Below are 55,925 nucleotides of genomic sequence, written 5' to 3'. Positions count from 1 at the left end.
GTCCGGCTCGCCGCCAGGCCGCACCTCTGCACCCGGAACCACGCCGACCGCACCTGCCGCCTCGAAGCGGGTGACCGGATCGTGGTCGCCGCCGGCCGCAGCGGGCCCGCCCGGCGCAACACCCGCGTGGTGGCCGAGGACTGACGGACGGGCGGGGGCGGCGGGCGCCGAACGGCCGCCGCCCCCGCCCGTGCCGGATCAGCGGTGGGTGAACTCCGGCGGGCGCTTCTCGGCGAAGGCCGCCATGCCCTCCTTCTGGTCCGCGGTGGCGAAGGTCGCGTGGAACAGCCGGCGCTCGAAGCGGACGCCCTCGGCCAGGGTGGTCTCGAACGCCCGGTTGACGCTCTCCTTCATCATGATCGCGGCGGGGGTGGACATCTGCGCGACCGTCTCCGCGGTGGCCAGCGCCTCGGCGAGCAGCTCGCCGGCCGGGACGATCCGGGAGACCAGGCCGGCCCGCTCGGCCTCCTCGGCACCCATCATCCGGCCGGTCAGGCAGAGTTCCATCGCCTTGGCCTTGCCGACCGCGCGGGTCAGCCGCTGCGAGCCGCCGATCCCCGGGATGACCCCGAGCTTGATCTCCGGCTGGCCGAACTTCGCGGTGTCGGCGGCCAGCAGGATGTCACAGAGCATCGCCAGCTCGCAGCCGCCGCCGAGGGCGAAGCCGGCCACCGCCGCGACGACCGGCTTGCGCAGCTCGCCGAGCCGGTCCCACGGGCCCAGCCAGTCGTCCAGGTAGACGTCGGGGAACGCGTTGCCCTGCATCTCCTTGATGTCGGCGCCGGCCGCGAAGGCCTTCTCCGAGCCGGTGATCACCATGGCGCCGATCTCCGGGTCCCGGTCGAACGCGGTGGCGGCCGCGACCACCTCGTTCATCAGCTGGGTGTTGAGCGCGTTCAGCGCCTTCGGCCGGTTGAGCGTGATCAGCCCGACCCGCCCCTTGCGCTCGACCAGGATCGTCTCGTAGGTCTCGGTCATCGCCGTTGACTCCCATTCCGCTGCTCGGCACCACACCGGGTGCGTCCTGACCACCCAACGATCTACGACGGGCCCCGCCTCGCGCCAGTCTTGCCATGCGAGACGGTGGTCACGGGCTCCGGCGTCCGGCGGGTCGGCTCCGGCCGGGGCCGGTCCGCCGCCCCGGCCGGAGCCGACGGCGGTCAGGCCAGGCCGAGTTCGTCGCCCTCGCGCGGGGCGAAAAAGCGGTCGACCTCGGCCGCGGTGACGCCGGCCGGCTCGGCCGGGGACCAGCGCGGGGCACGGTCCTTGTCGACCACCTGGGCGCGGATCCCCTCGACGAGGTCCGGCGTGGTCAGCGCGTGGCAGGAGATCCGGTACTCCTGGTCGAGCACCGCCTCCAGGGAGGGCAGCGTGCGGGCCCGGCGCAGCGCGGCCAGGGTGACCTTGACGGCGGTGGGGGCGTTGCCGAGCAGCTGTTCGGCGGCCTCCTTGGCCTCCGGGACGCCGCAGCCGAGCAGCCGCTCGACGATCTCCTCGACGGTGTCGGCCGCGTAGCAGGCGTCGATCCACTGCCGCCGGTCGGCCAGGGCAGCGGGCGGTGCCGGGGCGGCGTGGGCGGCCACGGCGGCGGTGAGGCCGGCGCCGGTCAGCCCGGCGGTGCCCGCCAGGGCGGCGAGCAGCACGGGGATCCGCGCGGTGGGCACGAAGTGGTCGGCGAAGCCGCAGTACAGGGCGTCGCCGGGGCCCATCGAGCCCGAGGTGAGCCCGAGGTGGAGGCCCGACTCGCCCGGGGCGCGGGCCAGCAGCAGGCTGCCGCCGACATCCGGGACGAGGCCGATCCTGGTCTCCGGCATCGCCACGACGGACCGCTCGGTGACGATCCGCACGGCGCCGTGGGCGGAGAGGCCGACCCCGCCGCCCATGGTGATGCCGTCCATCACCGCCAGGTAGGGCTTCGGGTAGCGGGCGATCAGCGCGTTCAGCCGGTACTCGTCGCGGAAGAACGCCCGGGCGCCGGCGCCGCCCGCCTTGGCGTCGTCGTGCAGGGCCCGGATGTCCGCCCCCGCGCAGAGGCCGCGCTCACCGGCGCCGGTCAGCACCACGGCGCGCACCGCGTCGTCCGCCGCCCAGCCGTCCAGGGCGGCCCGGACGGCCCGGATCATGTCGTGGGTCAGGGAGTTGATCGCCCTCGGCCGGTCGAGCACGATCCGCCCGACGCCGCCGTCCCGGTAGGCCTGTACCTCTGCGCTCATCGGGCCCGCTCCCGTTCGTCGTCGCTGTCCGTCGTGGAGAACTCCGCCGTCACCGTACCCCCGGCGGGTGGCCGCCCCGGCGGCCGGGGACGCGCCGCTACGCGCCGGAGGCGGCGCCGGGTGTCCGGCGCCGCCTCCTGGGCGCTCCCGCGGCCGTGGTGCCGGCCGTGGTGGGGCTACGGCACGACCCGCCCGGTCACCTCGCCGAAGCCGACCACGGCGCCGTCGCGGCCCGGGGCGGTGGCGGTGATGACGACCTCGTCGCCGTCCTCCAGGAACGTCCGGACGGTGCCGTCCGGGAGCTTCAGCGGCTCCTCGCCGTTCCAGGTCAGCTCGATCAGGGCGCCCCGGGTCCGCGGCTCGGGGCCGCTGACGGTGCCCGAGGCGAAGAAGTCCCCGGTGCGCAGCGAGGCGCCGTTGGCCGTCAGATGGGCGAGCTGCTGCGCGGCGGTCCAGTACATCGAGGCGAACGGCGGGTGGGAGACCGGGTGCCCGTTCAGCCGGACCTCCATCGCGAGGTCCAGGCCCCACGGCTCGCCGCCGCGGTCGTCCAGGTAGGGCAGCGGCTCGACGTCCCGGGCGGGCGGGGCGACCCGGGCGTGCTCCAGGGCGTCCAGCGGCACGATCCACGGCGAGACCGAGGTGCCGAAGGACTTGCCGAGGAACGGGCCGAGCGGCACGTACTCCCAGGCCTGGATGTCGCGCGCGGACCAGTCGTTGACCAGGCAGACACCGAACACGTGCTCGCGGAAGGCGTCCAGCGGGACGGGCGTGCCGAGCGCGGACGGCGTGCCGACCACGAAGCCGACCTCCGCCTCGATGTCCAGCCGGCGGGTCGGTCCGAAGGACGGCGCCGGGTCGGCCGGGGCCTTGCGCTGTCCGTGCGGGCGGACCACCTCCGTCCCCGAGACCACCACCGTGCCGGCCCGGCCGTGGTAACCGATCGGCAAGTGCTTCCAGTTGGGGGTGAGCGGCTCCGAGCCGGGGCGGAAGATCCGGCCCAGATTGGTGGCGTGGTGCTCGGAGGCGTAGAAGTCGACGTAGTCGGCGACCTCGAACGGCAGGTGCAGCTCCACCTCGGCCAGGGGCAGCAGCAGCGGCGAGAGCGCCGCCCGGTGGGACTCGTCGGTGAGCCAGCGGGTCAGCGCCGCGCGCACCTCGGTCCAGACCGGACGCCCCGCGCCCAGCAGCGGATTGAGGCTCTCGGCGTCCAGCAGGACGGACGGCTCCCCGGCCGCGCGGGCGGCGGCCCCGGCGTCGAGGACGAACTCCCCGACGCGTACGCCGATCCGCCGCCGGCCCGGCCGGTCGGCGGCGGTGAAGACGCCGTACGGCAGGTTGTGCACGCCGAACGGCGAGTCCTGGGCGCTGGCGAGCCAGCTGCGGGGGGTGCTCAACGGTCCTCCTGGGGCATGGGACTGGGCGACAACAGGCCGAGCCCGGCCAGGTCGTCCAGGGGTTCGGCGACACTACAGGTGCCGAACGCGGTGAACGAGTTCCTGATCACCGTAACCTGACGGTCGGTCAGTTCGCCGATCGCCTTGGCCAGCACGGCGCCGGAGCGCTCGGCCAGCACCTCGGCGGCGGCCGACCGGTCGGTCTCCTGTGCGGCCAGCAGGACGTTCAGGAAGCCGTGGTGCTCGAAGCCGGTGACCGGATCGGTGTGCCGGACGGCGTGGTGCAGCCCGGCGGTGCACTTGTACGGCAGGCCGCGCTCCGCGCAGCCGGTGAGGAAGCGGGCCAGCTCCTCCTCGTCGGGGAAGGCGCCGGCCACCACCCCGCCGGTGCGGAACTTCGCCCGGTACGGGCTGTCGACCAGGACGTCCAGGGCGTCGCCCAGCGCGTCGCCGCGCAGCAGTTCGCGCGGCAGCTCCACGGCGGCCGGGACGTCCGGCGGCAGCAGCAGGTCCAGCGCGGCGACCGCCTCGCCGGCGTCCCGGGTGGCCAGCTCGACGCCGGCCACCTCGAACGGCGCGGCGGCCTCCAGGGCCGGGCCGAGCTCCGCACTGCCCCCCGGCAGTACGAGCCCGACCCGCAGCGGCCCGGTGTGCCGGGCCGGGTCCGCGGCGGCCGCCAGCTCGCCGAGCCGGCCCGCCCCGCAGAGCAGCGGGCCGACCGCGGCGGCGTACCAGGCGCTGCGGTGCGCCCGGTGGGCCGGCACCGCGTCGGCGAGCGGCAGGTTCCCGGGCGGGAACACGGCCGCGTCGTCGAAGAGGTCCCGGAACAGCTCGGGGATCGCGCTCATCGCGCGGGCCCCCGACCGGCCCAGGTCCACGCGTAGTTGCCGTCCTCGGAGGCCCGGCCGCCCTCGCCCAGCTCCAGTGGCCGGAAGGTGTCCACCATCACCGCGAGCTCGTCGAAGAACTCCGCGCCGATGCTGCGCTCGTACGCCCCCGGCTGCGGGCCGTGGGTGTGGCCGCCGGGGTGCAGCGAGATCGAGCCCTGGGCGATGCCCGAGCCCTTGCGGGCCGCGTAGTCGCCGCCGCAGTAGAACATCACCTCGTCGCTGTCCACGTTGGAGTGGTAGTAGGGGACGGGGATCGCGAGCGGGTGGTAGTCCACCTTGCGGGGCACGAAGTTGCAGATCACGAAGCCGTTGCCCTCGAACACCTGGTGCGCGGGCGGCGGCTGGTGGATCCGGCCGGTGATCGGCTCGTAGTCCCGCACGTTGAGGACGTACGGGTACAGGCAGCCGTCCCAGCCGACCACGTCGAACGGGTGGTGCGGCACGGTGTACCGGGTGCCCGCGACGCCGTTCGGGCCGCGGTGCTTGACCAGCACGTCGACGTCCGTGCCCTCGACGAGCAGCGGGCCGGCCGGACCGCGCAGGTCCCGCTCGCAGTACGGCGCGTGCTCCAGCAGCTGGCCGTACTTCGAGAGGTAGCGCTTCACCGGGGAGATGTGGCTGTTCGCCTCGATGCAGTAGGCGCGCAGCGGCTCGTCGCCGGCCGGCACCCAGCGGTGCGTGGTCGCTCGGGGGATGACCACGTAGTCGCCCTGGCCGACCGCCAGCGTGCCGAAGACCGTCTCGACCGTGCCGCTGCCGGACTCCACGTACACGCACTCGTCGCCGAGCGCGTTGCGGTACAGCTCGCTCGGGGCCCCGGCGGCGACGTACGAGATCCGCACGTCGCCGTTGCCGAGGACGAGCCGGCGGCCGCCCACCACGTCGGCGGACTTCCACTCCTGGCCCGCGAACAGCTCGTGCAGCTTGAGGTGCCGGGGGAGCAGGGGGTGGTTGGGCACCGTCGACTGGTCCGGCAGCTCCCACGGCACGGCGTCCACGACGGCCGAGGGGATGCCCCGGTGGTAGAGCAGCGAGGAGTCCGAGGAGAACCCCTCCTCGCCCATCAACTCCTCGTAGTACAGCCCGCCTTCGGGGGTGCGGTGCTGGGTGTGCCGCTTGGGCGGGATGCTGCCCAGCTGCCGGTAGTACGCCATCGTCCTGCTCCTCCTGGCCCGTTCGCCGACTGGCCCGTTCGCCGTTCTCGCTCCGATCGGGGGTGCTGATCAGAGGTTGCCGCGGCGGTCCTGCTCGCGCTCCAGGGATTCGAAGAGCGCCTTGAAGTTGCCCTTCCCGAAGCCGAGCGAGCCATGCCGCTCGATGAACTCGAAGAACACGGTCGGGCGGTCGCCCTGCGGCTTGGTGAAGATCTGCAGCAGGTAGCCGTCTTCGTCGCGGTCGACCAGGATGCCGCGCTTCTTCAGCTCCTCGACCTCGACCCGGACCTTCCCGATCCGGGCGCGCAGCTCCGGGTCGTCGTAGTACGAGTCGGGGGTGGAGAGGAACTCCACGCCGTTGGCGCGCAGGATGTCGACGGTGGAGAGGATGTCGTTGGTGGCGAGCGCCAGGTGCTGGCAGCCGGGGCCGCCGTAGAACTCCAGGTACTCGTCGATCTGCGACTTCTTCTTGGCGATGGCCGGCTCGTTGAGCGGGAACTTCACCCGGTGGTTGCCGCTGGCGACGACCTTGGACATCAGTGCGGAGTACTCGGTGGCGATGTCGTCGCCGACGAACTCGGCCATGTTCACGAAGCCCATGACGCGGTTGTAGAAGCCGACCCACTCGTCCATCCGGCCGAGCTCGACGTTGCCCACCGCGTGGTCCAGGGCCTGGAAGAGCCGCTTCGGGTGGCCGGCGGTGCGGGCCACCCTGGTCTCGGCGGCCACGAAGCCCGGCAGGTAGGGGCCGTGGTAGCGGGAGCGGTCGATCAGGGTGTGCCGGGTCTCGCCGTAGGTGGCGATGGCGGCGCGGCGCACGGTGCCGTTCTCGTCGGAGACGTCGTTCGGCTCCTCCAGCACGGTGGCGCCCTGGGCGCGGGCGTGCGCGATGCACTTGTCGACGTCCGGCACCTCCAGGGCCAGGTCGACGACGCCGTCGCCGTGCCGGCGGTGGTGGTCCAGCAGCGGGCTGTCCGGGGCGACACCGCCCTTGATCACGAAGCGGCAGGAGCCGGAGCGCAGCACGAAGGCCTTGCGGTCGCGGCGGCCGGTCTCCGGACCGGAGTAGGCGACCAGCTCCATGCCGAAGACGGACTGGTAGAAGTGGGCCGTCTGGGTGGCGTTGCCCACCACGAACACGATGGCGTCCTGCGCGGTGACAGGGAACGGGTCCGTGGCGGGGTCGTGCTCGACGAGGCCGACGAGGCGGCGGAGCTGCTCGGCGTCGAGACCGGCCTCGCGTTCCTCGGGGGTCAGCTCAAGGGCGTGGGACTGCGGGGTCATCGGTCGTTCCTCCACATTGAGGCCTCGGCATTGAGGCATCCGCTTGAGGCGGCCGCACCGCTGGGTGGGTGGTGCGGCTGAGCGGAGAGCTTGCTCCTGTCGGGGTGGTTGGGCAACAGGTCGGGATTTCACTGTTCAATGTGTACAAGCTGGTCAGGAAATGGCCGGTCCGGCTGCACAAAATGCCTGGTCGTCCGGGGTGGTTCGCGAGAGGTCTGTACGGCGGTCGATCGGGGCCGGTCGGGGCGGTGCCGGGGGGGTTCGGGTCGGGTCGGTGGGGGCGCTCAGGGGGTCGTCGGCGGGCCGCCCGGCAGGTACCGCAGGAACCAGTCGCGGGCCAGCTCGGCGACCCGGTCGAGCGTGCCCGGCTCCTCGAAGAGGTGGCCCGCGTGCGGCACCACCACCAGTTCACTCTCGCAGCGCAGCCGCGCCCGCGCCTGCCGGTTCAGGTCGATCACCCGGCCGTCCAGGCCGCCCACCACCAGCAGGGTCGGCGCGGTGACCTCGGCCAGTCGGCCGGGACCGGTGAGGTCGGGACGCCCGCCCCGGGACACCACGGCGCGCACCCCCTCGCCCAGCGCGGCGGCCGTCGTGAGCGCGGCGGCCGCGCCGGTGCTGGCCCCGAACAGCCCGAGCGGGAGAGCCCGCTCCCGGCCCTCCGGCAGCTCGGGCAGGAGCCCGGCCGCGGCGGTCAGCCGGGCCCCGAGCAGCTCGACGTCGAACACCTTCCGCCGGTCCGGCTCCTCGTCCTCGGTGAGCAGGTCGAACAGCAGGGTGGCCAGGCCGGCCCGGTTCAGGGCGGCGGCCACCCGGCGGTTGCGCGGGCTGTGCCGGCCGCTCCCGCTGCCGTGGGCGAACACCACCACGCCGGCCGCGTCCACCGGGACGGTCAGCCGGCCGGCCAGCCGGACACCCGCGACCGGCAGGACCAGCTCACGGTCGACCCCGCTGCCGGCCGCCCCGGCGCCGTCCTGGGCGGGCGCGGCCCGCGCCTCGGCGAGGTGGCGCAGCACCTCCTCGTCACCGGTCTGCGAGAAATCGCCGTAGAACTCGCCGATCGCGAAGAACGGCGACGGCGTGCCGACGCAGACCAGTTCGTCCGCGATCCCGGCCAGCCGGGCCGTCCAGTCGTCGGGCGCCACCGGAACGGCCAGCACCACCCGGGCCGCCCCCCGGGCCCGGACGATCACGCAGGCGGCCCGGGCCGTGGAGCCGGTGGCGATGCCGTCGTCCACCACGACCACGGTGCGGCCGCGCAGCTCCTCGGGCGGGCGCCCGCCCCGGTAGCGGCGGGCCCGCCGCTCCAGCTCCGCGCGCTCGCGCAGCTCGACGTCGGCGAGCTGCCCGGGCGTGACGCCGACCAGCCGGATCACCTCGTCGTTGAGCACCCGGACGCCGTCCTCGCCGATCGCGCCCATGCCCAGCTCGGGCTGGCGGGGCACCCCGAGCTTGCGGATCACGCAGATGTCCAGCGGGGCGCCGAGCGCGGCCGCGACCTCGGCGGCCACCGGGACCCCGCCGCGCGGGAGGGCGACGACGACGGTGCCGGGGCCGCGCAGGTGGCCGAGCAGTTCGGCCAGCCGGCGGCCCGCGTCGGTGCGGTCGGTGAAGTGGGTCCGGGTGCGGTGCATGACGCGGCCTCCGGTTCCACCGTACGTCGGCGGGCGGCGCCGGGGGCCGGCCGTTCCCGCCTCCGGCGGCCGGTGGGTGCCTCGCGCCGCACGCCGTCGCCCCGGCGGCCGGCATCCCCGGGGGACCGGCACGAAGTACGGGACGTTCGGCAGGGATCCGGTGCACTACCCGCTCCCCTACCTGCGGGCCCGGAGCTGGGAGCGGTCATAGCGCCCGCGCGCCCTGACCTGCCCGTTCCGCGCCCGGCCCTTCCCGGTCCTGCCCCTTCCCGGTCCCGCCCCTTCGCGGTCCTGCCCGCGCCCGGCCTGTCCCGGTCCTGCCCCGGCCCGTCCCGGTGCCGCCCCGGCCCGTCCCGTGTGCCGACCGGGCCGGGACGGGCAGGGCGGCTCAGGCGCCCGGGGCGTCGGGCGGGCCATCGTCGAGATCGGAGAACCCGGGAGGCCGGAGCAGTCGCAGCAGGAGCGGGAGGTGGATCGCGATGGGCGGCACCACCGTATTCGACCGTCGGATCCAGGCCGGACCGGCCGGCATCCCGCTGGCGGTGCGCCGGGGCGACGGTTCCTGGGCCGAACTCGCCGAGCGGACGGCCGCGTTCGGGGCCGATCGGTTCCTGCTCGTGACCGACGGCGCGGCACCCGCCGACCACCTCGCCAGGGTCCGCGCCATGGCCGCCGCGCAGGCGCCGTGCACCGTCATCGACCTGCGGTCCGCGCCGCTGCCGGACCGGCCTGCCCCGGGCGAGGGCACCGGTGGCCGCACCGTCGTGATCGCCCTCGGCGGTGAGCGGGCCTGCGCCGTCGCGGCCGACCTGCGGCTGCCGACCACCCTGGCGGCGGCCGTCGGGCCCGCGCTCGCGCTGCGGCGCCCGCCCCCCGAGGCCCGCGCGCTGCCCGACCGCACGGCGCCCGCGCTGGTCTGGGTCCGCGGCGATGTGCTGGCCGACCGGCCCGCCGCCGAGACCAGGGCGGGCATGATCGGCGTGATCCGGCACGTGCTCGCCGTCTGCCCGGCGCAGTACGAGGCGCTCGCCGAGGCCCTCGACCCCGAGGCGCGCTACTCCGAGCGCACCGTCGCCGGCTTCCTCGCCGTCTGCGCGGACGCCCGGGCCGCCCTGGTCTGCTTCGACCCGTTCGAGACCGGCCCGGCCCTCGCCCTGGGCTACGGGCGGCGCCTCGGCACACTGGTTCGCCGCCTGGCCGGCCGCCTCTTCGCGCCCGGCGAGGCCGAGGCCCTGGGACTCCTGCTCGCCGCCCGCCTCGCGGTCCGGCTCGGCCTGCTGGACGCGGCCGGAGCCTGGGCCCACCGCGAACTGGTCGCCCGCAACGGCTCGGTGACCGGCCTGCCCGGCGGTACGGACGTGGCGGCCCTCGCCGACGCGCTCGGCGCGGCCCTCGCTCCCGGACCCGGTCTGCTGCTGCTCGCCGGTCTCGGGCGGCCGTCCTGCGTGGCCGGCCGGCTGCTCACGCCGGTGGGAGCCGCGCCGGTGCGGGCGGCGGTGGAGGGGCTGGGTCCGGTCGGGGTGCCGTCCGGTCGGGTCGCGGAGCTCCTGCCGGTGACCGGGTGAGCGCGGGGTCCCGGTGCGCGGCACCTCCGGACCGGGCGGGGCCCGGCAGCGGGCGGGAGCAGGACGGGACACGGTCACCGTGCGACCGGGACGACGGGCGGCACACCGTGGAACGGCAGGGCGGACCGGACCGGGCCGCCGCCGACCAGAAGGAGTCACCGCCATGACGGGCACCGTCATCACCGACCTCCGCCGACGCGGCGCCGTCGACCCCAGCCGCGTGCTGACCGGGCCGCTGCGCGCGGTCGGACTGCGGTGGCTCGACCCGGGCCGCACGACCGAGGTCATCGCCGAGGGCGTCGAGCACGCCCTCTACGTCACCGCCGGTTCGGGGACGGCCACCGGCCCGGACGACGACGCCGAGGAGGCGCCCGACGCCGGGTTCCCGCTGGTCGAGGGCACCGCGCTGACCCTGCCGCTGGGCGGGCGGACGGTGCTCACCGCCGGCACGGCGGGGCTGGAGTTCTTCCAGGCCGTCCTGGCCGTCGCCGGCCGTCCGACCGGGTCCGAGGCCCCCGGGCCGTCCAGGGGACGGCGGCGCGCCGACGGCCACGCCGGGGCCCGCCCCGGAGGTGACGGCCCGGGAACAGCCCCTCCGGACCGGCCCCCGCGCCCCCGGCGGTCCGCCGATCCCGAGCACCCCGAACAGCCACAGCACCCCGAACAGGCACAGCACCCCGAACAGGCACAGCACCCCGAACATCCCGAACATCCCGAGCACCCCGAACATCCGAAGGGAGGCGAGTCACGGTGATCGTCACCGCCGCCGCAGGCTCCGCCGCCGTCATCCTGGGTCCGAACGGTGAACGGATTCGCCTCCGCTGCCTGGCCCGCCGCTCCATGCTCGCCAGTGCCTGCGAGTCCTTCGACCACCTGCGGCTGAGCCCCGGCGCCCGCCACACGCTGCCGGGGCAGGCCGGGACCGAGGTCGCCCTCCATGTGCTGCGCGGCTCCCTCCTCGTGGGGCAGACGCCCGGCGAACCGAACCACCTGGCGGTCGACGGCGACCTCCTGCTGGCCCGTCGGGGCACCCCGCTCCAACTGGAGGCCGGACCGCTGGGTGCCGAACTGCTCTGCCTCACCCTGGCCGCGGCCCCCCGCGCCACCGCCCGCCCGGCCCCGGCCCGGCGGCGCACCGAGTGGCGTACCCGCCCCTGACCCGCCCCGAGCCCGTCGGCCATCCCGGCCCGGGTGCTCCGCTCCGGAGCGCCCGGGCCGGACGGCTGTCCCGGCCCCACGCCCGCAGGTGCACCCCGGCCCGCGCCGGGGCCGCCCCATGTGCGCGGGGCCGTACGGCGTCCGGTCCTGCGTGGGCCGCCGTCCCGTTCGCCGTCCCGTTCGCCGTCCCGTTCGCCGTCCCGTTCGCCGTCCCGTCCGAAGTCCCGTCCGAAGTCCCGGAGTGGGACCGGAACGGGACGGCGGGCCCATGCGCCCGGGGCGGCGGCCCGCGCAGGGTGGAGGAAGAACGGCCGACCGGCCCGAACCGGTCGGAAGTCGAAGGATCTGGAGCATTTCCCATGGCAACGAACACGGCAACGAAGACGTTCTGCGTCGCGTCCGTACTCGTCGGCCTGGCCGCGGCAGCCGTCGTGTGTCGGAACGTCGTCGACGGCGCGGCAACCACCCCCGGCCCGGCGCCCAAGCGCGGTGGGACCACGAACAGGTGCAAGCCCGGGGAGAAGGACTGCAAGGGCTGAGGCGCTGTCCGTCCCCGTCCCCCTGAACCCGTCGCCGCCCCCGGTGCAGCCCGCACCGGGGGCGGCGGCCGTTCCTCATGCCGTGCCCGCGCCGCCCTTGGACGGGAAGCGGGGGAGCACGGCCCGCACCCGGGTCCCGTGTTCCCGGGGCAGCGGTGCGACCGTGCAGCTGCCGCCGATCTCGGCGGCCCGGTCGGCCATCGAGCGGACCCCGACCCCGCTCCCCTCGCCGCCCGCGGGCTCGGGCACGGCGTCGCCGTCCGCCTCCCGCCGGTAGCCGACCCCGTCGTCCTGCACGGTCAGCGTCAGCGTCTCGTCGTCCACCCGGACCACCACCTCGGCGCGTTCGGCGCGGGCGTGCCGCAGGACGTTGTTCAGCGCCTCGGCGGTGATCCGGTAGACGGCCACCTCGACGGCGGCCGGCAGGGGCGGCAGGGGGTCGGGGGTCACGGTGGCGTCGACGGCGAGTCCGGCGCCGCTGAAGGTGAGCGCGAGGTGCTGGACGGCCCGGGCCAGCCCGAACTCGCCCAGCGGGGCGGGCCCGAGGCGGTCGGTGATCCGCCGGACCTCCTTGATCGCCAGCGCGAGGTCGCCCGAGATCCCGGTCAGCGTCCGCGCCATCTCCCCGCCGGCGTCCCCGGCCCGAGCCTCCTCCCCGGTGGCGGCGGCGACCCCGGCCGCCGCCGAGGCGACGTTGTCCACCCGCAGCCGGAGCCCGGCCAGCACGGGGCCGAGCCCGTCGTGGATGTCCCGGCGCAGCCAGCGCCGCTCCTCCTCCCGCGCCGCGACGATCTGCGCCCGGCTCGCCTGGAGGTCCTCCTGCAACCGCAGCGAGGCGACGGCGGGTGAGACCTGGTCGGCGAGCGAGCGCAGGATGTCGATGTCGCCGGCCTCCAGCCGCTCCTCGCCCTCGCGCAGCCCGACCGTCAACTCCCCGATCGTCGTGCCGTGGTGGACCAGGGCGAAGGCCTGGTCCGGTCCGTCCGTCCGGCCCACGGCGGCCAGCGGGCGGCGGCCGGCCCGGGTGGTGACGCTCAGCGCGACCCCGGGCAGCCGCAGCTCCTCCGCGACGGTGCCGCACAGGACGGCCGGCAGCCGCTCGGGGTCCACCACCTGCCGGACCCGTCCGGCCAGGGTGCGCAGGACCTGGTAGGGCTGGGCGCGGTCGCCGTAGTAGAGCCGGTCGATCACCCCGACCGCCCACCGGGCGGCCCGGGGCAGGGCGGCGCCGAGCCCGAACACCAGGGCGATCAGCGTCAGCCCGGCCGCACCCCGGCCCGGGACCAGCCAGCCGGAGAGCACGGCGGCCACCACCACGAACAGCGTGGTCAGCCCGGTGGCCAGGAGCAGTCCGGTCAGTACCGACCGGGCCGCCCGGTCGAGCCGCCAGCCGCCGTCGCGGATCACCAGGTGGGCGACGGCGACCGCCCAGACCGCGCCGGCGGCGGTGAACAGCCCGTAGCTGAGCCAGTAGTCGTTCTGGAAGCTGCGGTTGTAGTAGTCCTCCAGTCCGGCCCAGAGCAGGTAGGCGCCCAGCATGCCCGCCACGTGCGCCCGGTGGGCCGGGTGCTGCGGCCGGGGCGCGCCGTCGCGGCCGCGCTCCGGCCGGGGGGAGGGGCGGAGCAGCCGGACCAGCAGGACGGCGGCGGCGAAGCCGACGAACAGGAAGTTCGCCGGTTCGTAGAGGCTGTCCAGGTGGTCGGCGATCGAGCCGAAGAACCGGGCGGGCGCGCCGTCGGCGAGCGGGTTCGGCCGGCCGTACGAGGTCGCGTGGCCCAGGAACGACAGGCCGTCCGGGATCTCCCAGAGCGCGACGGCACCGATGTAGAGCCACCACCGGCGGTCGGTGAGCCGTCCGTACGGGAGCCAGAGCGGCAGGACGTAGAACAGGGTCTGGCTGATCGTGTTGCAGACCGACCGCAGCACCGCCATCGCCCCCGCGAGGCGCGGATCGGAGAGTTCCACCCAGACGGGTGCCCCGGCGGCGCTGGGCAGCATCGAGGTCAGGGCGTAGACCAGCATCACCCAGCCGAGCGGGCTGCCCGGCCGGTGGGCGTGCAGCAGCATCCCGGCACCGGCGGTGGGCAGTGCGTAGAGCAGGATGGCGAGTTGGTCCCGGGGGCGGTCGACCCCGGGCGTACCGAGGTGGACGAGCACGTAGCAGGTCCAGAGGGTGGCGACGGCCAGGCAGAGGGCCGTGCAGGCCGCTGCGGCGGCGAGCTGCCGTTGGGCGGGCGTCCGGCGGGCGGAGGGCCCGGTGGCAGTCCGCGGCCGGGTCGGGATCACCGTGATCATGGCACCGCCTCGCAACGGGCTCGGGAGAGGTCCGGCGGCAGCCGCGCACCGGGCACCATTTCAGTCTCGACCGCCCGCCGTCCCGGGCGCATGGGGCAGCGGTCTCGTCCTCGGCACGGTGGTCCGTCGCCGCACGGCGATCCGCGCATGTCACAGAAAGTCACTCCCGCATCGCTGGTAGTGTCGGCCAGGTGGACCAACAGCACCCCGTCGAACCGCCCGCCCCGCAGCCGGACGATCGGCCCCGGGCCGCGCCGCCGGGCGCGGGCGACGGCTCCGGCGCACCGGGAGCGCCGTCCGGCCCGGGCGGCGGGCAGGTCCCGGAGGCCCCCGGCCCTTCGGGCGAGGAGCGGGAGGACTCCTCCGTCCGGGTCCTGATCGTCGACGACCACCCGCTGTTCCGGGAGGGCCTCAGGGCGGCGCTGGAGAGCGCCGAGGGGATCGCCGTGGTGGCCGAGGCGGAGCGGGTCGGCGAGGTCGCGGCCGCCGTCGCCCGCAGCCGCCCGGACGTGGTCGTGATGGACCTCTCGCTGCCGGACGGCTCCGGGCTGGAGGCCGCGCGCCGGCTCGCCGAGCGGCAGCCGTCCCCGCCGGTGCTGATGCTGACCATGTCGGACGACGACGGCAGCCTGCTCGCCGCGCTCCAGGCGGGCGCGCGCGGCTACCTGGTCAAGGGCGCCGGCCGGGAGGAGGTGCTGCACGCGGTGCGGACGGTCGCGGCGGGCGGGGCGGTGTTCGGCGCGGACGTGGCCGGGCGGATCACGGCGCTGCTGGCGGGCGCCCGGCTGCGCGAGGCCGGGCAGCTGTTCCCCGCGCTCACCGCACGCGAGGCGGAGGTGCTCGACCTGGTGGCGCGCGGGCTGGACAACCGGCGGATCGCCCGGGAGCTGGTGGTGGCGGAGAAGACGGTCCGCAACCACGTGACGCACATCTTCGAGAAGCTGCACGTCGCCACCCGGGCCGAGGCGGTGGCCCGGGCACGCGACATGGGACTCGGCGACGGCTGAGGCGGCCGGCACCGGGGCGGGCGCGGGGGCGGGGGCGGGGCACGGAGCGGACCGCCGCCCCGCGCGCCCGGGATGCCAGGAAGCCGAGGATGCGGGGGAGGAGGCCCACATGAGCGAACCGGTTCCGGCCACCGGCGCCCGGCAGGCCGGTCCGACCCGGGCGTACCGGGTCTGCGCCGCGACGCTGCTCTCCGGCCTCGGCTGGGTGCTGCTGGCCCTCGTCCACCAGGACGCCCCGTGGACCGACGCGTTCCTGCTCCACGACGGCCAGACGGTGCTGCTCGGCTTCGGCTTCGCGCTCTCCGGGGTGCTTGTCCTGGCCCACCGGGCCGGACCGGACGCCCTCCCGCCGGGCGCCGTCGGCGGTCCCGGCCCCACCGACCCCGGCCCCACCGACCCCGGCCGGGCCGCCCCGGCCGCCGCCGCTCCCCCCGGACTCGGCCTCGGAGCGGTCCTGCTGGCCGCCGGTTTCGGCGGCTGCCTCTCCCGCTTCGTGCTGTTCGCGGCCAGGGCGGCCGGGGCCGGCCCGGTGGCGGAGGCCGTCGGGGCGGCCCTGCTGCTCGCCTCCGTCACCCTGTTCGTCTTCCTGGCCATCGCCCTGCCGCTCTGGCTCCCGGAGGGGCGGCTGCCCGGCGGCCCCGCGGGCCGGGCCTTCGTGGTCGTGGTGGCGCTCTGGAGCGCCTGCCACGCCTGCGTGGTCCGACTCGGGGCGCCGCTGCCCTACTTCGGCGACGTCCTGGTGCCGCAGGGCGAGGGGCTGCCGCTGGACGAATGGCGGGTCACGCCGGTCTCCTGGGCGCTCGTCGCGGTCAGCCTGACGGTGGCCGCGGTGCGCTGGCGCCGCTCGGACCGGCCGCACCGGGCGGTCGCGGCGGTGCTCGTCCCCTACCTGATCTGGCTGGTCACCACCAACATCGCGCTCAGGCTGGGGACCTCCGAGAGCATCGCGGCGGTCGCCTACTTCACCGGCTCGGCGCTGTGGATGCTCGGCGCGGTCGGGTACGGCTTCACCCGGGACCGCTCGCGCTACCTGGACCGGGCGACCCGGCGGATGCTCAGCGTCCTCGCCCTGACCGCCGTGCTGATCTCCGGCTACCTCGGCATCGCGCTGCTGCTGCGCCGCGCGCTGCCGCAGGCCAGTACCGCCGGCGCCCAGCTCCTCGCGGCCGGGGCGCTCGCCATCGGGGGGTTGATCGGCCCGACCACCCGCTGGGTGGTCCGCGCCGTCGACCGCTTCTACTACGGCGAGCGGGCCCGCCCGTACCAGGTGGTGCGCGCGCTCGCCGAGCGGCTCAGCCGGGCCGTCAGCCCCGCCGACGCGCCGCCGCTGCTCTGCGAGACCGTGGTCGGCGCCCTCGGCCTGCCCGGGGCCCGGGTGGTCCTGCACACCAGCAGCGGTCCGCACGAACTCGCCTCGGTGGGCACCGTCGGTCCCGACAGCCAGGTGTTCCCGCTCAGTTACGAGGGCATGGTGATCGGCGACCTCTGCGCGCCGCCGCGCGCCGGGCAGCCCGTGCTGGACGCCCAGGACCACGAGGTGCTGCGGTTCCTCGCCGACCAGGCCGCGCCCGCCATCGCCTCGCTGCGGATGTACGAGGAGGTCCAGTCCGGCCGGCGGCAGATCGTGCTGGCCCGGGAGGAGGAGCGGCGCCGGCTGCGGCACGACCTGCACGACGGGCTCGGGCCGACCCTGTCCGGACTGCGGCTCGGCATCGACACCGCGCGGGCCGCCGTCCCCGAGGACTCCCCGGCCGCCCGCTCGCTGCGCGCGGTGTCGGCCGGGATCGGCCAGGCGATCGTCGAACTGCGCCGGATCACCGAGGGGTTGGCGCCAGCCGCGCTGGCCGGCCAGGGCCTGGCGGAGGCGCTGCGGCGACTGGTCGCCGGACTGGACGGGGAGCGGGTCCGGCTCAGCCTGGAGCTCGACCCGGACCCGCCGCCGGTGCTGCCGGCCGCCGTCGAGGTGGCGGTGCTGCGGATCGGCGGCGAGGCGCTGAACAACGTGCTGCGCCACGCGGGCGCCACGGAGGCCCGGTTGACGCTGCGGGTCCGCCCGCACGAGGTGGTGGTCGAGGCCCGGGACGACGGCCGGGGCTTCCCGGCGGCTCCCGCGGACGGCGGCGAACCCGGCGCCGCCGAGCAGGACGGCGCCGGCCGCCGCGGTGCCCACCGGGCCGGATCCGGGCTCGGGCTGCGCTCGATGGCCGAGCGCGCCGAGGAGTTGGGCGGCGCCTTCACGGCCGTGAACCACCCCGGCGGCGCCCTCGTCCGGGCGGTGCTGCCCCGGATGCCGGTCGTGTCCGAAACGACGGCCCCGACCACGGACGGAGCCGACCGCCCGCGGCGGGCCCCTTGACGGAAGCCGGGGTTGGCCCAATCATCATGGTCGCGTCAACTTCGCGGCTGTGCCCCCGCTGTCACCGCTCCCCGACCGGGCTGTCCCGGCCGGTAGCCCTGTTCCCGGCCGGACCCCAACCCGGCCGCCCCTACGACCCGACGGCCCTCCGCGAGGCTGTGCGCTTCCGTTCTGCCCCATCAGAATCTGGAGCCTCCATTGACCGAGCGCGCCTCGCGGCGATCCCGCCTGCGCCGATCCGCCCTGTCGACCGGGGCGGTCGTCACACTCGCCGCCGCCCTGTTCGCCCCCGCCGCCGTCGCGGCCCCCGCCGCCCCGGTGGCACCCGAGGCCCCCCGGGCCGTCGCCGCCGCCCCCGACATCCCGGTCGCCAACGTCAAGGCGCACCTGGCCCAGCTGCAGTCGATAGCCACCGCCAACGGCGGCAACCGTGCGCACGGCCGTACCGGCTACAAGGCGTCGATCGACTACGTGAAGGGCAAGTTGGACGCGGCGGGCTTCACCACCGCGCTGAAGACCTTCACCTACAACGGCTCGACCGGCTACAACCTCATCGCCGACTGGCCGGGCGGCGACACCTCGCACGTCGTGATGGCCGGCGCCCACCTGGACTCCGTCACCGGCGGTCCGGGCATCAACGACAACGGCTCCGGCTCGGCCGGCATCCTGGAGACCGCGCTGGCCGTCTCCCGGGCCGGCCTCCAGCCCACCAAGCACCTGCGGTTCGGCTGGTGGGGCGCCGAGGAGTACGGCATGGTCGGCTCCAAGAACTACGTCAACAGCCTTCCCGCCGCCGAGCGTTCGAAGATCGACACGTATCTGAACTTCGACATGATCGGCTCGCCGAACCCGGGCTACTTCACCTACCGCTACGACTCCGCGCTGGACGCGCTGTTCCGCGACTACTTCGCGGGCATCGGGATCAGCACCGAGCAGGACTTCGAGGGCGACGGCCGCTCCGACCACGCCCCGTTCCAGGACGCGGGCATCCGGGTCGGCGGCCTGTTCAGCGGCGCCGACTACACCAAGACCGCCGCCCAGGCGGCCAAGTGGGGCGGGACGGCCGGCCAGGCCTTCGACCGCTGCTACCACTCCTCCTGCGACACCAGCGCCAACATCAACGACACCGCGCTGGACCGGATGACCGACGCCATCGCGTACGCCGTCTGGACGCTCTCGGCCGGTACCACCACGCCGCCCACCGGCACCGTCTTCGAGACCACCACCGACGTCCAGATCCCGGACTACGGCGCCGCGGTGACCTCCGACCTCGCCGTCACCGGCCGGACCGGCAACGCGCCCGCCGCCCTCCAGGTCGCGGTGGACATCAAGCACACCTACCGCGGTGACCTGGTGGTCGACCTGGTCGCGCCGAACGGCACGACGTTCCGGCTGAAGAACTCCAGCGGCAACGACTCCGCGGCCAACGTCCAGGCCACCTACACCGTCGACGCCTCCGCGGTGCCGGCCAACGGCACCTGGAAGCTCAAGGTGCAGGACATCGCGCGCCAGGACACCGGCTACGTCGACAGCTGGAAGCTCACCTTCTGACGAAGGCGTGCGAGGACGTGGGCGCGCGAGGACGTAGGCGCGCGAAAGGGGGTGCCGGCCGCGGCCGGCACCCCCGTCCGGCGCAGGTTACGGCTGCATCTCGTACGCGCCGGACAGCGCCTCGACCATGGACCACACCTTGGCGGCCCGCTCGCCGTCCGCGACCGGGCGGCGGACGTTGGCCAGCGCCCACGCCGCCTGCGCCTCGGTGGTCGAGGCCTTCCCGTGCAGCTCGGTGGCGTGCTTCGAGAAGTCCCGCACCAGCGCGTCGAAGACCTGGTCCAGCAGGTCCGCGTCCAGCCCGGTCAGCTCGGCCTGCTCCAGCACCAGCTGGCCGTAGACGATCAGCGCGAAGAGCTGGCCGATCTCCAGCAGGAAGTCCAGGTCGGCCTGCTGCGCCTCGCTCGGCGCGTCGGTCAGCAGCAGGTCGCAGAACCCGTCGGCCTGCTCGCGGAAGCGGGCCACGTTCGGCAGGTGCGCGAAGGCGTCGTAGGCCTTGCGCCAGTCGTGGAAGCGGATCGCGCCGAGGCCGCGGGCCGGGCCCTGGCGGAACAGGAACTCGTCGTCGGCCGCGTCCAGTCGGGTGGGCACCGGCGCGTAGTCGGCCGGGTTGAAGAGGTAGTTGCCCATGAACTTGAGGATCAGCGCCAGGTTGACGTGGACGGTGCCCTCCAGCTTCGGCAGACCGCGGATGTCCTTCGCGGCCTTGTCGAAGTAGGTGTCCGCCTCGAAGCCCTTGGCCGCGATGACGTCCCACATCAGGTCGATGACCTTCTCGCCCTCGGTGGTGACCTTCATCTTGGTCATCGGGTTGAAGAGCAGGTAGCGGCGGTCCTCGGGCGAGGCGGTGCGGAAGTAGTCCACCGCACGGTCGGAGAACAGCTTCATCGCCACCAGGCGGGCGTACGCGTCGGTCAGCTCGCGCCGCACGTGCGGGAAGTCGGTGACCTTCTTCCCGTACAGCACCCGGTTCTGGGCATGCGTGACGGCCTCGTACATCGCGTGCTCGCAGATGCCGACCGAGGCCGTGCAGAGGTTGAACTTGCCGACGTTGACGGTGTTCAGCGCGGCGTCGAAGGCGGCCTTGCCGGTGTGCAGCACGTCCTCGGCGCGCACCGGGTAGCCCTCCAGCCGGAACTCGCTGACGTACATCTGGGCGTTCACGACGTTCTTGACCAGGTGGTACGCCTCGTGGCGGCTGTCGGCGGCGAAGAAGACGTAGCCCTCCGGGCCGTCGACGTCCGAGCGGCGGCCGAAGACCGAGACCAGGCCGGCGACGTTGCCGTTGCCGATGTAGTACTTGGACCCGGTGGCGGTGAAGCCGCCCTCGCCGTCCGGGGTGAGGATCATGTCGGTGGAGTAGATGTCGGCGCCGTGGCTGCGCTCGGAGAGCCCGAACGCCATCACGTGACCCTCCGCCAGGAGCTGGGCGGCGCGGGCCCGGACGGCCTCGTTCCCACTCTGCCAGACCGGCCCCAGGCCGAGCACGGTGACCTGCCAGGTGTACCAGTAGCCCAGCCCGTAGAAGCCGAGGATCTCGTTCAGCTCGGCGATCCGGGCGGTGTCCCAGCGCTTCTCCGGGTCGACCGAGGAGGGCGTCAGGAACTCCGCGAACAGGCCCTCCTTCGCCGCGAATTCGAGGAAGTCGGCGTACCAGCTGCGGTCGATGTAGGTGTCGATCAGCGCCTTCTTGCCGCGGGACTCGAACCAGTCCACGGTCGCGCGCAGCAGTCGGCGGGTCGGCTCGTCGAACTGCGCGGGGTCGTACGTACGCGGGTTGAAGAGCATCACGGGCTCCCGGGGGTCGAGGGTGGTGATCGGATGGGGCGTGGAGTTCTCGTCCGTCGGCGGAGCCGGGGGGTTCAGGCCCCGGTCCGGTCGGCGGCGAGGCGGTGCAGGGTGGCGAGCACGTCGTCCAGCCAGGCGAGGGTCATCCGCTCGTACTCGATCCCGCCGCGCAGCACCACGTGCTGCAGCTGCTGCCGGGCATCGAGGGCGGCCGGGTCGGGGAAGTCCCGCTGCTCGCCGTGCAGGTAGCGGGCGAGCAGGGCGGCATGGCTCTCGCGGTGCCGCTCGACCTCGGAGAGCAGGGCGGCCGGGTCGTCGAAGGCGGCCGCGCGGATCTTGACCGCCAGCTCGTGCCGGACGGTCTCCGGTTCGACCGGTTCGCGCAGCCAGCCGGCCAGCGCCGCCCGGCCGGGGCCGGCCGCGGAGTAGACCTTCTTGTCCGGCCGGCCGTCCTGGGCGACCTCCTCGGCGGAGATCCAGCCGTCCGCCTCCATCCGCCGCAGCACCCGGTAGATCTGCTGGTGGGTGGCGGTCCAGAAGCGTCCGATGGAGCGGTCGAACCGCCGGGCCAGCTCGTAGCCGGAGCCGGGCTGCTCCAGCAGCGAGACGAGGATCGCGTGCTCCAGTGCCATGGCGGCATCCTGCTATGCAACGAGTTGCATAGGCAAGGGCGCCCCGGCCGGGTGAGACGCAGCTCACCGCGGTGCGCGCCGGGTGTGGGCGGTGAGATTAGCTTCTCGGGCGAAATGGTGCAAAACGGCAGATCAGCGCCAGAATGGTACTGGGCTTGCGCCCTCCGTGTACCGGACCTAGGAGGTGGTATCGGTGTCTACCCAGATTCCGATGGGCATGGAGCACCATCCGGACATCGTCGAACTGCGTGAACACTACGAGCGGGTCACCCTGACTCCGCGCGCCCAGGCCGTCGAGGCCCTGGCTGTCCTCGCCGGTCTGTTCCTGGCGGCCTCGCCATGGATCGTCGGCTTCACCGCCTTCAGCACGCTGACCGTCACCTGCCTGATCGTGGGTCTCGCCTACTGCGTGCTGATGGCCGGGTACGGCTCAGCGTACGAGCGCACCCACGCACGGGCCTGGGCGGCGACCCTGCTCGGTGCCTGGACGATCATCTCGCCCTGGGTGGTGTCCGGAGCGGTCGACCGCGGGAAGAACATCGTGACCTGCATGATCACGGGTGCCGTGATGTTCCTGCTGGGTCTCGCGGCGATCTCGATGGCCACCATCACGTCGAACGGCGCGTCGATGCGACGTGGCCGGGCCGGCCGGGCCGGGGGCTGACGCCACCCGGCAGTCCGGAGCCGGGGTGCGGGCGGTGAGGCCGCCGCCCGCACCCCGGCGCACGCCGTCGGGCCGCTACGGCCGGGGGCCGGTCAGGGGCGGGCGCCCCCGGCGCGTGGTCACGGGCGGGTCATCCGCAGCACGTCGAGGGCCTCGTCCAGCTGCTCGCGGGTGAGCTTGCCCTGCTCCAGGTAGCCGCGCTCCAGCACCACCTGTCGGATCGTCTTGCGCTCGGCCAGCGCCTGCTTGGCGACCTTGGCGGCCTCCTCGTAGCCGAGGTAGCGGTTGAGCGGGGTGACCACCGAGGGCGAGGACTCGGCGTACTCGCGGGCCCGTTCGACGTTGGCGGTGATGCCGTCCACCGTGCGGTCGGCGAGCAGCCGGGCGCTGTTGGCGAGTAGCCGGACCGACTCCAGCACGTTGCGGGCGATCACCGGGAGCATCACGTTGAGCTCGAAGTTGCCGCTCGCGCCGGCCACCGTGACGGTGGTGTCGTTGCCGATCACCTGGGCCGAGACCATCAGCACCACCTCCGGCAGCACCGGGTTCACCTTGCCGGGCATGATCGACGAACCGGGCTGGAGGTCCGGCAGGTTGATCTCCCCGAGGCCGGTGCGCGGGCCCGAGCCCATCCACCGCAGATCATTGGCGATCTTGGTGAAGCCGACCGCGACGGTGCGGAGCTGACCGCTCAGCTCGACCAGGCCGTCCCGCGCGCCCTGCGCCTCGAAGTGGTCCCGCGCCTCGGTCAGCGGCAGGTCGGTGGCCCGGGCGACCTCCTCGATCACGGCGGCGGCGAAACCGGGCGGGGTGTTGATTCCGGTGCCCACCGCCGTCCCGCCGAGGGGCAGTTCGGCGACCCGGGGGAGCGTCGCCAGCAGCCGCTCCCGCCCGTGCCGGACCTGCGCCGCGTACCCGGCGAACTCCTGGCCGAGGGTCACCGGGGTGGCGTCCATCAGGTGCGTCCGGCCGGACTTCACCACCTCGGAGAACGCCGCGGCCCGCCGCTCCAGGGCCTCCGCCAGGTGCTCCAGGGCCGGGATCAGGTCGTGGGTGACGGCCGCGGTGGCCGCGATGTGGATCGAGGACGGGAACACGTCGTTGGAGGACTGGCTGGCGTTGACGTGGTCGTTCGGGTGGACGGGGCGGCCGAGCCGCTCGCCGGCCAGGGTGGCGATCACCTCGTTGGCGTTCATGTTGGAGGAGGTGCCCGAGCCGGTCTGGAAGACGTCCACCGGGAACTCGTCGTCCCAGCGCCCCTGGGCGACCTCCTCGGCGGCGGCCGCCACGGCCTGTGCCGTCTCCTCGTCCAGCACCCCGAGCCGGGCGTTCACCCGGGCCGCGGCGGCCTTGATCCGGGCCAGCGCGGCGATGTGGGCCCGCTCCAGCCGCTGGCCCGACACCGGAAAGTTCTCCACCGCCCGCTGGGTCTGCGCCTGCCACTTGGCGGCGGCCGGCACCCGGACCTCGCCCATCGAGTCGTGCTCGGTCCGGAACTCCTGCTGCTCACCCATGACGCGCTGCACCTCCTGGTCGGCCCCGGCCGGGTCTGCTCCCCGACCGGCTGCGGTCTGCGCAGACGACAGCCGCGCAGGGGCTCCCGGTATTTCCGCGCCAGGTGGGGGAACCGGCCGACCTTCACTCGAAGGGGTGAAGATCGCGACCGGCCGGTCCGAGCGCGCCGGTCCGCTTCGTACGCTCGTGCACGCACCGGCTTCACACGCCCGTGCAGGCACCGGGGGAGACGATCACCGAGCAGGGGGCGGACATGGCGGCAACACGGCGCGACCGGGACGGGCTGAGCAGGCGGGAGCTGCTCGGCGCCTCGGCGGCCCTCGGCACGGTCGGCTGGCTGCTGCGCGGCACGATCGGGCCGGACAGCGCGCGGGCCGCCGTCCCGGTGCCGCCCGAACTGCCCGTCGGCACCGAGCTGTACCAGCGGGTCTACCAGAACTGGTCCGGCGAGGTCCGCACCGACCAGCTCTGGACCTGTGCCCCGCGGACCCCCGAGGAGGTCCCGCCGCTCGCCGACTGGGCACGCGCCCACGGCTGGCGGCTGCGCGCCCAGGGCTACCGGCACACCTGGGCGCCGCTCACCGTCGCCGACGACACCCCCGGCTCCGCCCGCGTCCTGCTGCTGGACACCACCCGCCACCTCACCGCGCTCACCGCCGACTCGCCGACCACCGTCCGGGCGCAGACCGGCGCCACCATGGAGAGCCTGCTCGCCCACCTGGCCGGCCGCGGCCTCGGGGTCGCCAACTGCCCCGCGCCCGGCGAACTCACCGTCGGCGGCGTGCTCGCCATCGGCGGTCACGGCACCGCCGTCCCGGCCGTCGGCGAGCTCCGCCCGGACGGCCACGGGTACGGCTCGGTCAGCAACCAGGTCGTCCGGCTCACCGCCGTCGTCCACGACCCGGCCACCGACCGCTACGCGCTGCGCACCTTCGAGCGCTCCGAGGCCGACAGCGCCGCGTTCCTGGTCCACCTGGGCCGGGCCTTCGTCACCGAGGTGGTGCTCCGGGCCGGCCCGGACGTGCCGCTGCGCTGCGTCAGCCGGCTGGACATCCCGGCGACCGAGCTGTTCGCCCGCCCGGGCACCCCGGGCGGCATCCTCGGCCGCCCGCGCACCCTCGCCGACTTCGTCGACCGCGAGGGGCGCGCCGAGGTGATCTGGTTCGCCTGCACCGAGCGCCCCTGGCTGAAGACCTGGAGCGTCGCGCCGCAGCGCCCGCTCGGCTCCCGCACCGTCGACGAGCCCTACAACTACCCGTTCTCCGACAGCATCCCGGAGCCGGTCGCCCGCCTCGCCGGCCAACTCGTCGCCGGCGCCTGGGGGTCGGCCCCGCTCTTCGGCCAACTCCAGTACCTGGTCGCCAAGGTCGCCCTCACCGGGGACCTCACCGACGTGCTGCTCTCCGGTGGCGTGCTCCGCGAGCTGCTCTCCGGCGAACTCCTCACCCACCTGCTCGCCGGCGGCCTGCGCTCCGACCTCTGGGGCCCCTCCCGCACCCTGCTGCAGTACGTCCGCCCGACCACCCTGCGGGTCACCGCCAACGGCTACGCCGTGCTCGCCCGGCGGGCCGACCTCCAGTGGGTGGTGTCCGAGTTCGCCGCCTACTACCGGCAGTTGCTCGCCGAGTACCAGGCGCGCGGGGAGTTCCCGGTCAACGGCGCGGTGGAGATCCGGGTCACCGGCCTGGACGACCCGGCCGCCAGCGGCGTCCCCGGCGCCCGGCCGCCGCTGCTCTCCGCCCTGCGCCCGCGCCCCGACCGCCCCGACTGGGACACCGCCGTCTGGCTGGACGTCCTCAGCCTCCCCGGCACCCCCGGCCTGCACCGCTTCGCCCGCGACCTCGAACGGTTCCTGCTCCGGACCTTCGACGGCACCCGGGCCGGTCTGCGGGTCGAGTGGTCCAAGGGCTGGGCGTACACCGAGGACGCCGCCTGGGCCGACCCGGACGTGCTCGGCCGGGTCGTCCCGGCCAGCCTGCGCGACGGCGGCGGCCCCGGCTGGGACGAGGCGGTCGCCGTACTGGACCGCCACGACCCGCACCGGGTCTTCGGGAACGCCTTCCTGGACACCCTGCTGACGGTCTGACGCCTGGGCCCCGGTTCTCCGCCGGCCGGGTCCTACACGTGCTCCATGACCATGACCGCGACGGTGTCCGGCGCGAGGGCGCGGAAGATGTGCGGGGCGTCCCCGGGGTAGCTGACGTAGTCGCCCGGGTGGAGTTCGACCGGCTCCGCCGGCGGGCCGACCAGGGCCCGCCCGGCGCTGAGCACCACGTGCTCCACCGTGCCGGGCATGTGCGGGTCGGAGGCCCGGGCCTCGCCCGGCTGCGCCTCGATCCGGTAGACGTCCCGGCGGGCGTTGGGCGGGCAGGAGGCCAGCAGGGTGGCGGCGTAGTCGGCCCGCTCGGAGTGGGTGACCGGCCCTTCGCCGGCCCGGATCACCCGCACCACCGGTCGCGGCGGGTCGACCAGCCGGCTGAACGGCACGTCCAGCGCGACGCCGAGCGCCCAGAGCGTCTCCACGCTCGGATTGCCCGCGGCCGACTCCAGCTGGGAGAGCGTCGACTTGGCGATCCCGGCCCGGCGGGCCAGCTCGGCCATGGAGAGACCGGCCCGCTCGCGTTCGCGCCGGATGGACGCGGCGATCAGCCCGATCAGCTCCGAGCCGGCCGCGCCCGGCCCCCCGACTCCGTCGCCCGCGCCGCGGGCCCCGGTGTTCGCACTCATCGGCGTTCGCTCCACACGTACGGGCGTTCGCCTTGACGAACGACAGCTTTCGGGTTCACTCTACTGGACATGCGTTCGCTCCTCCGAACACTCGACCGTGCCACGCTGCGGGACATCGCCCTGGTTTGCGTCGCCGACGCCCTGGTCGGCGCCTCCTTCGGTGCCATCAGTGTCTCCGGTGGCCTGCCGCTCTGGCTGCCGATCGCCATGTCGGTGTTCGTCTTCGCCGGCGGTGCCCAGTTCGCCGCCGTCGGCGTCGTGCTCTCCGGCGGCGGCGCGCTCGCCGCCGTCGCCACCGGCCTGGTGCTCAACGCCCGACTGCTGCCCTTCGGCTTCACCGTCTCCGACGTGCTCGACGGCCCGTGGTGGCGGCGGCTGCTCGGCGCCCAACTGCTCACCGACGAGTCGGCCGCCTTCGCCCTGCTCCAGTCCGACCGGCGCCGGCGCCGCGCCGCGTTCTGGGTCTGCGGCGTGGCGCTGTTCGTGGTCTGGAACGCCTCCGTGGTGGTCGGCGCGCTGGCCGGCGGCCTCATCGGCGACACCGACGCCCTCGGCCTCGACGCCGCCTTCCCGGCCGTCCTGCTCGCCCTGGTGCTGCCCTCGCTCACCGACCGGCGGACCCGGGCCGCCGCGCTGGCCGGAGCCGTGGTCGCGGTCGCCGCCACCCCGTACCTGCCGGCCGGCCTGCCCGTGCTGCTGGCCCTGCTCGGCCTGCTGTTCGCCGGGCCGCGGTCCGGCCGGCCGAACGCTCCGGAGCCGACTGCCCAGGGCCCCGCCGCGCCGCGCCCCGCACCCGCCGCCGAGGGAGTCCACTGATGCCACTGCTCGCCGTCCTCCTGCTCGCCGCCGGCACCTATGCGTTCCGCCTCGCCGGCCCGGCCCTCGGCGACCGCTTCACCCTCTCCGACCGGCTGCGCCACCTGCTCGCGGTGGCCGCCGCCGTCCTGCTGGTCGCGCTGGTCGCCACCGGCGCCCTCACCCAGGGCCACGGCTTCGCCGGCTGGGCCCGGCCGTCCGGCGTCCTGGTGGCCGGGCTGCTCGCGCTGCGCCGTGCGCCGTTCCCGCTCGTCGTGGTGGCGGGGGCCGCGACCACCGCGCTGCTGCGGCTCTGCGGAGTCGCCTGAGACGGGCGTCCGGACCGGCCGGCTCAGCCCTGCGCGGCGTTGCCCAGGCGCTCCTGCTGGATCTCGGGCCGCTCGCTGTCCCAGAGCAGCTCCCACACCCGGAACACGCAGTGGTAGTCCCGCATGCTGCCCTGGGAGATCAGCAGATAGGTGTCACCGTCCCGGAGCAGGGTGCGCCGGCGGCTGTTGAACGGGTGCTGCGGGGTGTACGACGGGACGAGCCGCCGGAGTTCGGCGAGCGCCTCCTCGCGGCTGCCCTCGATCTCGGCCAGCACCTTGGTGCCCCAGATCCGGTCGTTGCCGACCCCTTCGGTCTCCTGGACGACCAGTGCCCAGCGCGTCATGCCCCACCCCTCGTTCGGATTCCCGTCCGCCCCGCTGAAACGATCATCCTAGGGGGTGGCGGTCGGGAGGAGTCCGCCGGACGGGGAGGACCCGTCAGGTGGCGGCGGCCGGGAGGGCCTTGAAGAAGACGGTGGTCGGATGGAGTTCACCCGCCGGGTCGGTCGCGTAGCCGGGAATGGTCCCCACCCTGGTCCAGCCCGCCGCCCCGTACATCCGCTCGGCGGGGCTGCCCGTCTCGGTGTCCAGCACCAGCAGCCGCAAACCGTGCCCGGTGCCCGCCGCCTCCAGCGCCGCCAGCAGCCGCCCGGCCAGCCGCTGCCCCCGGTCCGCCCGGCGGACCATCAACTTGGCGACCTCGCCGCGGTGCCGGCCGTTGGCGGTGACGGCCGGCCGCAGCTGGACCGTCCCGGCGATCCGGCCGTCCGCGTCGGCGCGGGCCACCCAGAGCAGCAGTCGCCCGGCCTCGACCTCGGGAGCCAGCGCCCGCCACCAGGCGGTCGCCTCGGCGGGGTCGAGCGGAGCGAGGAAGCCCAGCGAGGAGCCGTCCGCGACGGTGTCCGCCAGCAGCGCGGCCAGCTGCTCCGCCGAGTCGAGCAGCGCGTCCGCCGTCAGCCGTTCAATTGTGTACATGCTCACTCCCTCGCCCTCGTCCGGAGGCCCGCTCCGTACGGAATACTCGCCGGTACCCGCCGCGGCCGACACCCCTCTTCCGGCCCGGCCCGGTGCCCGCCGAGACTACAAGGAGCTGCCATGGCGAAGCCGACCCGGATCGACCCGGCCGACCTGCTCGCCGTCGGTGACCTGCTGACCGACGAGGAGCGGCTGATCCGCGACACCGTGCGGAAGTTCGCCGACGAGCGGATCCGCCCGCACATCGGCGACTGGTTCGAGCGCGGGGTCTTCCCGGCCCGCGAACTCGCCCCCGAACTGGGCGCCCTCGGCGTGCTCGGCATGCACCTCGACGGCTACGGCTGCACCGGCTCCACGGCCGTCGCCTACGGGGTCGCCTGCATGGAGCTGGAGGCCGCCGACTCCGGCCTGCGCAGCTTCGTCTCCGTCCAGGGGTCGCTCGCGATGCGCTCGATCCACGCCTACGGCTCCGAGGAGCAGAAGCGGCGCTGGCTGCCGGGCATGGCCGCCGGCGAACTCATCGGCTGCTTCGGCCTCACCGAACCGGACTTCGGCTCCGACCCGGCCAACATGCGCACCCGGGCCCGCCGCAGGGGCGGCGACTGGGTGCTCTCCGGCTCCAAGATGTGGATCACCAACGGCAGCGTCTCGGACGTCGCGGTGGTCTGGGCGCAGACCGAGGACGGCGTCCGGGGCTTCCTGGTCGAGCCCGGCACCCCCGGGTTCACCGCCACCGACGTGCACGGCAAGCTGTCGCTGCGCGCCTCCGTCACCAGCGAGCTGGTCTTCGACGAGGTCGTGCTGCCCGCCGACGCCGTGCTGCCCGGCGTCACCGGACTGCGCGGGCCGCTCTCCTCGCTGGGCGAGGCCCGCTACGGGATCCTGTGGGGCACCGTCGGCGCCGCCCGCGACTGCTACACCACCGCCCTCGACTACGCCGGGAGCCGGGTGCAGTTCGAGCGCCCGATCGCCGGCTTCCAGCTCACCCAGCAGAAGCTGGTCGAGATGATGCTGGAGGTGGAGAAGGCGTACCTGGTCGCCCTGCGGATCGGTCGGCTCAAGGACGAGGGGGCCGCCCGCCCGGCGCACATCAGCTTCGGCAAGCTCAACAACGTGCGCGCCGCGCTGGAGATCGCCCGCAGCGCCCGGACGGTCCTCGGCGCCAACGGCATCACCACCGAGTACCCGGTGCTGCGGCACGCCAACAACCTGGAGTCGGTGCTCACCTACGAGGGGACGAGCGAGATCCACACCCTGGTCCTCGGCGAGGCCATCACCGGGGAGTCGGCGTACCGCTGACGGCCGCCCAGGGGCCGCCGCCCCGGCCCGCCGCCCGGAATCCGGTGGCCGGGCCGGCGGCGGCCCGGCTACCGTCGGCTCCCATGAACGGACCGACCCGCACCCCCGCGACCACCACCCTCTGGCGGCCCACCGGGCCCGAGGAGCTGGCCCTGGTCGAGGCGGCGGACCGGCGGGCCTGGCCGCCCCGGCTGCCGGACCAGCCGATCTTCTACCCGGTGCTGAACGAGGACTACGCGATCCGGATCGCCCGGGACTGGAACGTGCCCGCGTCCGGCGTCGGCTACGTCACCCGCTTCGAGGTCGACACCGCCTTCCTGGCCCGCTACCCCGTCCGGCAGGCCGGCGGCCGGACCATCCTCGAACTCTGGGTGCCCGCCGACGAGCTGGCGGAGTTCAACCGGCACATCGTCGGCCGCATCGAGGTCGTCCACGAGTTCCGGCCGCGGCCGTGACGGCCGTACCGGGCGCGCCCGTGCTGCTCACCCCGGCCCGGCAGACCGGGACGACCGTCCTGCTCGCCGAGGCCGCCGCCGCGCGCGGCCTGCCGACCGTCCGGCTCACCGGTCCCGACGTCCTCGACCGGCTCGCCGGGTGTCCGGTCCACTGGTTCGGCGGTCCGCTCGCCGGCGCCCGGATCGCCGACCGGCTCGGCCTCGCCCTGCTGGAACCGGCGGACGACTGGCTGGCCCGGCTGCCCGAGGAGTTCACCGGCCGGCGGATCGAGCTGACCACCCTCGCCGAGGCCTGGACGCTGCGCGGCCCGGCCTTCGTGAAGCCGCCCGCCGACAAGTCCCTCCCGCCGGCCGTCTACGCCGACAGCTCCCGGCTGCCCCGGCACGGCGAGCGGATCGGACCGGACACGCCCGTCCTGGTCAGCGACCCGGTGACGTTCGGGTCCGAGTACCGGCTCTTCGTCCTGGACGGCGAGGTGGTCGCCGGCAGCCGCTACGCCCGCTTCGGCCGGCTGGACCCGGGGCCGGTGTCCGAGGACGCCGTTGGCTTCGCCCACCGCCTGCTGTCCGTGGCCGGGGACGGCCTGCCCAGCGCGGTGGCGCTGGACGTCGGCCCGCTGCTCGACCCGTACGACCCGGCCGAGCGCTGGGCCGTCGTCGAGGCGAACATGCCGTGGTTCGCGCACTCCTACACGGCCGACCCGGCCCGGATGCTGGACGTGGTGCTGCGGGCGGCCGGACCGGTCGCGGCGCTGCGGCCCGCCGACCGGCGGTTCGTCCGGGCGGGCGCCGGGCCGGACTGAGGCCCGCGGTCCGCTCCCCGCCGCCCCGCCCACCGGGGAGATCCGGCCCCCGGACGTCGCCGCCCAGGTGTACGCCTCCCTCGGCCGGCCGATCGACCCGCACTGGACTCCGGACGGCCCGCCGTTCCCGGTCGCCGTGCCCGCGCCGGCGGGGAGCCGCCCCCCGGCGGCCCCTGAACGGCCCGCCCGCCCCGGCCTGTCGGGGGTGAACCCCGAGACGGCGGCGCCGCGTATACCCCTGAAGGTGGAGACGGTACCCCCAAGGTCGGAGGGACGGTCGCGACCTGGTGGTGACGCCACGGCAGCCCACGGCGGGTCAGGATGGAGACACCCCGATGGACCGGGCACCGACGCGGAGCGCCGGGCACCGGGTACGGGACCGAACAGGGAGAGGGCAGGGCGGGCATGAACGGCATCGTGAGCAAGGTCGCGCTCGGAGTCGCAGGCACGGGCATGGCCGTCGCCGTCGCCACCGTGGCGGTCGGCCCGCGGGTCTCCGACTGGTACGACGGCCGCCACCAGGAGCAGGCCAGCTACAGCACCGGCAGCGCGGCCAAGGCCGACCGGCAGTCGGTACCGTCCTGGCTGCCCGACAACGCCTCCACCGTCCAGTACCTGATGTCGACCACCGGCGACGACCGCCTGCTGCGCGCCACCCTGCCCGACGGGCGGCTGCCGGCCGGCTGCGTCACCGCCCAGCCGGGCAGGGCCGTCCACCCGGTGCCGGCCGCGCTGAAGGCCGGCTGGTTCCCGCAGGGCGTCTCCTCGAAGATCACCGGCTCGTGCGGGCAGTACAACGTCACCCTGACCGGCAACCAGCTCTACGCCTGGCAGGACGGGGCCGCCGTGCAGGCCGCCCTGCGCGCGCAGTCGGCCGCCAAGCACTGAGGAGCCGGGCACCGGGCGGACGGGCACCGGGGGCGGGAGTGGGCCGCGCGGCCCACCCCGGGTGTCGCCCCGCCGGGCCGCTGGGGTAGGACGGAGCGAGGACAGTCCAGCGCCCGCCCCCGAGGAGCCCCATGCCTGGTTCGACCGTCGGTCCCGCCGGCCCCACCGGCGAGACGTCGACCGCGCCCGCGGCCCGGGCCACCGGGGCCGGCCGGACCGCCGCCGCCCCGGGGCGCGGCACCGTCGCCGTGCTCGGCGGTCTGGTCGCCCTCGGCCCGCTCACCACCGACCTCTACCTGCCCGGCCTGCCGGCGATCGCCGACGACTTCGCCGCCGAGCCGGCCGCCGTCCAGCTCACCCTGACCTTCTCGATGTTCGGGGTCGCCGCCGGCCAGCTGATCTTCGGACCGCTCAGCGACCGCTTCGGCCGCCGCCCGCCGCTGCTCGTCGGCCTGGTGGTCTACACCCTGGCCAGCGTGCTGTGCGTGCTCGCGCCCACCCTGCCGGTGCTGATCGCGGCCCGCTTCGTGCAGGGCGCGGCCGGTGCGGCCGGCCTGGTCATCGGCCGCGCCGTCGCCCGGGACCGCTTCGAGGGCGTCGCGATGCTCCGCTTCCTCGCCTCGATCAGCCTGATATCCGGCCTCGCCCCGATCCTCGCCCCGGTCGTCGGCGCCCAGCTGCTCCGCGTCACCTCCTGGCGCGGCACCTTCGGCGCCCTCACCGCACTCGGCCTGCTGCTCACCCTGATCGCCTTCGCGGCCCTGCGCGAGACCCTGCCGCCCGCCGACCGGCACGGCGGCGGGCTGGTGGCCACGCTGCGCACCATGAAGGGGCTGCTGCGGAACCTGCCCTTCCTGGGCCTCGTCCTGACCAGCACCTTCGCCTTCGGCTCGCTGTTCGGCTACATCAGCGGCTCCTCGGTGGTGCTCCAGCACGTGTACCACGTCTCGCCGCAGACCTACAGCCTGCTGTTCGGCCTCAACTCGCTCGCCATCGTGGGCGTCACCCAGCTGAACGGGCGGGTGCTCGCCCGCCGGTTCACCCCCGGCGCGCTGATGCTGGCCGGCCTCGGCACGGCGGTCGCCGCGGGGGTGGCGCTCGTCCTGCTCACCGCGGTCTGGGACCTCGGCCTGGCCGGGATCTGCCCGGCGCTCTTCGTCCTGATGGGCAGCCTCGGCGTGATCCTCCCGAACTCGGCCGCCCAGGCGCTCAGCCTGGTCCCCCCGCAGTCCGCCGGCTCGGCCTCCGCCCTCATCGGGACCGGCACGTTTCTCTGCGGCGCGCTGGTCGCGCCGCTCAGCAGCCTCGGCGGCACGCCGTCGGCGGTGCTCCTGGCGGCGGTCGTCCTCGGCTGCGCCGCCCTCTCCGCCATCGCCTACCTCGCGCTCTGCCGCCCCCGCCGCCCGGCGGTGGCCGGATAGCGGGGGTGCGTGGGACGCCGCCGCCGGCCCGCCGCTCCGTCGGGTCAGACGCCGACGGCGGCCTGGCCGCGGGCGAGCAGGCGGGTGCGGGCGTAGGCGGCCAGCTCGGGGCCGGCCGCGGTCGCGGCGGCGTCCTGGGTGGTGCCGCCGGGGCGGTAGGTGCCGGAGACGGTGTAGTAGCCGTAACGGCCGATCGTGGTGTGGGTGTTGGCGCAGCCCGTGGTCACGCACCAGGCGATGCCGGCGGGTGTGGTCAGCCCCTGGATCTGGCCCTTGTGGGCCTGGCCGACGGCGTCCGCCTGTGGCTTGTGGTCGAAGACGGCGACCCCGACGGTGACCGCGCTGTCGCCGGAGGTGTACGTCGCGCGGAGCAGCTTGCGGCAGGACTGACCGCTCGCCACGTCGCCGAGGCCGCCGGTGGTGGCCTGCCAGCAGGTGTCCGTGCTGCTGGTGGCGATCCGGTTCCAGGTGCGCCCGCCCACGGTGAGGCTCGGGGCGGCGAACAGGGTGCCCGGGTCGAGCGGGGCGGTGTCCGTCGCGGCCTCGGAGATGACCGTCAGCGGGTCGCGCGGTGCGCTGCTCGCCGGTGCGGGCGCACCGGCGGGGGGCACGGCCGGGGGCGCGGCGGGCGGGGGAGCGCCCTGGGTGGCGCCCGCCCCGGGCTTGCCGGGGGTGGCGGTACCGCTCGGCCTACCGCCGGACTTGCCGGGCGAGGGGGTCGGGCTCCCGGAGGCGGTGCCGGTGGGGCCGGGCGCGCCGGTCGGCGCGGTGGCCGTCGCGGTCGGTGCCGCCCCGGTGGTGAGGCCCGTGTCCGCGCCGGTCGGGTCGGCGGTGGGGCCGGGCCGGAGCGTGGCGGTGCCGCTCGGGTGGTCGTTCCGGGAGCTGCCGGAGACCGTGATCGCCGTCGCCGTCATCCCGCCGATCAGGGCGGTCGCGAGCACGCTGGCACCGATCACCCGCAGCCGCTTCCGGTGCCGGATCTCCTCCTCGTGCTGTTCGGCCATGGCCGCCCAGTCGGGCTGCCGCGGGGCGGCGGGGCCGGCGAGGTACGGCGAGCCACCGGCGTACGGCGCCCGGGCGGTCGGCCCGGCCTGCGAGGGATCGGTCCGGGGCGGGCCGGCCTGCGCCGGATCGGCCTGCGGTGGGTCGGCGGGTGCTCCGGCCGGTGGCGGGAGGGAAGCCCCGCCGGGTGTTCGCGTGCTGTCCGTCGTCCCCACCCCGTCCGTCATGGTCGGTGATCCTATGACATGACTGATGGGCCGGGAGTGGGCGGAGGGACGGCCGTGTCCTGCTCGTGGAACGGACGCCCGCCGGGGGCGGCGCGACGGGAGGTCGCGCCGCCCCCGACGGGACGGTGGGGTGTCGCGGGCGGGATCAGGCGATGGCGAAGTCGTCGCCGAAGACGTTGCCCTGGCCGTACCAGCCGTGCAGGTACACCGTCACGGTGCCGGAGGCGCCGGTGGTGAACGGGACGGTCAGCTTGGTCCAGCCGGAGGCGTTCGTCCAGGTGCTGGCGGTGGCGCCGCCGCTCACGCCGAGGTAGGCGTAGCTGCCCTGGACCCAACCGCTCAGTGTGTACGAGGTGTTGGGCGACAGCGTCACGGTCTGCTGGCACTGGCCGGTCTGGCCGGCGGTGGCCGCGGCCTGCAGGGCGTGGGCGCCCGAGTGGGCCGGGGTGGCGACCACCGCGCCGCCGCTCTGGCAGGTCCACGGGGCGAGGCTGCCCGTCTCCAGGCCGCCGTTCACCAGGCCGCCGGGCGGGGTGACCCCGGTGACGGTGAGGTTGTAGGTGCTGGTGTGGCTGCCGGAGGTGGCGTTGCCGGTGATCGTCAGCGGGTAGGTCCCGGCGGCGGTCGCGGCGGTGGTGGTGATGTTCAGGGTGGCGGTGCCGCCGGCGGTGACGCTGCCGGGGGTGACGGTGGCGGTGACGCCGGCCGGGGCGCCGGTGACGGTGAGGTTGACGCTCTGGGCGGAGCCGGCCGTCACGGCGGTGGAGACGGTCGCGCTGGTGGCGGAACCGGCCGCCACGGTGCCGGAGTTCGGGTTCACCGCGACCGAGAAGTCGTTGCCGGGCTGGGTGCTCGTCACCTTCAGCGAGTAACTGCTGGTGTGGCTGCCGGAGGTGGCGTTGCCGGTGATCGTCAGCGGGTAGGTCCCGGCGGCGGTCGCGGCGGTGGTGGTGATGTTCAGGGTGGCGGTGCCGCCGGCGGTGACGCTGCCGGGGGTGACGGTGGCGGTGACGCCGGCTGGGGCGCCGGTGACGGTGAGGTTGACGCTCTGGGCGGAGCCGGCCGTCACGGCGGTGGAGATCGTCGCGCTGGTGGCGGAACCGGCCGCCACGGTGCCGGAGTTCGGGTTCACCGCGACCGAGAAGTCGTTACCCACCGGGGTGCTGCTGGTGTACTGGGAGAAGATGTGGCTGAAGTCCCACTTGCCCTGGCTGATCCCGGAGCAGTCGTCCCGCCCGCCGGTGCCCGGGCAGCCGCCGTTGTCGCGCTGGAGGGCCCAGAACGACAGCGTGTTGATGCCCTTCGAGACCGCCCAGTTGTACACCGCGGTCGCGTTGGCGACGGTGAAGGTCTCCGCCGGGCCGAAGTCGTCGATGCCGACCATCTCGGTGACGCCGATGGAACCCCACAGCTGCGCCGGGGTCCTGGTCGGGTAGAGCTTGGCCAGCTGGTTGTAGAGGCCGGTCGCCGCGGTCTGGGTGTCGGCGGCCATGTCGTGCGCGGCGTTGTCGTAGTAGTCGAAGGTCATCAGGTTGACGACGTCGATCCGGGCGTTGTTCGTGACGGCGTTCTTCAGCACCGCGAGGCCGCTGGAGGCGAGTCCGCTGGTCGTCGTCGGCAGCGTGTAGGAGAACTGGATCGAGCGGCCGTTGGCGGCGGCCCAGTCCTGCACCAGCTTGATCGCCTTGTTGCGGCGGTCGATGCCCGCGGTGTTGGTCAGCGAGTTGTCCTCGATGTCCAGGTCGATCCGGCTGATGTCGTACGTGGTGATGACGTTCTCGAAGGCGGCCGCGATCTGGTTGACATCCGTGCAGCTGTCGGCCAGTTCGGTACCGGTGTTGTCGGCGGTGTAGCCGCCGAACGACGGGATCACGTCACCGCCGTTGGCCCGGATGGTGGCGATGTCCGCGCCGAAGGTGGCCTGCGAGACCGGCATCGAGCTGTCGCCGTTCCAGTACGGCGTGCAGGAGCCCTTGGTGGCGGCCTGGAGGAACGCCATCGTCAGGTGCTTGGCACCGGACTGGGCGGCGAGCGCGGCCGGGCTCTCGCCCGTCCAGGCCTCGAAGTACGGGGCGAAGACCCGGGTCGGCAGCGGGGTGGCGGCTTCGGCCGAGGCCGTCCCGACGGCGACCAGGCCGGCCGACGCGGCCAGTGTGACACAGGCCGTCAGGGCGGCCTGGAGTGTTCTGCGTAGACGCATGGAATTCTCCAACAGACTTGGTGGGGCGAGACGTTGGTGAAGAGCGGGGCTGCGCGGCGAAACCGTGGGACCGCGCAGCTGGCATTGCTGCGGAGCGGATGCTGCGGAATGTGGTGGGGGCGTGCGGCGGGTGGGCGTACGGAGCCCCCGTGCCACCCGGACGGGCGGACGACAGTGTGTGGGCAGGCGTGCGCCGTGCGGGTCGGGGGTGGAGCGGAGCAGGGCAGGGCAATGCCTCAGCCGCCGGTGGTCACACCCCCACAGTGCATCCCGGTCGGATCGACATGCTTATGGTTGGACTAGACCACTCGTCTGTCAAGAGTCCTAACTGTTCGTCGGCGGACGGGTCGGGCGGTCACCGGACGCACCGTCAGGTCCGCGCGGGCGGCGCCGCCGGAGCCCCACCGGCCCCAGGGGCGCGGCTCGGCGGGAGGGCCGCCGCCGGGGCCGGGAGCGTCTCAGGAGGCCTGTGCGAGCAGCTCGTCGACGAGCTCGGCGACCCCGTCCGGCCGGCGCCACCGGACGGCGGGGCGGTGCGCCGCCAGCCCGCGGATGGCGGTGGTCAGCCAGGCGTCGTCACCCAGCAGCTCGGCCCGCTTCCGGTCGACGACGAGGCCGAGCAGCGACTGCAGGAGCACGATCTCGCGGGAGGGGTAGAACGCGCGGTGGTGGCTGAACCCGGCCGACCACATGTCGTAGGGATGCCGGACCATGGCCCGCAGGCAGGAGCCGTGGGTGGTGATGCCCGGGGTCCTGCTCAGCAGGCCGCCGACCCTGGAGCTGGAGAACCGGTCGGCGGTGACCGCCACGCCCAGCTCCATCAGCCGGTCCCAGGCCACCGGGTGCGGCTCCCGGCCCACGACGCGGTGCACCAGGCCCTCGGGCTCGAAGGTGAGGTGGGCCCGCTGCCGGTGGTCGCCCAGGATCCAGCGGCCGTCGACCCGGACCAGCGGGCCGAGGCGGTCCGCGGCGGGCTCGGCGCGCCCGGCGGCGGCGGACGCGGCGGACGCGGTGGTCGCGGCGGCGGGTGGCGGGGCGGCGGCGTTCGGCTCGGTGGCCACGGTGCTCCTCGGGCAGGCGTCGGCATCATGCCGACCAGTCTTCCCGGCTCACCTGGTAGCGACCGTACACCTTCGCACCGCTACCCCGTACGGCAGTTCGGGAATCGCCGCCGCACGGCGGGCGATCCGGACGGTGCCACGCCGCCTTGGTGCCGTGGCCGCGCGCCGGTCGTTGCGCGCGGCCACGGCGGGCCCGGTGCTCAGGACACCGGGCGGCTCGGGGCGGTCCGCCCGTGGTGCGGGACCGTCAGGCCGGCGGGCAGAGGGTGGCGCGCAGGGCGTCGATGATCTTCTCGGCCTTCTCGGCGCCGAAGCCCTGCGGGTGGTCGGGCGCGGTGAAGCGCTGGTTCACCAGCTCGACCAGCTTGGCCCGGTCCTTGGGGAACTGGTACATCGCCTGGCACTGGTTGCGGGCCCGGTCGACGGCCTCGTCGGGCTTGCCGCCGACGATCGCCGGGTCGATCGCGTCGAGCGCGGCGACCAGCTTGGCGGCGTCGGCCGAGCCCGGCTTGGCGGGCAGCCCGGCATCGGCCGGAGGCGCGGGCTTCGGCGGCGCCGACGTGGCGGGGGCGTCGGGGGCGTCGGGGGTGGCGGGCGGGGTCGATCCCGGCGCGGGCCCGTCGGGGCTGCCCGTGGCGGGCGCGCCGGGTGCGGTCGGGGTGGCCGGCGCGCCGGTGCCCGAGGGGTCGGCGGTACCGCCGGGGGCGGGGGTGCCCGGTGCGGACGCGGTGGCGGCGGCCGGGGTGGTGGGGGAGCCGGCCGCGGATCCGTCCGAACCCGAGCCGGACGAACAGGCAGCCAGGCTCACCGCGGCGAACGCCGTGAGGGTGGCGGCGAGGAGACGAGTGCGCATTCCGCCACACTGTCATGTTCGCGCCGCTCAAGGGAAGATCCCCCGACGGCGAAGCGGCGGCGGCCCGGGGGTCGCCCCCCGGACCGCCGCCGCGTGCTGTCACCGGCCGTACGGTCGGCCGGCTCGTACCGTCGGCCCGGCGCGTACGGTCCGCCGGTCGCCGTCACTGCCGGTCGGGCCGTCCGGCCGCCCGGCTCAGCTCAGGCCGTTGGCCTTCAGCCACTCCTTGGCCACGGCGGACGGGTCCTCCTTGTCCACCGCGACCTTCTTCATCAGCGTCGCCAGGCCGTCGGTGCTGAGCTTGGCCGACACGGCGTTCAGCGCGGCGACGGCGGGGGCGTCGACGGCCGTCTTGTTCACCAGCGGGGTGATGTTCTGCGCGCCGAACAGGTGCTTCGGGTCGGTCAGCGGGACCAGCTTCAGCTGGGCGATCTTCGGGTCGGTGGAGAAGACGTTGCCGACCTGGATCGAGCCGTCCTTGATCGCGTTGGCGGTGGTCTCGCCGGTCGGCTTCCACTCCTTGAAGGTCAGCCCGTAGACGTCCTTGAGCGGCTGCTCCTGGCGGGTCTTGAACTCCGGCGGCCCGCCGATGGTGAACTCGCCCGCCTTGGCGGCCAGGTCCTCGATGCTCTTCAGCTGGTACTTGTCGGCGCTCTCCTGGCTGATGCTCAGGGTGTCGTTGTCCTCGGCGGGCGAGGAGTCCAGGATGGCCAGCGAGGCGGGCAGCGTCTTCGCCAGTTCGGCGTTGACCTCGTCCTTGGTCGCGGCCGGCTTGCCGCCGAGGTAGGAGAGCAGCGCGCCGTTGTACTCGGGCAGCACGGTCAGGCTGCCGTTCTGCAGCTGCCCGTAGAGCACCTCGCGGCTGCCGATGTTGAACTTCTCCTCGACCTTGACGCCCTTGGCCTTCAGCGCCTGCGAGTAGATCGAGCCGAGGAGCACGTTCTCGGGGAAGTTGGCCGAGCCGACCACCACGGTCGAGCCCGAGCCACCGGTCGTCGCGCCGGCCGGGGCCGAGGCGCCGCCGCCGAGCGGGTCGCCGCCGGAGGAGGAGCAGGCGGTGGCGCCGAGGGCGAGCGCGGCGACCGTACCGAGGAGCAGGGCCCGGCGGCCGCTTCGGCGGCGTGCGGATGTCGACATGGTGATTGGTGTCCTTTCGGGACGGCAGATGCTCGGTGGGACGAGCGGGACAAGCCTGCGGAGCGGGATCAGGGGGACTCGCGCGAGGAGCGGGCGCGGCGCTGGGCGCGCAGCCCGGGCGGGAGCGCGTAGCGGGCGAGCAGCGCGAAGAACAGCTGGGCGCCGACCGCGAGCAGCACCACGAGCAGCGCGCCGCCCACCGTCACGGCGTAGTTCCTGGTGGCCAGCCCGTCCATCACGTACCGGCCGAGCCCGCCGAGGCCGACGTACGCGGCGACCGTGGCCGTCGCGACCACCTGGACGGTCGCGGTCCGGAAGCCGGCCAGCAGGGTGGGCAGCGCGGACGGCAGGCAGACCTGCCGCAGCACCTGCGGGTGGGTCAGCCCGACGCCGCGCGCCGCGTCCCGGACGTCCGGATCGGTCCCGCGCACCCCCTCCACGGCGGCGACCAGCAGCGGCGGCGCGGCGAGCGCGACCAGTGGGATCAGCACGGCCGTGTCGCCGACCCCGGCGAGCAGCACCGCGAGCGTCACCAGGCCGAGCGTCGGCAACGCGCGGGCGGCGCCGGCCAGCGAGGTGACCGCGGTGGCGCCGCGGCCGGTGTAGCCGATCAGCAGGCCGAGCGGCACGGCCAGCAGGGCCGCGAGGAGCAGGGCCTCGCCGGAGAGCACCAGGTGCTCGGTCACGCGGTGCACGATCGAGTCCGGGCCGCTGCGGCGGTCCGGGGAGGAGAAGAAGTCCCCCAGCCAGGAGAGCCAGTTCATCGGCCGGCCCCCTTCTCCCGGACGGCCCAGGGCGCGAGCACCCGCCGGGCGCCGACCAGGAGCAGGTCCACCGCCAGCGCCAGCGCGGCGATCAGCACGATGCCGGCCACGATCGGGGTCGGGAAGGTGCGCTGGAAGCCGTCGATGAAGAGGTAGCCCAGCCCGCCGCGTCCGACCAGGGCGCCGACGCTCGCCAGCGAGATGCTGGAGACCGCGGCGACCCGCAGGCCGGCGACCAGGTACGGCACGGAGGCGGGCAGTTCGACGGCCGTCAGCCGGTGCCACGGCCCGTAGCCCATCGCGGTGGCCGCCTGGCGGACCGAGTCGGGGACGGCGTGCAGGCCGTCCACGGTGGTGGGCAGCAGGACGGCGACCGCGTAGAAGGTCAGCGGGATCATCACGGTGGCCTGGGTGGCCAGCCCGGTGTAGGGGATGAGCACCACGAAGACCGCCAGCGAGGGCAGCGCGTAGACGACGTTGAAGACGGCGGCCAGCGGCTGGTAGAGCCGGGGGTGGCGGGCGCAGGCCAGGCCGAGCGGGACGGCCAGCAGCAGGCCGATCAGGACCGGGAGCAGCGCGATCACCGCGTGGTCGGCGAGCAGGTCGCCCAGGTAGCCGAGGTGGTCGCCGATCCAGTACCACCGGACGATCGGTTCATCGTCCACCGGTGGCTCCGTCGGTCGCGTCCTCGTCCACCTCGCCCGCCCCGGGCGTGTCGTAGGCCTTGGCCATCGCTATCTCCTCGGCCCTGGGACCGGGCGCGGCCGCCAGGGCGGTCAGGACGGCCTCCCGGCTCGCCGTGCCGGTGGCCCGGCCCTCGGCGTCCAGGGCGACCGCGACCCCGGCGGGGGAGAGGACGGCGGCGTCCAGCGCGGAGCGCAGGGTGTCCGCCTGCGGGTGGTACCCGGCGACGGGGTGCAGCGCGGCGGCCGGGGCGTCCCGGTCGATCCAGCCGATCGGGCGGCGCTCGTCGTCCAGCGTCAACTCCCACCGGCCGTAGCGCAGTCCGTCGGCGACCGGGCGGACGGTGACGGCGGTGGCCGGGCGCAGGCCGAGCCCGCGCAGCCCGCGGTCACGGCCGAGGAAGGCGGCGACCTCGGCGTCGGCGGGCGCGGTGAGCAGCGTGTGCGGGTCGGCGAGCTGGGCGATCCGGCCCTGCTCGCGCAGCACCACGACCTGGTCGCCGAGCCGGATGGCCTCCTCGATGTCGTGCGTGACGAAGAGGACCGTCTTGTGCAGTTCGGACTGCAGCCGCAGCAGCTCGTCCTGGAGTCCGGCCCGCACCACCGGGTCGACGGCGCTGAACGGCTCGTCCATCAGCAGCACCGGCGGATCGGCGGCCAGCGCCCGGGCCACGCCGACCCGCTGCTGCTGGCCGCCGGAGAGCTGGAACGGGTACCGCTTGCCGGTCTCGGGCGCGAGCCCGACCAGCTCCAGCAGCTCGGCCGCCCGGGCCCGGGCCCGCTTCTTGTCCCAGCCGAGCAGGTAGGGGACGGTGGCGATGTTGTCGATCACCTTGCGGTGCGGGAAGAGGCCGGCCTGCTGGATCACGTAGCCGATGCCGCGGCGCAGCTTGGCCGGCTCCAGCTCGGCGACGTCCGTGCCGTCCAGGAGCACCCGGCCCGAGGTCGGCTCCACCATCCGGTTGACCATGCGCAGCAGGGTCGTCTTGCCGCAGCCGGACGGGCCGACCAGCACCGTCGTCCGGCCGGTGGGCACATCGAGGTCCAGGCCCCCGACGGCGATGGTGCCGTCGGGATGGCGCTTGCCGGCGCCGTCGAATCTGATCACGGGGAGTTTCCTCTGTCTCGGCGCCGCCCGGTGGTGGCGCCGATGGTGTCGGTCTGTCGGTCGTGGCGGTTTGTCGACAAGTGACGGCCCGTGAAGCGGCCGCCCTTCGTCGGATCAACTGCCCGGGCGTTCTTCCGCCCGCGTGGCTGCCCTGCGTCGGACCGGCGGAAACTCCGATCAGACTATGACCTGAATCATCTCCTGTCCGTGATTTACCCTCCGCGTGGGGCGGCCGCCCCCGGGAGGCCGGGCCCGGCCCGGGTCCGTCGGGCCGGCCGCCGAGGGGCCGCGTCGGCGCTGCCACCGGGCCGGACGCGCCCCGGACCAGGTGGGTGGGAGCGCCCTGCGGGCGCTCCGCTCAGCCGCCCTGCCGTTCAGTCGCCCTGCCGTTCAGCCGCCCTGACGCGTCGGCAGTCCGGCGGCCGCCCAGCCGACGAAACCGCCGTCCAGGTCCGTCGCCCGGTGCAGCCCCAGTTCGCGCAGCGAGGCGGCGGCCAGGCTGGAGGCATAGCCCTCCGAGCAGACCACGACCACCTCGACGTCGTAGCCCTCGGCCTCCGGGATCCGGTGACTGCCCGTCGGATCGAGCCGCCACTCCAGCACGTTGCGCTCGATGATCAGCGAGCCGGGGATCTCGCCCTCGGCCGCCCGCTGCGCCGCCGGCCGGATGTCCACCAGCAGCGCGCCGCCCAGCTGGGCCTGGTACGCCTCCCGGGCCCGGGGCCGGTGGACCCCTTCGCGGGCGCGCTCCACCAGGTCGTCGATCGTGGTCACCATTGCTCCGGTCCTTCCTGCGAGGTGCGGACCAGTCCGCCGGCCCGCAGTTCGTAGTGCGCCATCGAGTCCAACGGCGGTGAGTAGGCGTGTAGCGTGACCGCGGGGCCGGCGCCCGTGTTGCGGACGTCGTGCACGTATTCCGGGCCGAAGGCCCGGGCGGTGCCGGCCGTGATCCGGCGGATCAGCAGGCCCTGCTCCGGCCCGCCGAGCGAGAGCTCCTCCAGCTCGCCGAGGGCGACGGCGAACGCGCCGCGCGAGCCGCCGTGGTCGTGGAAGCCGGTGGACTGACCGGGCAGCCAGCTGATCAGCCAGACCTCGTGGTCCTCGTCGGCCACCAGGCGCCGGTACCAGCGTTCCTCGGTGGAGAGCCGGACGTGGTGGATCCACTGGTCGGGCTGCTCGGCGAGGTCGCGGACGATCGCGCGCAGGGACTTCGGGGTGAGCGGGGTACCGGTCCGCGCGGGCGCGGTGGTGGCGGAGTCGGCGGCGGTCGGGGCGTCGGGGGCGGCTTCGGTGCGGGCCGGGCCGGCCGGGGTGCCGGGGGCGAGGTCCAGGCTCATGTGGGCGTCCTCGGGGAAGGCGGAGCGAGCGGAGGTACGGCCGTACCCGGCGGGGGATGCAGGCCTGCCGGGTACGGGTGCGCCGGGAAACGGGGCGCGTCAGGAAGACGGGTACGGCTGCGCGGCGCGGGCCCTGGCGGACGTCACAGGGCGGGACCGGCGAGGAGGGTCAAGGTCAACAGGCACAGATGGAGCTCGCCTGGCGTCGCAGATCGACGTGCAGGCGGCAAACCAGAGTGGTGCCGGAGTCCATGCGCCGGATCTTTCCCGACCCGCGGGGCGTGAGTCAAGCGGGCCCGGTCACTCGTGCGTGGCGCGCCGGGGTGCGGGAGGCGCCGCGGCCGGGCGCGCTGCCGTGCTGGTCGGAGCCACCGGGGCGGTCGGCGCGGGGGCCGGCGCCGGGGTCGGTGCGGGGTCGGCCAGCGTCGCGCCGAGCACCGGGGCGGCCTGCTCGCCCAGATGGCGGCCGAGCGTCTGGTAGGCGTCGAACTGCCGGTGGTCGAACCACTGGTCGCTGGTGCTGTCGTTGGGGAACGCCGCGTTGGCCGCCGCGTAGGCGTGCAGCTCGTACGGCATGCCGACGGTGAGGACGGCCTGGACGACGATCAGCGTGCCGTGGTGCCGCCACTCGTCGCCGTGGGGGCTGTGGGAGCCGTGGGGGCCGTGGTGGTCGTGGCGCCGGTCGCCGACGGCCGGGCCGACGCGGGTGTCGTCGCCGGGGGCGTCGAACGGGTCCGGGTAGCGGATGTCCCCGGTGATCACGGCCCGGGCGGAGAGCCGGCCCGCCAGGCGTGCCGCCAGACCGCGCAGCGACGTGTCGTCGCTGCCGGGGATCAGCAGCTCCGGCCGGTGCAGGGTGATGACGATGCCGAGCTCCTCCCGGGCGAGGGTGATCGCCGCCGCCAGACTCGCCGCGACCGGGGCGTCCCCGCTGGCGTCGACGCAGACCGCCGTCCGCACGCGGTGCCGGAGCAGCTCGACCAGGCCGAGGTTCTCGTAGTGCCCGCCGTCGGTGGTGAGCAGGAAGCGGTCGTCCATCGGGAAGCGGCCGCTCAGCTCGCGCAGCTGGTAGGGGAGCCGGCGGACGGCGGGCTGGGAGGGGAGCCGCCAGTCCCGCCCCGGCGCCCAGAGCGGCCCGAGCGCGGCCGGGTTGGGCAGCCAGGTGCCCAGCCGGGCGTTGGTGACGGCGAACAGGCCCTGGTAGGCACGGGACTGACGGCCCATCGCGGAGGAGAACGCGGCGCCCGAGACGGCCATCGCGGACTGCACGGTGAGGTCCCTGGCGATGTGCCGCCGGGTGCGCCGCTCCAGCAGGTCGGTGCGGGCGTAGCCGACGTCCGGCCCGCCCACGTAGTCGTGCGAGAAGGTGAAGGAGACGGCCCGGCGCCCGGGCGGCGTGCGGGAGCTGCCGGACAGGTTGGCCGCCGCCGCGAAGATCATCTGAGGGACGTCGGGGTGCCGGGCGCCGTAGTGGCTGAGCCAGGTCTGCTCTCGATAGAAGTGGTACGGCCGGGCCAGTGCCTCACCGTCCTCGGTGGCGCGGCGGACGGCGAAGGCGGAAGCCAGCCGGCGCCGGTAGAACGGGTGCAGGCTCATCCACGTCTGGTCGAGGTTGAGCCCCACCGTGCCGAGCACGAGGGGCAGTAGCACCTGCGCGGTGGCGGGCCAGGCGTGGCCGGTGGCGACCGCCCAGCCGAGCGCGAGCAGCGCGCCCGACGACAGCGTGGCGAGCGCCGCCCACACCAGCAGGTACTGGACCAGCCCGTCCGTCACCCCGCCGCCGAGCCGCCGGGTGCTGTGCAGCAGCCCGCCGAGCGCCGCCGCGCCCTGCTCGACGACCCGGCGCCCGCGCCACAGTATGCCGAGCAGCAGGGTGAGGTAGCTGAGGAGGACGGTCAGGCTGAGCCCGGCGCCGGTCTGCCGGGCGCCGACCGCCAGCTCCTGCTGCAGCCAGACCGCGCCCCAGGCCAGCCCGGGCACCACCAGCACCCCGGCGGCCACCAGCGCGGCCAGGGCGAGGGCGCCGTGCGAGAGCCGCCGCAGGGTGCGCGGCAGCGGGGTGTCCCAGCCGAGCTGCGAGAAGGCGAGCAGCCAGAGCAGCCAGCAGAGCGCGGCCGCCGCGAGCAGCCCGAGCAGCGCGAGGACGGCCGGCTGGCGGACGGCGAGCGCGCCGAGCCGGCCGGCCCCGCCGGTGCGCAGGCCGACGGCGGCCAGCGCGTCCAGGTCGGTCAGCGGGACGAAGTGGTAGAAGCGGCTGAGCCCCAGGCCGAGCACCAGGACGGCGGCGAGCAGCAGGGCCAGCGCCGCGACCAGGCCGCGGAGCAGCGTGCCGAGGGCGACCAGCCACTGGCCGGCCCCGTCCGCGAGGTACTTGGCGTGCCGCCGGAGGTGGTCCTCCTCCGGCGAGCCGGGCTCCAGGACGTCGTCCGCCGTCAGGCCGGAGACGGCGTGCTCCGGGCCGCCGGGCGCGGAGTCGCTGAGGGCGAGCTGCAGCGCGCCCGTGGTGTAGCCGCCGCCGGAGACGGAGACCAGGTAGCGGGCCTGCTTCAGCCAGGGCCGCAGCGCCTGGAGGACGCCGAGGGTGACGCAGGCGGAGCGGATGCCGCCGCCGGAGACGCAGAAGCCGAGCCGGGCGGGCTCCCGGCCGGGCGGCACCCGGGTGCCGTTGCGCCAGCGGGCGTGGCGGTCGAGCGGCCCGTGCGGGCGCGGGCCGGCCGGCCAGCGCCCGCCGTGGCGGGTGGCCACCGGCCACGGCGGGATCAGCTCGGGGCCGGCGTCGGCCGGTCCGGCGCTCCCGGCGCGGGCCGCCGCGGGCGGCCGCCGCAGGATGCCGCGCGCCGCGCGGTGGACGGTGATCGTGAGCACGGCCAGGGCCATCGCGCCGGCCGGCAGCAGGAGCAGCCACTTGACGGTGGCGAGCGCGGTGGCGGCGGCGAAGGGCGCGTCGGAGCCGGCGTGCGGGCCGGGGCCGGTGCCGAGCCCGTCCAGCCCGATGCCGAGCAGCGCGTTCTCCGCGATGTCCAGGGCGCCCGCGAGCAGGCCGGCGGCCCCGGCGGCGAGCGCGGTGAGCCGCCAGTGGGGACGGGTGAGCACGTACCGGCCGAGCAGCCCGGCCGCCGCGAGGGTCAGGGTCCAGCCGCCGAGCAGCCAGGGCTCGGCCCGCAGCGCCGCGAGGTGGTCGGCGGCCCGCCCGGCGACCACGGCTCCGGCGGAGGCGGCGGAACCGGCCAGTTGCAGCCGCATGCTCCGCACCGCGGGCGCCCACCGGGCGAAGAGCAGGCTCCCCAGCACGAGGGGCAGCGGCACCGCCAGGGCGAGCAGCAGCCCGGCCCACGGCGGTACCGGACCCGGCGGAGGGCCGGGGGGCGCGCCACCCGGCCCGGGCGCGGCGGATGCGGCCTTCACCTCGACCTCCCCCCGTGGGCCCGGCCCGGACGACCGCCGGGAACTCACCGTCCGGAGCGCCCCGGTGACGGACCGGAGCAGCGTCCACCGGCGTCTTACCCCGACGCGCGGTACTTCGCACCCGGATTCACCCGAATGGGTAAGGAGTGCGGCAGTGGGGTAGTTGAGCGTTTCATCCCGTCCAGAAGCACCCGCGTGTCCGCGTAACAGGATCGCCCCGGCCGCGTTACGTCCGACGTATTGTCAGGCCACCGAGGCCGGGCCTACGGTCTACAGACCATGTTCTACGCACGTAGATGTGTGCGTCGCCGCATGCCGACGCGTGCCGGAACCCGAGGCAGATCCGCCCCGTCAACCCTCAGACCGCAGGCCCGACCCCCCCGGCCGGGCCACGGAGTTGCGGAGGTACCCATGTCGCAGATCGTCCGTGCCGCCCTCGTGCAGACCCGGTGGACCGGTGATCAGGAGACGATGATCGCCCTCCACGAGCGCCACGCCCGCGAGGCCGCCGCCCAGGGGGCGAAGATCATCGGTTTCCAGGAGGTCTTCAACGCCCCGTACTTCTGCCAGGTCCAGGACCCGGAGCACTACCGCTGGGCCGAGGCCGTCCCGGACGGGCCCACCGTCCGCCGGATGCGGGACCTCGCCCGCGAACTCGGCCTGGTCGTCGTCGTCCCCGTCTACGAGGAGGAGCAGCCCGGCGTCTACTACAACACCGCCGCCGTGATCGACGCCGACGGCAGCTACCTCGGCAAGTACCGCAAGCACCACATCCCCCAGGTCAAGGGCTTCTGGGAGAAGTACTACTTCAAGCCCGGCAACCTCGGCTGGCCCGTCTTCGACACCGCCGTCGGCAAGGTCGGCGTCTACATCTGCTACGACCGCCACTTCCCCGAGGGCTGGCGCGCCCTCGGCCTGGCCGGGGCCCAGATCGTCTACAACCCCTCCGCCACCAGCCGCGGCCTCTCCGGCTACCTCTGGCAGCTCGAACAGCCCGCCGCCGCCGTCGCCAACGAGTACTTCGTCGCCGCGATCAACCGGGTCGGCACCGAGGAGTACGGCGACAACGACTTCTACGGCACCTCCTACTTCGTGGACCCGCGCGGCCAGTTCGTCGGCGACGTCGCCTCCGACAAGGAGGAGGAACTCGTGGTCCGCGACCTCGACCTCGGCCTCATCGAGGAGGTCCGGCAGCAGTGGGCGTTCTACCGGGACCGCCGGCCCGAGGCCTACGGTCCGCTCACCGAGGCGTGAGGGAGGCACCCACCGTGACCCGCACCGTCATCCGCGGCGGCCTCGTCATCACCGCCACCGACGAGATCCACGCCGACGTCCTGATCGAGGGCGAGCGCATCGCCGCCCTCGCCGCCACCGACAGCGACGCCGCCCGGGCCTGGACCGCCGACACCGTCATCGACGCCACCGGCCACTACGTCGTCCCCGGCGGCGTCGACGCCCACACCCACATGGAGCTGCCCTTCGGCGGCACCGCCGCCTCCGACACCTTCGAGACCGGCACCCGCGCCGCCGCCTGGGGCGGCACCACCACCATCGTCGACTTCGCCGTCCAGCCGGTCGGCGGCTCGCTGCGCGAAGGCCTCGACACCTGGCACGCCAAGGCCGACGGCAACTGCGCCGTCGACTACGCGTTCCACACCATCGTCTCGGACGTCAACGACGCGGTCCTCAAGGAGATGGACGCCCTCGTCGACTCCGGCGAGTCCACCTCCTTCAAGCTCTTCATGGCCTACCCCGGCGTCTTCTACAGCGACGACGGCCGCATCCTGCGCGCCATGCAGCGCGGCGCCGCCAACGGCGGGCTGATCATGATGCACGCCGAGAACGGCATCGCCATCGACGTCCTCGTCGAGCAGGCGCTCGCGGCCGGCCGCACCGACCCCCGGTACCACGGCGAGGTCCGCCGCGAACTCCTGGAGGCCGAGGCCACCCACCGCGCCATCAAGCTCGCCCAGGTCGCCGGCAGCCCGCTCTACGTCGTCCACGTCTCCGCCGCCTCGGCCCTCGCCGAGCTCGCCCGGGCCCGTGACGAGGGCCTGAACGTCTTCGGCGAGACCTGCCCGCAGTACCTCTTCCTCTCCACCGACAACCTCGCCGAGACCGGGGCCGACGGCTTCGAGGGCGCCAAGTACGTCTGCAGCACGCCGCTGCGCCCCCGCGAGCACCAGGAGGCGCTCTGGCGCGGGCTGCGCACCAACGACCTCCAGGTGGTCTCCACCGACCACTGCCCGTTCTGCTTCGCCGGCCAGAAGGAACTCGGCCGCGGCGACTTCTCCAAGATCCCGAACGGGCTGCCCGGCGTGGAGAACCGGATGGACCTCCTCCACCAGGCCGTCGTCGACGGCCACCTGACCCGCCGCCGCTGGATCGAGGTGGCCTGCACCACCCCCGCCCGGATGTTCGGCCTGCACCCGCGCAAGGGCACCATCGCCCCCGGCGCCGACGCCGACGTGGTCGTCTACGACCCCACCGCCGTGCAGACCGTCTCCGCCGCCACCCACCACATGAACGTCGACTACTCGGCCTACGAGGGGCGCCGGCTCACCGGCCGGGCCCGCACGGTGCTCTCCCGCGGCACCGTGATCCTCGACGACGGCACCTGGCTGGGCCGCGCCGGACACGGCGCCTTCCTGCGCCGCGACACCTGCCAGTACCTCACCTGACCCGCTCCCCGTACCGCCGTGGCCCGGGGCCGTGCGTCGGCCCCGGGCGGCCCCACCCTTCCCTGGAGCTCCCCGATGGACATCGGCCTCGTCCTGCAGACCGACCCGCCCGCCCGCCTGCTCGTCGACCGCATGGTCCGCGCCGAACGGGCCGGGTTCAGCCACGGCTGGACCTTCGACTCCTGCGTCCTGTGGCAGGAACCCTTCGTGATCTACAGCCGGATCCTCGCCGAGACCACGACGCTGACCGTCGGCCCGATGGTCACCAACCCCTCCACCCGCACCTGGGAGGTGACCGCCTCCCTGTTCGCCACCCTCAACGACATGTACGGCAACCGCACCGTCTGCGGCATCGGCCGCGGCGACTCCGCGATGCGGGTGGCCGGCCGCCGCCCCGCGACCCTCGCCCGGCTCTCCGAGGCCATGCACGCCATCAAGGAGCTGGCCGAGGGCCGCACCGTCGAGGTGGACGGCACCGAGATGCACCTGCCGTGGGTCCGCGAAGGCGCCCTGCCGGTCTGGATGGGCGCCTACGGGCCCAAGGCGCTCGCCCTCACCGGACGCCAGGCCGACGGCTTCATCCTCCAACTCGCCGACCCCTACCTCACCGAGTACATGATCAAGGCCGTCCGCGCCGCCGCCGCCGAGGCGGGCCGCGACCCCGACACCGTCACCATCTGCGTCGCCGCCCCCGCCTACGTCACCACCGACGACTCCCCGGCCGCGCTCGCCCACGCCCGCGAACAGTGCCGCTGGTTCGGCGGCATGGTCGGCAACCACGTCGCCGACCTGGTCACCCACTACGGCGAGCACTCCAGCCTCGTCCCCGAGGCCCTCACCGCCTACATCAAGGACCGCCAGGGCTACGACTACAGCCACCACGGCCGGGCCGGGAACCCCGACACCGCGTTCGTGCCCGACGAGATCGTCGACCGCTTCTGCCTGATCGGCCCGCCCGCCGCCCACCGGGACCGCCTCGAACACCTCCGCTCCCTGGGCGTCGACCAGTTCGCCGTCTACGCCATGCACGACGCGGTCGAGGCCACCATCGACGCCTACGGCACCGACGTCATCCCCCGGCTCCGGCAGGAGGCGCGCCCCGGTGAAGGGTGACCCGCCGCCGACCGACCGCGCCGCCGCCACCGGCCAGTACGAGCACGGGGACGGCCGGGTCGAACCCGACCCCGCCGCCCCCGCGCTGCCCGCCAACGGCTTCACCAACGACGACCTGCGGCCCGTCCCGGTCGCCCGCCGCACCTGGACCACCTACAACTTCCTCGCGCTCTGGGTCGGCATGGCCCACAACATCCCGTCCTGGACGCTCGCCTCCGGCCTGGTCGCGCTCGGCATGGACTGGAAGCAGGCCGTCCTCACCATCGCCCTGGCCAACCTCGTCGTGCTCATACCGATGCTGCTCACCGGCCACGCGGGTACCAAGTACGGCATCCCGTTCCCGGTCTTCGCCCGCGCCTCCTTCGGCCTGCGCGGCGCCAACCTGCCGGCGCTGCTGCGGGCCGCCGTCGCCTGCGCCTGGTTCGGCATCCAGACCTGGATCGGCGGCGAGGGCATCTTCCTGCTCGCCGGCAAGCTCCTCGGCGAATCCTGGCGCACCGCGGCCGAGTTGGGCGGCCACCCGTGGACGCAGTGGCTCTCCTTCCTGCTGTTCTGGCTGATCGAGATGGCCGTGATCGCCCGCGGCATGGAGACCCTGCGCCGGTTCGAGAACTGGGCGGCCCCGTTCGTCATCGTCGGGGCACTGGCCCTGCTGGCCTGGATCACCGTCAAGGCGGGCGGCTTCGGACCGCTGCTCGATCAGCCGTCCCGGCTCGGCTGGGGCGGCGACTTCTGGAAGGTCTTCTTCCCGGCGCTGATGGGCATGATCGGGTTCTGGTCGACCCTCTCGCTCAACATCCCCGACTTCACCCGCTTCGGCGGCAGCCAGCGCGCCCAGATCCGCGGCCAGGCGCTCGGGCTGCCCACCACGATGACCCTCTTCGCGCTGCTCTCGGTGCTGGTCACCTCCGGCTCCCAGGCCGTCTACGGCGAACCGGTCTGGGACCCGATCGCGCTCGCCGCGAAGATGGAGAGCCCGGTGGGCATCCTGTTCGCCCTGCTGACCGTGCTGGTCGCCACGCTCTCGGTCAACATCGCGGCCAACGTCGTCTCGCCCGCGTACGACCTCGCCAACCTGCTGCCCCGGCTGATCACCTTCCGGACCGGGGCACTGATCACGGGTGTGATCGGGATCGCGCTCTTCCCCTGGAAGCTGATCTCCGACCCGCACGTCTACATCTTCACCTGGCTCGGCCTGGTCGGCGGCCTGCTCGGCGCGGTGGCCGGCGTGCTGATCGCCGACTACTGGGCGCTGCGGCGCACGCGGCTGCTGCCGGCCGAGCTCTACCGGCCGCACGGCGCCTACTGGTACACCGCCGGCTGGAACTGGCGGGCCGTGGCCGCCCTGGCCACCGGCGGCGTGCTGGCCGTCGGCGGCTCCTACGGCGGCCCGTTCCCGGTCGACGGCCTGCTGCCCGCCCTCAAACCGCTGGCCGACTACGGGTGGGCCGTCGGCTTCGCCACCTCGTTCGCCCTCTACCTGGTGCTGAGCCGGGGGACGGGCCGGCGCCGGCGGTAGGGGCGGGCCGTTGGGGCCGTGCCGGGGGCCGTTCGGGGGCTGTTCCGGGGGCGCGTGGGGGCGGGTGGGAGCCGGTGGGGCCGTTCGGGATCAGGAGGCGAGGCGGTCGACGGCGGCCAGGACCCCGGCGGTGCCGTCCTCGGCGGCCAGCGCGGCGGCGACGGCCCGGGCGCGCTCCCGGTAGTGCGGCGTGTCCAGCGTGCGGCGGACGGCGGCGGCCAGGCGGGCGGACGTGAGGGCGGGGAGCGGGACCGGCCCGGGGGAGGTGCCCAGGCGGGTGAGGCGCGCGGACCAGAACGGCGCGTCGAGCTGGGCGGGCACGGGGACGGCGGGCGTGCCGGCCCGCAGGGTGGCGGCGGTGGTGCCGGCCCCGGCGTGGTGGACGACGGCGGCCATCCGCGGGAACAGCCAGTCGTGCGGGGTGTCGTCGATGGTGAGGACGTCGTCGGAGTCGGCCGCGCCGAGGCCGCTCCAGCCGGCCTGGAGGACGGCCCGCACCCCGGCGGCACGCAGTCCGGCGAGGACGGTGGCGCTCAGCGCCGCCGGATTGGGGACGACCAGGCTGCCGAAGCCGACGAAGACCGGCGGCGGCCCGGCGGCGAGGAAGTCGACGAGGCGGTCCGGCGGTCGCCACCCGGGCTCGGGGTGCGGCCACCAGTACCCGGCGACCTCCAGGCCGGGTCGCCAGTCGGCGGGGCGCGGCACGACGGTCGGGGAGAAGCCGTGCAGCACGGCGTGGGCGCGCCGGGTCCGGGCGATGCCGCGCGCCGGCAGGCCGAGCCGGTGGCGCAGCCCGCGGACGGCGGGGGCGAAGAGGCGGTCGGCGGCGGCCTCCACGGCGTGGCCGGCGAGCAGGTTCCCGGTCCGGCCCAACGACCGGGTGCCGGTCACGGAGGGCGCGAACTCCCGGGTGGGGGCGATCGGTTGGAGGTAGAGGCCGATGCTGGGGATGCCGGCGGCCTCGGCGGCGACCTGGCCGAGCGGGGTGGTGGCGCTGGTGGTGAGCAGCAGGTCGGTGCCCTGGGCGGTGGCCGCCACGATGGCGTCGCCGAGGGCGGGCATGAAGGAGCGGCCGAGGCGCAGGAGTTGGAGGAGGGACAGCGGTCCGGAGCCGGACCGCAGGACCCGCTGGCCGCGGTCGGAGGCGAGTTCGGCGCGCGGATCGACCGGGAGCGGGCGGAACTCCAGGCCCGCGGCGCGCACCTGGCCGGCGAAGGTGGTGTGGGTGGCGACGGCCACCTGGTGGCCGGCCGAGCGGAGCCGGGCGCCCAGACCGGTGAAGGGCGCCACATCGCCCCGGGACCCGGCGGTGGCGATCAGGATGCGCATGGCCGCAGTATCGCGGCGCGGCCGGTCGCGTCGCCGGGTGCCACGCCCGGCGCACTGCAACCGAGGGGGCGCACGGCGGCGTCCTCGCCGGTGAGACGGCCCGCTGGGAGTGCCGTGACGGAGGGCGGGAGGACGCATGAGCATCATCGCGTGGATCGTGCTGGGTCTGGTGGCCGGGGCGCTGGCGAAGCTGCTGCTGCCGGGCAGGGACCCGGGCGGTCTGGTGGTGACCACCCTGATCGGCATCGCCGGGTCGTTCGTCGGCGGCTGGATCTCCTCGCGAATCCTGGACAAGCCGGTCTCGGCGCACTTCTTCGACCTGGCCACCTGGGGCTCGGCGATCGGCGGCGCGCTGGTCCTGCTGATCCTCTACCGGATCTTCTTCGGCAACTCCCGCAGCTGAGCGCCGTAGGTGACCGCCTGCGGTGGCCCCTGCCGGTGACCGGCAGGCCGGGTCGGGCGTCGGAACCGACCGACCCGCCCGACCCGGCCGGCCGTGCCGGCTACGGCTCGGCCACCCACCCGGGCAGGTCATCGCGGGCGTCCAGCCAGGCGGCGGGCACCCCGGCGAGGCCGGTCCGGGCGGCGACCACGCCGCCCGCGATCGCGCACGTGGTGTCCATGTCGCCCCAGCCCTCCAGGGTGTGCCAGAGCGCGTCCGGCAGGGAGTCCGGGTGCGTGGCGGCGGACCAGAGGGCGAACGGCACGGTGTCCGGGGCGGAGATCAGGAGCCCGGACCCGAGGACCTGAGCGGCGTGCCGGACGCTGGTGTGCCCCGGCAGCCGGGCGGCGGTCCGCAGTCCGGAGCGGACGTCGCTGTCGGGCAGCCGGGCGGCGACCTCGGTGAGCCACTCGGCCCGACCGGGCGGGCGCTGCCCCCGGCTGCGGGCGGCGAGCGCCGCCGCCAGCGCGACCGCGACGGCCCCCGCCACCGCCTCCGGGTGGAAGTGCGTGGTGAGCGCCTGCAGTTCGGCCTGCCGGGCCACGGTGTCCAGGTCTTCGGCGAACCAGGCGCCCAGCGGGGCGGCCCGCATGGCGGCGCCGTTCCCGTAGGAGCCCTGCCCGCCGAACTGCTCCGCGGTGACGCTCCGCCAGTCGGCGCCCGCACCCACCGCCCGCAGCACGCCGTGCATCGACGGCCCGTACTTGCGCCCGTACTCGGTGGCGTACTCCTCGGCGAACCCGGCCGCCAGCTCGTCCTGGTGGACCGCGCCGCGGTGACGGAGATGACGGACCAGGACGAGCGCCATCGCGGTGTCGTCCGTCCAGTGCCAGGGCGCCGGGCGGGGCAGCCGGGCGGCCAGTGCGGCGGGAGCCTCGTCGAGCGGGGCGGAGAACCAGCGGTCGCCGAAGGCGTCGCCGAGGGCGAGTCCTTGCAGGCTGTCCAGCGCCGGTCCGGTGGCACGCAGGCCGTCCTCCCGAGGGGAATCGATCATGCGTGGGAGTCTGCCGGGTGCCGCCACGGCGGGGCGAACGCTTTTCAGCGGTGGGGCCGGGCGCGAGTCGGGCCTGGATGTGCGGCCCCGGGTGTGCGGGTCCGGGCGCGAGGGTGTGGTCGGTCAGCGGGTGAGGAGGCCGCCCAGGAGGAGCTTCCAGAGGGCGGCGAAGCGCTCCGGTGCCTGGGGGTCGGACCACTCGGCGGCGTACGCGGGGTCGTGGAAGTGTGCGGTCGCCTCGAACAGGGCCCGGGCGGTCGGGCCGACCGGAGCCGGCCCGAACTCCCCGCTGTTCACCCCGGCCTGGACGATCCGGCCGATCTGTTCGACCAGGGTGTCGATGTGGGCCTCGACGGTGCTGCTGGTCTCCGCGACCAGCACCAGGTAGGTCGCGAACAACTGGGGGTCGTCGAGCGCCTTCTTCCGCTTGGCGGCGAACAGCGTCTCCAGCCAGCGGTGCAGGCGCTCCACCGCCGGGCCGGACTCGGCGGTGATAGACGCCAGGCTGTCGTGCGCCTGGTCGAGCCAGCGCTGGGTGACGGCCTCGCGCAGCGCCGCCTTGCTGGGGAAGTGGCGGTAGACGCTGCCGTGGCTGACGCCGAGGGTGCGGGCGACGTCCACCACGGTGGCCTTGGCGGGGCCGAACCGCCGGAGGACCTCCTCCGTCGCGCCCAGGATCTGCTCGGGAGTGAGTGCGCTGTCCGTGGTCACGGGGAGGTACGTCCTAACGGGGTGGTGC

At 74.8% G+C, this 55,925-nt stretch carries 49 protein-coding genes; 20 read left to right on the top strand and 29 right to left on the bottom strand.

Features of this window, described 5'->3' with window-relative positions; all coding sequences use genetic code 11:
• Positions 1 to 198: 198 nt before the first annotated feature.
• From ABZ495_RS10790 to ABZ495_RS10760, 7 genes are all read right to left on the bottom strand, one after another.
• The gene (locus tag ABZ495_RS10790) at positions 199 to 978 is read right to left on the bottom strand and encodes an enoyl-CoA hydratase (RefSeq protein WP_329490440.1); all 780 of its coding nucleotides are present in this window, start codon (positions 976 to 978) and stop codon (positions 199 to 201) included.
• A gap of 182 nt (positions 979 to 1,160) precedes the next feature.
• Positions 1,161 to 2,213 (bottom strand): enoyl-CoA hydratase/isomerase family protein, encoded by a 1,053-nt coding sequence (locus tag ABZ495_RS10785; RefSeq protein ID WP_359835354.1) that lies wholly within the window; start codon positions 2,211 to 2,213, stop codon positions 1,161 to 1,163.
• Between the two features lie 176 nt (positions 2,214 to 2,389).
• Entirely contained in the window at positions 2,390 to 3,610 is a 1,221-nt protein-coding gene (fahA, locus tag ABZ495_RS10780; protein ID WP_359804200.1) for a fumarylacetoacetase, read from the bottom strand.
• Positions 3,607 to 4,458, bottom strand: coding sequence for a hypothetical protein (locus ABZ495_RS10775; RefSeq protein WP_359835352.1), 852 nt, complete (start codon positions 4,456 to 4,458; stop codon positions 3,607 to 3,609). Before ABZ495_RS10775 ends, fahA begins: the two co-directional genes overlap by 4 nt.
• Positions 4,455 to 5,654, bottom strand: coding sequence for a cupin domain-containing protein (locus ABZ495_RS10770; RefSeq protein WP_359804202.1), 1,200 nt, complete (start codon positions 5,652 to 5,654; stop codon positions 4,455 to 4,457). The genes ABZ495_RS10775 and ABZ495_RS10770 overlap by 4 nt, the downstream gene beginning before the upstream one ends.
• Positions 5,655 to 5,723: 69 nt before the next feature.
• Positions 5,724 to 6,938, bottom strand: coding sequence for a 4-hydroxyphenylpyruvate dioxygenase (gene hppD / locus ABZ495_RS10765; protein WP_329490446.1), 1,215 nt, complete (start codon positions 6,936 to 6,938; stop codon positions 5,724 to 5,726).
• Between the two features lie 284 nt (positions 6,939 to 7,222).
• Positions 7,223 to 8,569: a phosphoribosyltransferase family protein gene (locus ABZ495_RS10760; protein WP_359835350.1), complete on the bottom strand. Its 1,347-nt coding sequence runs from the start codon at positions 8,567 to 8,569 to the stop codon at positions 7,223 to 7,225.
• Between the two features lie 479 nt (positions 8,570 to 9,048).
• On the opposite strand from ABZ495_RS10760, the gene ABZ495_RS10755 reads away from it, so the two are divergent.
• From ABZ495_RS10755 to ABZ495_RS10745, 3 genes are all read left to right on the top strand, one after another.
• On the top strand, positions 9,049 to 10,134 hold the full coding sequence (locus tag ABZ495_RS10755) for a hypothetical protein (protein ID WP_359835348.1): 1,086 nt from the start codon (positions 9,049 to 9,051) through the stop codon (positions 10,132 to 10,134).
• A gap of 163 nt (positions 10,135 to 10,297) precedes the next feature.
• A complete protein-coding gene (locus ABZ495_RS10750) occupies positions 10,298 to 10,888 on the top strand; it encodes a hypothetical protein (RefSeq protein WP_359835346.1) in 591 nt (196 codons plus the stop codon).
• Positions 10,885 to 11,292: a hypothetical protein gene (locus ABZ495_RS10745; protein WP_359835345.1), complete on the top strand. Its 408-nt coding sequence runs from the start codon at positions 10,885 to 10,887 to the stop codon at positions 11,290 to 11,292. Before ABZ495_RS10750 ends, ABZ495_RS10745 begins: the two co-directional genes overlap by 4 nt.
• 614 nt (positions 11,293 to 11,906) lie before the next feature.
• On the opposite strand, the gene ABZ495_RS10740 is transcribed toward ABZ495_RS10745, so the two are convergent.
• Positions 11,907 to 14,126: an ATP-binding protein gene (locus tag ABZ495_RS10740; RefSeq protein ID WP_359835343.1), complete on the bottom strand. Its 2,220-nt coding sequence runs from the start codon at positions 14,124 to 14,126 to the stop codon at positions 11,907 to 11,909.
• A gap of 374 nt (positions 14,127 to 14,500) precedes the next feature.
• Here ABZ495_RS10740 and ABZ495_RS10735 point away from each other — a divergent pair, with 374 nt between their 5' ends.
• The 3 genes from ABZ495_RS10735 (at position 14,501) to ABZ495_RS10725 (ending at position 19,040) form a co-directional block, all read left to right on the top strand.
• Positions 14,501 to 15,133, top strand: coding sequence for a response regulator transcription factor (locus tag ABZ495_RS10735; protein WP_329492323.1), 633 nt, complete (start codon positions 14,501 to 14,503; stop codon positions 15,131 to 15,133).
• Positions 15,134 to 15,242: 109 nt separating this feature from the next.
• Positions 15,243 to 17,489 (top strand): histidine kinase, encoded by a 2,247-nt coding sequence (locus tag ABZ495_RS10730; protein WP_359835341.1) that lies wholly within the window; start codon positions 15,243 to 15,245, stop codon positions 17,487 to 17,489.
• Between the two features lie 279 nt (positions 17,490 to 17,768).
• A complete protein-coding gene (locus ABZ495_RS10725) occupies positions 17,769 to 19,040 on the top strand; it encodes a M28 family metallopeptidase (protein ID WP_329492324.1) in 1,272 nt (423 codons plus the stop codon).
• Positions 19,041 to 19,127: 87 nt separating this feature from the next.
• Here ABZ495_RS10725 and ABZ495_RS10720 read toward each other — a convergent pair whose 3' ends face one another.
• Both ABZ495_RS10720 and ABZ495_RS10715 read right to left on the bottom strand, forming a co-directional pair.
• Positions 19,128 to 20,828: an acyl-CoA dehydrogenase family protein gene (locus ABZ495_RS10720; protein ID WP_359804209.1), complete on the bottom strand. Its 1,701-nt coding sequence runs from the start codon at positions 20,826 to 20,828 to the stop codon at positions 19,128 to 19,130.
• Between the two features lie 74 nt (positions 20,829 to 20,902).
• Positions 20,903 to 21,460 carry a PadR family transcriptional regulator gene (locus ABZ495_RS10715; RefSeq protein ID WP_329490454.1) on the bottom strand — a complete coding sequence of 186 codons (558 nt, stop codon included), beginning with the start codon at positions 21,458 to 21,460 and terminating at the stop codon, positions 20,903 to 20,905.
• A gap of 193 nt (positions 21,461 to 21,653) precedes the next feature.
• On the opposite strand from ABZ495_RS10715, the gene ABZ495_RS10710 reads away from it, so the two are divergent.
• A complete protein-coding gene (locus tag ABZ495_RS10710) occupies positions 21,654 to 22,124 on the top strand; it encodes an SPW repeat protein (protein ID WP_359835339.1) in 471 nt (156 codons plus the stop codon).
• Positions 22,125 to 22,243: 119 nt separating this feature from the next.
• Here ABZ495_RS10710 and ABZ495_RS10705 read toward each other — a convergent pair whose 3' ends face one another.
• Entirely contained in the window at positions 22,244 to 23,638 is a 1,395-nt protein-coding gene (locus ABZ495_RS10705; protein ID WP_329490456.1) for a class II fumarate hydratase, read from the bottom strand.
• Between the two features lie 254 nt (positions 23,639 to 23,892).
• Between ABZ495_RS10705 and ABZ495_RS10700 the strand changes: the two genes are divergently transcribed.
• On the top strand, positions 23,893 to 25,725 hold the full coding sequence (locus ABZ495_RS10700; RefSeq protein ID WP_359804212.1) for a cholesterol oxidase substrate-binding domain-containing protein: 1,833 nt from the start codon (positions 23,893 to 23,895) through the stop codon (positions 25,723 to 25,725).
• Positions 25,726 to 25,757: 32 nt separating this feature from the next.
• Here the strand turns inward: ABZ495_RS10700 and ABZ495_RS10695 are convergent, their stop codons facing one another.
• Positions 25,758 to 26,366 (bottom strand): XRE family transcriptional regulator, encoded by a 609-nt coding sequence (locus ABZ495_RS10695; protein ID WP_359835337.1) that lies wholly within the window; start codon positions 26,364 to 26,366, stop codon positions 25,758 to 25,760.
• Between the two features lie 69 nt (positions 26,367 to 26,435).
• Between ABZ495_RS10695 and ABZ495_RS10690 the strand changes: the two genes are divergently transcribed.
• Positions 26,436 to 27,182, top strand: coding sequence for an AzlC family ABC transporter permease (locus tag ABZ495_RS10690; protein ID WP_359835336.1), 747 nt, complete (start codon positions 26,436 to 26,438; stop codon positions 27,180 to 27,182).
• On the top strand, positions 27,182 to 27,490 hold the full coding sequence (locus tag ABZ495_RS10685; protein WP_329490460.1) for an AzlD domain-containing protein: 309 nt from the start codon (positions 27,182 to 27,184) through the stop codon (positions 27,488 to 27,490). Before ABZ495_RS10690 ends, ABZ495_RS10685 begins: the two co-directional genes overlap by 1 nt.
• Before the next feature lie 23 nt (positions 27,491 to 27,513).
• On the opposite strand, the gene ABZ495_RS10680 is transcribed toward ABZ495_RS10685, so the two are convergent.
• Positions 27,514 to 27,834: a hypothetical protein gene (locus ABZ495_RS10680; protein ID WP_359804215.1), complete on the bottom strand. Its 321-nt coding sequence runs from the start codon at positions 27,832 to 27,834 to the stop codon at positions 27,514 to 27,516.
• A 94-nt stretch (positions 27,835 to 27,928) separates the two neighbouring features.
• Positions 27,929 to 28,465: a GNAT family N-acetyltransferase gene (locus tag ABZ495_RS10675; protein ID WP_352287306.1), complete on the bottom strand. Its 537-nt coding sequence runs from the start codon at positions 28,463 to 28,465 to the stop codon at positions 27,929 to 27,931.
• Between the two features lie 120 nt (positions 28,466 to 28,585).
• Between ABZ495_RS10675 and ABZ495_RS10670 the strand changes: the two genes are divergently transcribed.
• The 5 genes from ABZ495_RS10670 to ABZ495_RS10650 all read left to right on the top strand — a co-directional run bounded on the left by ABZ495_RS10670 (position 28,586) and on the right by ABZ495_RS10650 (position 33,331).
• Positions 28,586 to 29,764, top strand: coding sequence for an acyl-CoA dehydrogenase family protein (locus tag ABZ495_RS10670; protein WP_352287304.1), 1,179 nt, complete (start codon positions 28,586 to 28,588; stop codon positions 29,762 to 29,764).
• A gap of 83 nt (positions 29,765 to 29,847) precedes the next feature.
• Positions 29,848 to 30,219: an ADP-ribosylation/crystallin J1 gene (locus tag ABZ495_RS10665; protein WP_329490464.1), complete on the top strand. Its 372-nt coding sequence runs from the start codon at positions 29,848 to 29,850 to the stop codon at positions 30,217 to 30,219.
• Positions 30,216 to 31,022, top strand: coding sequence for an ATP-grasp domain-containing protein (locus ABZ495_RS10660; protein ID WP_359835333.1), 807 nt, complete (start codon positions 30,216 to 30,218; stop codon positions 31,020 to 31,022). The genes ABZ495_RS10665 and ABZ495_RS10660 overlap by 4 nt, the downstream gene beginning before the upstream one ends.
• Before the next feature lie 405 nt (positions 31,023 to 31,427).
• Complete coding sequence (locus ABZ495_RS10655; protein ID WP_359835332.1) at positions 31,428 to 31,910, top strand: hypothetical protein; 483 nt, start codon at positions 31,428 to 31,430, stop codon at positions 31,908 to 31,910.
• Between the two features lie 131 nt (positions 31,911 to 32,041).
• Positions 32,042 to 33,331 carry a multidrug effflux MFS transporter gene (locus ABZ495_RS10650; RefSeq protein WP_359835330.1) on the top strand — a complete coding sequence of 430 codons (1,290 nt, stop codon included), beginning with the start codon at positions 32,042 to 32,044 and terminating at the stop codon, positions 33,329 to 33,331.
• A gap of 44 nt (positions 33,332 to 33,375) precedes the next feature.
• On the opposite strand, the gene ABZ495_RS10645 is transcribed toward ABZ495_RS10650, so the two are convergent.
• From ABZ495_RS10645 to ABZ495_RS10590, 12 genes are all read right to left on the bottom strand, one after another.
• Entirely contained in the window at positions 33,376 to 34,560 is a 1,185-nt protein-coding gene (locus ABZ495_RS10645) for a hypothetical protein (protein ID WP_359835329.1), read from the bottom strand.
• 145 nt (positions 34,561 to 34,705) lie between these two features.
• The gene (locus ABZ495_RS10640; protein WP_359804221.1) at positions 34,706 to 36,760 is read right to left on the bottom strand and encodes a glycosyl hydrolase family 18 protein; all 2,055 of its coding nucleotides are present in this window, start codon (positions 36,758 to 36,760) and stop codon (positions 34,706 to 34,708) included.
• A 458-nt stretch (positions 36,761 to 37,218) separates the two neighbouring features.
• Positions 37,219 to 37,821 (bottom strand): hypothetical protein, encoded by a 603-nt coding sequence (locus ABZ495_RS10635; protein ID WP_359835327.1) that lies wholly within the window; start codon positions 37,819 to 37,821, stop codon positions 37,219 to 37,221.
• 247 nt (positions 37,822 to 38,068) lie between these two features.
• Entirely contained in the window at positions 38,069 to 38,674 is a 606-nt protein-coding gene (locus ABZ495_RS10630; RefSeq protein ID WP_329490472.1) for a hypothetical protein, read from the bottom strand.
• A 195-nt stretch (positions 38,675 to 38,869) separates the two neighbouring features.
• A complete protein-coding gene (locus ABZ495_RS10625; RefSeq protein WP_329490473.1) occupies positions 38,870 to 39,811 on the bottom strand; it encodes an ABC transporter substrate-binding protein in 942 nt (313 codons plus the stop codon).
• 68 nt (positions 39,812 to 39,879) lie between these two features.
• A complete protein-coding gene (locus tag ABZ495_RS10620) occupies positions 39,880 to 40,575 on the bottom strand; it encodes an ABC transporter permease (RefSeq protein ID WP_329490475.1) in 696 nt (231 codons plus the stop codon).
• The gene (locus tag ABZ495_RS10615) at positions 40,572 to 41,240 is read right to left on the bottom strand and encodes an ABC transporter permease (RefSeq protein ID WP_352287272.1); all 669 of its coding nucleotides are present in this window, start codon (positions 41,238 to 41,240) and stop codon (positions 40,572 to 40,574) included. Before ABZ495_RS10615 ends, ABZ495_RS10620 begins: the two co-directional genes overlap by 4 nt.
• Positions 41,230 to 42,366 (bottom strand): ATP-binding cassette domain-containing protein, encoded by a 1,137-nt coding sequence (locus tag ABZ495_RS10610; RefSeq protein WP_329490477.1) that lies wholly within the window; start codon positions 42,364 to 42,366, stop codon positions 41,230 to 41,232. Before ABZ495_RS10610 ends, ABZ495_RS10615 begins: the two co-directional genes overlap by 11 nt.
• A 390-nt stretch (positions 42,367 to 42,756) precedes the next feature.
• The gene (locus tag ABZ495_RS10605; RefSeq protein ID WP_359835324.1) at positions 42,757 to 43,143 is read right to left on the bottom strand and encodes a rhodanese-like domain-containing protein; all 387 of its coding nucleotides are present in this window, start codon (positions 43,141 to 43,143) and stop codon (positions 42,757 to 42,759) included.
• Entirely contained in the window at positions 43,137 to 43,703 is a 567-nt protein-coding gene (locus ABZ495_RS10600; RefSeq protein WP_329490479.1) for a cysteine dioxygenase family protein, read from the bottom strand. Before ABZ495_RS10600 ends, ABZ495_RS10605 begins: the two co-directional genes overlap by 7 nt.
• 175 nt (positions 43,704 to 43,878) lie before the next feature.
• Positions 43,879 to 43,956: a putative leader peptide gene (locus ABZ495_RS10595; protein ID WP_101948289.1), complete on the bottom strand. Its 78-nt coding sequence runs from the start codon at positions 43,954 to 43,956 to the stop codon at positions 43,879 to 43,881.
• 47 nt (positions 43,957 to 44,003) lie between these two features.
• Positions 44,004 to 47,108 (bottom strand): hypothetical protein, encoded by a 3,105-nt coding sequence (locus ABZ495_RS10590; protein WP_359835322.1) that lies wholly within the window; start codon positions 47,106 to 47,108, stop codon positions 44,004 to 44,006.
• 411 nt (positions 47,109 to 47,519) lie between these two features.
• Between ABZ495_RS10590 and ABZ495_RS10585 the strand changes: the two genes are divergently transcribed.
• From ABZ495_RS10585 to ABZ495_RS10570, 4 genes are all read left to right on the top strand, one after another.
• Positions 47,520 to 48,362 (top strand): nitrilase-related carbon-nitrogen hydrolase, encoded by an 843-nt coding sequence (locus ABZ495_RS10585; protein ID WP_329490481.1) that lies wholly within the window; start codon positions 47,520 to 47,522, stop codon positions 48,360 to 48,362.
• A gap of 14 nt (positions 48,363 to 48,376) precedes the next feature.
• On the top strand, positions 48,377 to 49,789 hold the full coding sequence (hydA, locus tag ABZ495_RS10580) for a dihydropyrimidinase (protein ID WP_329490482.1): 1,413 nt from the start codon (positions 48,377 to 48,379) through the stop codon (positions 49,787 to 49,789).
• A gap of 75 nt (positions 49,790 to 49,864) precedes the next feature.
• Positions 49,865 to 50,902, top strand: a complete 1,038-nt coding sequence (locus ABZ495_RS10575; RefSeq protein ID WP_359804228.1) for a TIGR03842 family LLM class F420-dependent oxidoreductase — start codon at positions 49,865 to 49,867, stop codon at positions 50,900 to 50,902.
• Positions 50,892 to 52,421, top strand: coding sequence for an NCS1 family nucleobase:cation symporter-1 (locus ABZ495_RS10570; protein WP_359835320.1), 1,530 nt, complete (start codon positions 50,892 to 50,894; stop codon positions 52,419 to 52,421). Before ABZ495_RS10575 ends, ABZ495_RS10570 begins: the two co-directional genes overlap by 11 nt.
• A gap of 90 nt (positions 52,422 to 52,511) precedes the next feature.
• On the opposite strand, the gene ABZ495_RS10565 is transcribed toward ABZ495_RS10570, so the two are convergent.
• Complete coding sequence (locus ABZ495_RS10565; protein WP_359835318.1) at positions 52,512 to 53,750, bottom strand: glycosyltransferase; 1,239 nt, start codon at positions 53,748 to 53,750, stop codon at positions 52,512 to 52,514.
• 136 nt (positions 53,751 to 53,886) lie between these two features.
• Between ABZ495_RS10565 and ABZ495_RS10560 the strand changes: the two genes are divergently transcribed.
• Positions 53,887 to 54,153, top strand: coding sequence for a GlsB/YeaQ/YmgE family stress response membrane protein (locus tag ABZ495_RS10560; RefSeq protein ID WP_329490487.1), 267 nt, complete (start codon positions 53,887 to 53,889; stop codon positions 54,151 to 54,153).
• 100 nt (positions 54,154 to 54,253) lie between these two features.
• Here ABZ495_RS10560 and ABZ495_RS10555 read toward each other — a convergent pair whose 3' ends face one another.
• Positions 54,254 to 55,186 carry an ADP-ribosylglycohydrolase family protein gene (locus ABZ495_RS10555; RefSeq protein WP_359835316.1) on the bottom strand — a complete coding sequence of 311 codons (933 nt, stop codon included), beginning with the start codon at positions 55,184 to 55,186 and terminating at the stop codon, positions 54,254 to 54,256.
• Between the two features lie 123 nt (positions 55,187 to 55,309).
• Positions 55,310 to 55,897, bottom strand: a complete 588-nt coding sequence (locus ABZ495_RS10550; RefSeq protein ID WP_329490489.1) for a TetR family transcriptional regulator — start codon at positions 55,895 to 55,897, stop codon at positions 55,310 to 55,312.
• Positions 55,898 to 55,925: the final 28 nt, after the last annotated feature.

It is taken from the genome of Kitasatospora sp. NPDC005748, from assembly GCF_040630735.1.
Lineage (GTDB): Bacteria > Actinomycetota > Actinomycetes > Streptomycetales > Streptomycetaceae > Kitasatospora.
The sequence above is the reverse complement of the archived record's forward strand: the minus strand, read 5'-3'. Positions and strand labels throughout refer to the sequence as shown.

What these genes read in the sequence shown, in the direction of transcription:
- ABZ495_RS10565 (WP_359835318.1), bottom strand. Translation starts at nt 53,750, where the DNA reads ATGCGCATCCTGATCGCCACCGCCGGGTCCCGGGGCGATGTGGCGCCC.
- ABZ495_RS10700 (WP_359804212.1), top strand. Translation starts at nt 23,893, where the DNA reads ATGGCGGCAACACGGCGCGACCGGGACGGGCTGAGCAGGCGGGAGCTG.
- ABZ495_RS10575 (WP_359804228.1), top strand. Translation starts at nt 49,865, where the DNA reads ATGGACATCGGCCTCGTCCTGCAGACCGACCCGCCCGCCCGCCTGCTC.
- ABZ495_RS10705 (WP_329490456.1), bottom strand. Translation starts at nt 23,638, where the DNA reads ATGGGTGAGCAGCAGGAGTTCCGGACCGAGCACGACTCGATGGGCGAG.
- ABZ495_RS10755 (WP_359835348.1), top strand. Translation starts at nt 9,049, where the DNA reads ATGGGCGGCACCACCGTATTCGACCGTCGGATCCAGGCCGGACCGGCC.
- hppD (WP_329490446.1), bottom strand. Translation starts at nt 6,938, where the DNA reads ATGACCCCGCAGTCCCACGCCCTTGAGCTGACCCCCGAGGAACGCGAG.
- ABZ495_RS10625 (WP_329490473.1), bottom strand. Translation starts at nt 39,811, where the DNA reads ATGTCGACATCCGCACGCCGCCGAAGCGGCCGCCGGGCCCTGCTCCTC.
- ABZ495_RS10650 (WP_359835330.1), top strand. Translation starts at nt 32,042, where the DNA reads ATGCCTGGTTCGACCGTCGGTCCCGCCGGCCCCACCGGCGAGACGTCG.
- ABZ495_RS10630 (WP_329490472.1), bottom strand. Translation starts at nt 38,674, where the DNA reads ATGCGCACTCGTCTCCTCGCCGCCACCCTCACGGCGTTCGCCGCGGTG.
- ABZ495_RS10690 (WP_359835336.1), top strand. Translation starts at nt 26,436, where the DNA reads ATGCGTTCGCTCCTCCGAACACTCGACCGTGCCACGCTGCGGGACATC.
- ABZ495_RS10585 (WP_329490481.1), top strand. Translation starts at nt 47,520, where the DNA reads ATGTCGCAGATCGTCCGTGCCGCCCTCGTGCAGACCCGGTGGACCGGT.
- ABZ495_RS10750 (WP_359835346.1), top strand. Translation starts at nt 10,298, where the DNA reads ATGACGGGCACCGTCATCACCGACCTCCGCCGACGCGGCGCCGTCGAC.
- ABZ495_RS10645 (WP_359835329.1), bottom strand. Translation starts at nt 34,560, where the DNA reads ATGACGGACGGGGTGGGGACGACGGACAGCACGCGAACACCCGGCGGG.
- ABZ495_RS10775 (WP_359835352.1), bottom strand. Translation starts at nt 4,458, where the DNA reads ATGAGCGCGATCCCCGAGCTGTTCCGGGACCTCTTCGACGACGCGGCC.
- ABZ495_RS10695 (WP_359835337.1), bottom strand. Translation starts at nt 26,366, where the DNA reads ATGAGTGCGAACACCGGGGCCCGCGGCGCGGGCGACGGAGTCGGGGGG.
- ABZ495_RS10685 (WP_329490460.1), top strand. Translation starts at nt 27,182, where the DNA reads ATGCCACTGCTCGCCGTCCTCCTGCTCGCCGCCGGCACCTATGCGTTC.
- ABZ495_RS10595 (WP_101948289.1), bottom strand. Translation starts at nt 43,956, where the DNA reads ATGGACTCCGGCACCACTCTGGTTTGCCGCCTGCACGTCGATCTGCGA.
- ABZ495_RS10600 (WP_329490479.1), bottom strand. Translation starts at nt 43,703, where the DNA reads ATGAGCCTGGACCTCGCCCCCGGCACCCCGGCCGGCCCGGCCCGCACC.
- ABZ495_RS10785 (WP_359835354.1), bottom strand. Translation starts at nt 2,213, where the DNA reads ATGAGCGCAGAGGTACAGGCCTACCGGGACGGCGGCGTCGGGCGGATC.
- ABZ495_RS10720 (WP_359804209.1), bottom strand. Translation starts at nt 20,828, where the DNA reads ATGCTCTTCAACCCGCGTACGTACGACCCCGCGCAGTTCGACGAGCCG.
- ABZ495_RS10675 (WP_352287306.1), bottom strand. Translation starts at nt 28,465, where the DNA reads ATGTACACAATTGAACGGCTGACGGCGGACGCGCTGCTCGACTCGGCG.
- ABZ495_RS10760 (WP_359835350.1), bottom strand. Translation starts at nt 8,569, where the DNA reads ATGCACCGCACCCGGACCCACTTCACCGACCGCACCGACGCGGGCCGC.
- ABZ495_RS10555 (WP_359835316.1), bottom strand. Translation starts at nt 55,186, where the DNA reads ATGATCGATTCCCCTCGGGAGGACGGCCTGCGTGCCACCGGACCGGCG.
- ABZ495_RS10790 (WP_329490440.1), bottom strand. Translation starts at nt 978, where the DNA reads ATGACCGAGACCTACGAGACGATCCTGGTCGAGCGCAAGGGGCGGGTC.
- ABZ495_RS10605 (WP_359835324.1), bottom strand. Translation starts at nt 43,143, where the DNA reads ATGGTGACCACGATCGACGACCTGGTGGAGCGCGCCCGCGAAGGGGTC.
- ABZ495_RS10730 (WP_359835341.1), top strand. Translation starts at nt 15,243, where the DNA reads ATGAGCGAACCGGTTCCGGCCACCGGCGCCCGGCAGGCCGGTCCGACC.
- ABZ495_RS10770 (WP_359804202.1), bottom strand. Translation starts at nt 5,654, where the DNA reads ATGGCGTACTACCGGCAGCTGGGCAGCATCCCGCCCAAGCGGCACACC.
- ABZ495_RS10740 (WP_359835343.1), bottom strand. Translation starts at nt 14,126, where the DNA reads ATGATCACGGTGATCCCGACCCGGCCGCGGACTGCCACCGGGCCCTCC.
- ABZ495_RS10640 (WP_359804221.1), bottom strand. Translation starts at nt 36,760, where the DNA reads ATGCGTCTACGCAGAACACTCCAGGCCGCCCTGACGGCCTGTGTCACA.
- ABZ495_RS10715 (WP_329490454.1), bottom strand. Translation starts at nt 21,460, where the DNA reads ATGGCACTGGAGCACGCGATCCTCGTCTCGCTGCTGGAGCAGCCCGGC.
- ABZ495_RS10665 (WP_329490464.1), top strand. Translation starts at nt 29,848, where the DNA reads ATGAACGGACCGACCCGCACCCCCGCGACCACCACCCTCTGGCGGCCC.
- ABZ495_RS10655 (WP_359835332.1), top strand. Translation starts at nt 31,428, where the DNA reads ATGAACGGCATCGTGAGCAAGGTCGCGCTCGGAGTCGCAGGCACGGGC.
- ABZ495_RS10620 (WP_329490475.1), bottom strand. Translation starts at nt 40,575, where the DNA reads ATGAACTGGCTCTCCTGGCTGGGGGACTTCTTCTCCTCCCCGGACCGC.
- ABZ495_RS10680 (WP_359804215.1), bottom strand. Translation starts at nt 27,834, where the DNA reads ATGACGCGCTGGGCACTGGTCGTCCAGGAGACCGAAGGGGTCGGCAAC.
- ABZ495_RS10670 (WP_352287304.1), top strand. Translation starts at nt 28,586, where the DNA reads ATGGCGAAGCCGACCCGGATCGACCCGGCCGACCTGCTCGCCGTCGGT.
- ABZ495_RS10560 (WP_329490487.1), top strand. Translation starts at nt 53,887, where the DNA reads ATGAGCATCATCGCGTGGATCGTGCTGGGTCTGGTGGCCGGGGCGCTG.